The 57671-nt window shown below is 74.7% G+C and carries 47 protein-coding genes (2 of these 47 only partly in view); 32 read left to right on the top strand and 15 right to left on the bottom strand.

Going from position 1 to position 57671, the window contains the following annotated elements:
* A protein-coding gene (locus WA762_RS04820; RefSeq protein WP_335933166.1) for an RNA polymerase sigma factor SigF crosses the window boundary here: on the bottom strand, positions 1 to 716 show its 5' portion. The gene continues 262 nt to the left of window position 1, outside the view; only the first 716 of its 978 coding nucleotides appear in the window; its start codon is at positions 714 to 716; its stop codon lies beyond the left edge, outside the window.
* 626 nt (positions 717 to 1342) lie between these two features.
* On the opposite strand from WA762_RS04820, the gene WA762_RS04825 reads away from it, so the two are divergent.
* The 9 genes from WA762_RS04825 (at position 1343) to WA762_RS04865 (ending at position 11150) form a co-directional block, all read left to right on the top strand.
* Complete coding sequence (locus WA762_RS04825) at positions 1343 to 2071, top strand: HNH endonuclease family protein (protein WP_335933167.1); 729 nt, start codon at positions 1343 to 1345, stop codon at positions 2069 to 2071.
* Positions 2068 to 2358, top strand: coding sequence for a hypothetical protein (locus tag WA762_RS04830; protein WP_335933168.1), 291 nt, complete (start codon positions 2068 to 2070; stop codon positions 2356 to 2358). Before WA762_RS04825 ends, WA762_RS04830 begins: the two co-directional genes overlap by 4 nt.
* Positions 2359 to 2685: 327 nt before the next feature.
* Positions 2686 to 4911: a WD40 repeat domain-containing protein gene (locus tag WA762_RS04835; RefSeq protein ID WP_335933169.1), complete on the top strand. Its 2226-nt coding sequence runs from the start codon at positions 2686 to 2688 to the stop codon at positions 4909 to 4911.
* 333 nt (positions 4912 to 5244) lie between these two features.
* Positions 5245 to 6165, top strand: a complete 921-nt coding sequence (locus tag WA762_RS04840) for an NADP-dependent oxidoreductase (protein WP_335933171.1) — start codon at positions 5245 to 5247, stop codon at positions 6163 to 6165.
* A complete protein-coding gene (locus tag WA762_RS04845; RefSeq protein ID WP_335933173.1) occupies positions 6162 to 6911 on the top strand; it encodes a GNAT family N-acetyltransferase in 750 nt (249 codons plus the stop codon). Before WA762_RS04840 ends, WA762_RS04845 begins: the two co-directional genes overlap by 4 nt.
* 228 nt (positions 6912 to 7139) lie before the next feature.
* Positions 7140 to 8348: a PP2C family protein-serine/threonine phosphatase gene (locus tag WA762_RS04850; RefSeq protein ID WP_335933175.1), complete on the top strand. Its 1209-nt coding sequence runs from the start codon at positions 7140 to 7142 to the stop codon at positions 8346 to 8348.
* 189 nt (positions 8349 to 8537) lie between these two features.
* On the top strand, positions 8538 to 9209 hold the full coding sequence (locus WA762_RS04855) for a TetR family transcriptional regulator (RefSeq protein ID WP_335933176.1): 672 nt from the start codon (positions 8538 to 8540) through the stop codon (positions 9207 to 9209).
* Positions 9206 to 9979, top strand: coding sequence for an SDR family NAD(P)-dependent oxidoreductase (locus tag WA762_RS04860; protein WP_335933178.1), 774 nt, complete (start codon positions 9206 to 9208; stop codon positions 9977 to 9979). Before WA762_RS04855 ends, WA762_RS04860 begins: the two co-directional genes overlap by 4 nt.
* Before the next feature lie 130 nt (positions 9980 to 10109).
* Positions 10110 to 11150: an NAD(P)-dependent alcohol dehydrogenase gene (locus tag WA762_RS04865; RefSeq protein WP_335933180.1), complete on the top strand. Its 1041-nt coding sequence runs from the start codon at positions 10110 to 10112 to the stop codon at positions 11148 to 11150.
* 338 nt (positions 11151 to 11488) lie between these two features.
* On the opposite strand, the gene WA762_RS04870 is transcribed toward WA762_RS04865, so the two are convergent.
* On the bottom strand, positions 11489 to 12094 hold the full coding sequence (locus WA762_RS04870; protein ID WP_335933182.1) for a phosphatase PAP2 family protein: 606 nt from the start codon (positions 12092 to 12094) through the stop codon (positions 11489 to 11491).
* Positions 12094 to 12762, bottom strand: coding sequence for a DedA family protein (locus WA762_RS04875; protein WP_335933184.1), 669 nt, complete (start codon positions 12760 to 12762; stop codon positions 12094 to 12096). The genes WA762_RS04870 and WA762_RS04875 overlap by 1 nt, the downstream gene beginning before the upstream one ends.
* A 114-nt stretch (positions 12763 to 12876) precedes the next feature.
* Between WA762_RS04875 and WA762_RS04880 the strand changes: the two genes are divergently transcribed.
* The 3 genes from WA762_RS04880 to WA762_RS04890 all read left to right on the top strand — a co-directional run bounded on the left by WA762_RS04880 (position 12877) and on the right by WA762_RS04890 (position 15915).
* Positions 12877 to 13350, top strand: a complete 474-nt coding sequence (locus tag WA762_RS04880) for a BlaI/MecI/CopY family transcriptional regulator (RefSeq protein WP_443080512.1) — start codon at positions 12877 to 12879, stop codon at positions 13348 to 13350.
* The gene (locus WA762_RS04885) at positions 13347 to 14291 is read left to right on the top strand and encodes a M56 family metallopeptidase (RefSeq protein WP_335933186.1); all 945 of its coding nucleotides are present in this window, start codon (positions 13347 to 13349) and stop codon (positions 14289 to 14291) included. The genes WA762_RS04880 and WA762_RS04885 overlap by 4 nt, the downstream gene beginning before the upstream one ends.
* Positions 14292 to 14700: 409 nt before the next feature.
* Positions 14701 to 15915, top strand: a complete 1215-nt coding sequence (locus tag WA762_RS04890) for a cytochrome P450 family protein (RefSeq protein ID WP_335933187.1) — start codon at positions 14701 to 14703, stop codon at positions 15913 to 15915.
* 95 nt (positions 15916 to 16010) lie between these two features.
* Here WA762_RS04890 and WA762_RS04895 read toward each other — a convergent pair whose 3' ends face one another.
* Positions 16011 to 16514 (bottom strand): NUDIX hydrolase, encoded by a 504-nt coding sequence (locus tag WA762_RS04895; RefSeq protein ID WP_335933188.1) that lies wholly within the window; start codon positions 16512 to 16514, stop codon positions 16011 to 16013.
* Between the two features lie 287 nt (positions 16515 to 16801).
* Between WA762_RS04895 and WA762_RS04900 the strand changes: the two genes are divergently transcribed.
* Positions 16802 to 20257 (top strand): phosphodiester glycosidase family protein, encoded by a 3456-nt coding sequence (locus tag WA762_RS04900; RefSeq protein WP_443080516.1) that lies wholly within the window; start codon positions 16802 to 16804, stop codon positions 20255 to 20257.
* A 187-nt stretch (positions 20258 to 20444) separates the two neighbouring features.
* Here the strand turns inward: WA762_RS04900 and WA762_RS04905 are convergent, their stop codons facing one another.
* From WA762_RS04905 to WA762_RS04920, 4 genes are all read right to left on the bottom strand, one after another.
* A complete protein-coding gene (locus WA762_RS04905; protein WP_335933191.1) occupies positions 20445 to 20855 on the bottom strand; it encodes a PTS-dependent dihydroxyacetone kinase phosphotransferase subunit DhaM in 411 nt (136 codons plus the stop codon).
* The gene (gene dhaL, locus WA762_RS04910) at positions 20852 to 21466 is read right to left on the bottom strand and encodes a dihydroxyacetone kinase subunit DhaL (protein WP_335933193.1); all 615 of its coding nucleotides are present in this window, start codon (positions 21464 to 21466) and stop codon (positions 20852 to 20854) included. Before dhaL ends, WA762_RS04905 begins: the two co-directional genes overlap by 4 nt.
* Before the next feature lie 32 nt (positions 21467 to 21498).
* Positions 21499 to 22491 carry a dihydroxyacetone kinase subunit DhaK gene (gene dhaK / locus WA762_RS04915; RefSeq protein ID WP_335933194.1) on the bottom strand — a complete coding sequence of 331 codons (993 nt, stop codon included), beginning with the start codon at positions 22489 to 22491 and terminating at the stop codon, positions 21499 to 21501.
* A 576-nt stretch (positions 22492 to 23067) separates the two neighbouring features.
* A complete protein-coding gene (locus WA762_RS04920) occupies positions 23068 to 25032 on the bottom strand; it encodes an FAD/NAD(P)-binding protein (protein WP_335933195.1) in 1965 nt (654 codons plus the stop codon).
* A 682-nt stretch (positions 25033 to 25714) separates the two neighbouring features.
* On the opposite strand from WA762_RS04920, the gene WA762_RS04925 reads away from it, so the two are divergent.
* The 5 genes from WA762_RS04925 (at position 25715) to WA762_RS04945 (ending at position 34183) form a co-directional block, all read left to right on the top strand.
* Positions 25715 to 27220 carry an MFS transporter gene (locus WA762_RS04925; RefSeq protein ID WP_335933197.1) on the top strand — a complete coding sequence of 502 codons (1506 nt, stop codon included), beginning with the start codon at positions 25715 to 25717 and terminating at the stop codon, positions 27218 to 27220.
* 53 nt (positions 27221 to 27273) lie between these two features.
* Complete coding sequence (locus WA762_RS04930; RefSeq protein WP_335933198.1) at positions 27274 to 28329, top strand: glutathione S-transferase family protein; 1056 nt, start codon at positions 27274 to 27276, stop codon at positions 28327 to 28329.
* Between the two features lie 114 nt (positions 28330 to 28443).
* Positions 28444 to 30663, top strand: coding sequence for an NADP-dependent isocitrate dehydrogenase (locus WA762_RS04935; RefSeq protein WP_335933199.1), 2220 nt, complete (start codon positions 28444 to 28446; stop codon positions 30661 to 30663).
* Between the two features lie 282 nt (positions 30664 to 30945).
* The gene (gene ctaD, locus WA762_RS04940; protein WP_335933201.1) at positions 30946 to 32676 is read left to right on the top strand and encodes an aa3-type cytochrome oxidase subunit I; all 1731 of its coding nucleotides are present in this window, start codon (positions 30946 to 30948) and stop codon (positions 32674 to 32676) included.
* A gap of 145 nt (positions 32677 to 32821) precedes the next feature.
* Positions 32822 to 34183, top strand: coding sequence for an NAD(P)/FAD-dependent oxidoreductase (locus WA762_RS04945; RefSeq protein ID WP_335933202.1), 1362 nt, complete (start codon positions 32822 to 32824; stop codon positions 34181 to 34183).
* 176 nt (positions 34184 to 34359) lie between these two features.
* Here the strand turns inward: WA762_RS04945 and rho are convergent, their stop codons facing one another.
* The 4 genes from rho to mutA form a co-directional block, all read right to left on the bottom strand.
* Complete coding sequence (gene rho, locus WA762_RS04950; RefSeq protein WP_335933203.1) at positions 34360 to 35499, bottom strand: transcription termination factor Rho; 1140 nt, start codon at positions 35497 to 35499, stop codon at positions 34360 to 34362.
* Between the two features lie 518 nt (positions 35500 to 36017).
* A complete protein-coding gene (meaB, locus tag WA762_RS04955; protein WP_335933205.1) occupies positions 36018 to 37040 on the bottom strand; it encodes a methylmalonyl Co-A mutase-associated GTPase MeaB in 1023 nt (340 codons plus the stop codon).
* Between the two features lie 12 nt (positions 37041 to 37052).
* Positions 37053 to 39254: a methylmalonyl-CoA mutase gene (scpA, locus tag WA762_RS04960; protein WP_335933206.1), complete on the bottom strand. Its 2202-nt coding sequence runs from the start codon at positions 39252 to 39254 to the stop codon at positions 37053 to 37055.
* A complete protein-coding gene (gene mutA, locus WA762_RS04965) occupies positions 39254 to 41119 on the bottom strand; it encodes a methylmalonyl-CoA mutase small subunit (RefSeq protein WP_335933207.1) in 1866 nt (621 codons plus the stop codon). The genes scpA and mutA overlap by 1 nt, the downstream gene beginning before the upstream one ends.
* 218 nt (positions 41120 to 41337) lie before the next feature.
* Here mutA and WA762_RS04970 point away from each other — a divergent pair, with 218 nt between their 5' ends.
* From WA762_RS04970 to WA762_RS05000, 7 genes are all read left to right on the top strand, one after another.
* Positions 41338 to 41733 carry a TOBE domain-containing protein gene (locus WA762_RS04970; RefSeq protein WP_335933209.1) on the top strand — a complete coding sequence of 132 codons (396 nt, stop codon included), beginning with the start codon at positions 41338 to 41340 and terminating at the stop codon, positions 41731 to 41733.
* 48 nt (positions 41734 to 41781) lie between these two features.
* Positions 41782 to 42573, top strand: a complete 792-nt coding sequence (gene modA, locus WA762_RS04975; protein ID WP_335933210.1) for a molybdate ABC transporter substrate-binding protein — start codon at positions 41782 to 41784, stop codon at positions 42571 to 42573.
* A 133-nt stretch (positions 42574 to 42706) separates the two neighbouring features.
* Positions 42707 to 44653 carry an ABC transporter permease gene (locus WA762_RS04980; protein ID WP_335933211.1) on the top strand — a complete coding sequence of 649 codons (1947 nt, stop codon included), beginning with the start codon at positions 42707 to 42709 and terminating at the stop codon, positions 44651 to 44653.
* 261 nt (positions 44654 to 44914) lie between these two features.
* A complete protein-coding gene (locus tag WA762_RS04985; protein ID WP_335933213.1) occupies positions 44915 to 45712 on the top strand; it encodes a tyrosine-protein phosphatase in 798 nt (265 codons plus the stop codon).
* Positions 45713 to 45874: 162 nt separating this feature from the next.
* Positions 45875 to 46282: a DnaJ family domain-containing protein gene (locus tag WA762_RS04990; RefSeq protein WP_335933214.1), complete on the top strand. Its 408-nt coding sequence runs from the start codon at positions 45875 to 45877 to the stop codon at positions 46280 to 46282.
* Positions 46283 to 46454: 172 nt separating this feature from the next.
* Entirely contained in the window at positions 46455 to 46940 is a 486-nt protein-coding gene (locus WA762_RS04995; RefSeq protein ID WP_335933215.1) for a GNAT family N-acetyltransferase, read from the top strand.
* A 478-nt stretch (positions 46941 to 47418) separates the two neighbouring features.
* On the top strand, positions 47419 to 47883 hold the full coding sequence (locus WA762_RS05000; protein ID WP_335933216.1) for a hypothetical protein: 465 nt from the start codon (positions 47419 to 47421) through the stop codon (positions 47881 to 47883).
* 183 nt (positions 47884 to 48066) lie between these two features.
* Here the strand turns inward: WA762_RS05000 and WA762_RS05005 are convergent, their stop codons facing one another.
* Entirely contained in the window at positions 48067 to 48456 is a 390-nt protein-coding gene (locus WA762_RS05005; RefSeq protein WP_335933218.1) for a VOC family protein, read from the bottom strand.
* Positions 48457 to 48823: 367 nt separating this feature from the next.
* Between WA762_RS05005 and WA762_RS05010 the strand changes: the two genes are divergently transcribed.
* Positions 48824 to 49339: a DUF6328 family protein gene (locus tag WA762_RS05010; RefSeq protein ID WP_335933220.1), complete on the top strand. Its 516-nt coding sequence runs from the start codon at positions 48824 to 48826 to the stop codon at positions 49337 to 49339.
* 37 nt (positions 49340 to 49376) lie between these two features.
* Here the strand turns inward: WA762_RS05010 and WA762_RS05015 are convergent, their stop codons facing one another.
* Positions 49377 to 50195 carry a VOC family protein gene (locus tag WA762_RS05015; RefSeq protein ID WP_443080513.1) on the bottom strand — a complete coding sequence of 273 codons (819 nt, stop codon included), beginning with the start codon at positions 50193 to 50195 and terminating at the stop codon, positions 49377 to 49379.
* Between the two features lie 160 nt (positions 50196 to 50355).
* Entirely contained in the window at positions 50356 to 50688 is a 333-nt protein-coding gene (locus WA762_RS05020) for a DUF6479 family protein (protein ID WP_335933222.1), read from the bottom strand.
* 304 nt (positions 50689 to 50992) lie between these two features.
* Here WA762_RS05020 and fdh point away from each other — a divergent pair, with 304 nt between their 5' ends.
* The 6 genes from fdh to WA762_RS05050 all read left to right on the top strand — a co-directional run.
* Positions 50993 to 54268, top strand: coding sequence for a formate dehydrogenase (gene fdh, locus WA762_RS05025; protein WP_335933223.1), 3276 nt, complete (start codon positions 50993 to 50995; stop codon positions 54266 to 54268).
* Positions 54265 to 55254: a 4Fe-4S dicluster domain-containing protein gene (locus tag WA762_RS05030; protein ID WP_335933224.1), complete on the top strand. Its 990-nt coding sequence runs from the start codon at positions 54265 to 54267 to the stop codon at positions 55252 to 55254. The genes fdh and WA762_RS05030 overlap by 4 nt, the downstream gene beginning before the upstream one ends.
* Positions 55251 to 56234 carry an NrfD/PsrC family molybdoenzyme membrane anchor subunit gene (gene nrfD / locus WA762_RS05035; RefSeq protein ID WP_335933225.1) on the top strand — a complete coding sequence of 328 codons (984 nt, stop codon included), beginning with the start codon at positions 55251 to 55253 and terminating at the stop codon, positions 56232 to 56234. The genes WA762_RS05030 and nrfD overlap by 4 nt, the downstream gene beginning before the upstream one ends.
* Positions 56231 to 56629, top strand: coding sequence for a hypothetical protein (locus WA762_RS05040; RefSeq protein WP_335933227.1), 399 nt, complete (start codon positions 56231 to 56233; stop codon positions 56627 to 56629). The genes nrfD and WA762_RS05040 overlap by 4 nt, the downstream gene beginning before the upstream one ends.
* Before the next feature lie 118 nt (positions 56630 to 56747).
* Positions 56748 to 57356: a 2Fe-2S iron-sulfur cluster-binding protein gene (locus WA762_RS05045; protein WP_443080514.1), complete on the top strand. Its 609-nt coding sequence runs from the start codon at positions 56748 to 56750 to the stop codon at positions 57354 to 57356.
* Positions 57353 to 57671, top strand: partial view of an FAD binding domain-containing protein gene (locus WA762_RS05050; RefSeq protein ID WP_335933228.1) — the start only. Its footprint extends 665 nt past the window's final position; 319 of the gene's 984 nt are visible here — the first part of the coding sequence; it begins with the start codon at positions 57353 to 57355; its stop codon lies beyond the right edge, outside the window. The genes WA762_RS05045 and WA762_RS05050 overlap by 4 nt, the downstream gene beginning before the upstream one ends.

Raw genomic sequence — 57671 nt, forward strand, 5'->3', positions numbered from 1 at the left:
CGCCCCGTGCCCGCCGGTTCGGCCGGCATGTCCAGCGAGCCCGCCGTGTACCCGTTCGCCGCCACGATGCCCTCGATGACCTCGTCCTCGTCCAGTTCGAGCCGCTCCGCGAGCTCGCGGACGGTGGGGTCGCGGTCGAGCTCCGCGGCCAGGGCCTCCTTGGCCCTGGCGAGGTCGACCCGCAGCTCCTGGAGCCGGCGCGGCACATGGACCGCCCAGCCGGTGTCGCGGAAGAACCGTTTGATCTCCCCGGTGATGTACGGGACGGCGAAGGAGGTGAACTCGACCTCGCGGGAGAGATCGAATCGGTCTATGGCCTTGATGAGTCCGATGGTGCCGACCTGGACGACGTCCTCCATGTCGCCGCCGCCCCGGTTCCGGAACCTCCCGGCGGCGAACCGGACCAGGGAGAGGTTCATCTCGATGAGGGTGTTGCGCGCGTACTGGTGGGCGGGGGTGCCCTCCTCCAGCTCCCGGAGACGGCCGAAGAACAGCCGGGACAGCTCCCGCGCGTCCGCCGGAGCCACCTTCCCCGCGTTCTCGATCCACGGCAGTTCGCCGGCGTCCGCGGCCGATTCCGGCCCGCTCTCGGCCCTCCCGGCTCCCGTGGCGGCGGTCGCGACTCCCGTGCCGCCGTCGGCCGGCGTCCCCGGCGGTGTCGGCCGTGCTTTCCCCGTCCGCTCCGTACCGGTGGTCCGCGCGGTGTGCGCCGTCATCTCGTCACGCTCCCCTGGCTCGTCGGTGAGGTGTAAGCGCCTGCCCCCGAAGCGGCCGGTCATGCGGAGGAGCGACGGGATGGCCGGTGCGTGCGACGGTCAATGGCCGGGAACCGACGTGATGGCCGGTCAGGCACGTGCGTACGGACCGCGTCGCGCAGCACAACCGCCCCACCGGTACGGGGGAGCCCGGTGGGGCGGCCTTCTCCAGATTGCCACAGCCGACGGCCCGTCGGGGGCCGACCCCCGTACATCCGGCGGTGGTTGAGTCGAAATCGACGGTGACCCGACCGTCGCCCGACGGCCGCCCGACCGGCGCGCCGGTTTCGGGCGACCGGCCGTGGCGGGCGGGAGAGCGGCGGCGGGACACGCCCGGGAACGGTACCGGTGCGGGCGGTGTGCGCGGGCGTGCTCGCGGCCTTCTGCGGGGGTGCGCGCCGGGGCGCGCTGCAAAACGTCCGGGTGACCGGGGAGTTGTTCAGCCGTTTGCCGAGCCCGAGCCGATAGGCTGCGCGGGAAAACGTTTCGGCTGCTGGTGCTCTGGCCGGAATGAGCCGCCCGGCGCCGCGAGCCGGCGGTCCTCGTTCCGGTCAGGGCGCCGGCCGTGTGAGGAGTTCGTTCAGGTCATGGTGGGTCAGCAGGTGTGGTGGGGGCGGGGTCTGGCGGCCGTGGCCGTGCTCGCGTTGGCGGGTTGTTCGGTGATCGACGAGGTGACGTCGACCGCGGAGACGGACGGCAAGCCGTCCGCCTCCGCGTCGGCCTCGGCCGGAACCGGCGGCGGGGCGGCCGACTCCACCACGACCCTGCCGGGCCTGCCCGACGCCGGCCAGGCCCGGCAGGAACTGACCGGGCTGAAGGTGGCCGCGCACGGCCCGATGACCGGCTACAGCCGCTCCAAGTTCCCCCACTGGGCCTCGCAGGGCGAGTCCTGCGACACCCGGGAGAAGGTGCTGGAGCGCGCCGGGACCGGCGTCGAGCAGGACGACAAGTGCCGGGCGGTGGCCGGCAAGTGGGTCAGCGTCTACGACGACGAGGAGTTCACCGAGGCGTCGCGCCTGGACATCGACCACATGGTGCCGCTGGCCAACGCCTGGCGCTCCGGGGCTCGTACCTGGACGCAGGAGAAGCGCAAGGCGTTCGCCAACGACCTGACCCACCCGCAGCTGCTGGCCGTCTCCGCGGCCACCAACCGCTCCAAGGGCGACCAGGGGCCGGACGAGTGGCAGCCGCCCGCCAAGTCGTACTGGTGCACCTACGCCCGCGCCTGGGTCTCGGTGAAGTCGACGTACGAGCTGTCGGTCACCGCGGCCGAGAAGGACAAGCTGGGCGAGATGCTGGACATGTGCCACTCATGACGCACGCACAGGACACCGAGGAGCCGGGGCAGTTCACGGACGACGTCCAGGCCGGGCCCGGCGGGGCGATGACCGACGAGGTCGGCGTCATCACCGGAGAGCTGACCGTCGTCACCCGGCCGCTGCCCGACGGACGGGCCGCCATCGCCGTCCAGTACACCGGCGCCGACGAGTGGTACACCCTCACGGGCAGTCCCGTGCCGCTGCCGCCCGCCGGGCCGGCCGCCCTGCACCAGGAGGTCCTCGCCCGGATCCGCCAGGGGCACGGCGCGCAGGCCACGCCCTGAACCGTCCGTCCACCGGCCGCCGTCGGCCCGCTGCCCAGGCGACCGGAGGATTCGGCCCGGCCACCGCGCACGGGTGATCCGCGCGGGCGCGTACGGCAGGTTCAGGACGACGTCGCTCCAGGACGGCCGTGGGCTATCCGCGCGGGCGCGAACGGGAGGTTCGCGCCGGTGCGCGCGGGAGGGGCACGCGCCGGTGTGCGCGCGGTGGTACGCACCGGCGCCGCGCCCCGTGGGAATCCCCGGCCCTCTCGGGGAACGGGCGTACGGGGACAGGCGTCCTTCCGTGCGGCGCCTGTCTCTGAGTACGGGCAGAAGGGCGGGGACTTCGTGGCGGAGAAGCGGCCGGACCGGGGCGAAGCGGCCCCGCTCCCCGGAGCGGAGGCGGACGCGGGGCCGGGAGGACCGCGGGCGGCGGAGGCGGAGCGGCGGGCGGCGGTCGTGCGTCGCTCGGCGGCCCATCTGCTCCGGCGCCTCGACGATGGTGCGCGCGCCCGGCTGCTGGGCCTGGAGGCCCTGCGCTTCGGATGGCCCGGTACGGCCGCCGCGTTCGCCGCCGACGCACCGGACGAGGAGCCGGCGGAGCTCTGGGAGCCGGTCCGGGCGACGGGGCGGTGGTGCGACGAACGAGTGGTGCGGGTGCTGCGCTGCGACGGGGTGGACGCGACATCGGGAGTCCTGGACGGACGGCTGGTCGTCCTCGCCTCGGACCCGTCCGGCTCCGGCCGGGTGCGGGCGCGGGACGTGCTGGGCGACGCGTCCGGGACGACGTTCGCGGCCGACCGCGACGCCCGTGTGGTGGAGGCGCTGGAGGCCGAGGGCCGGCTGCTGGTCCTCACCGGGCACGAGGCGCGCGGCCGGGATGGCTGCTACGACCCCCACGGCTGCGGTGACACCGTGCGGCTGTGGGACGCGCGCACGGGCGCGCGGGTGGGCGAGCCGCTCACCGTCGCCCGAGGGCTGATCACCACCGCGGCCGCCGCCCGCCTGGGCGGACGCACGGTGGTGGTGACCGGCGGCCTGGACGGCCTGCTGCGCGCCTGGGACCCGGCCACCGGCCGGCCGGTCGCCGAGTACACGGGGCACGAGGACCGGGTCGTGTCCCTGGCGACCGCCGAGCTGGAGGGGCGGCCCGTCGTCGTCACCGCCGGGCGGGACGACCCGGACGTGCTGGTGCGCGACCTGGCCACCGGCCTGCCGGTGGGCCGCCCGCTGACCGGCCACACCGCCCCGGTCCTGGCCGTGACCACCACGAGGTCGGGGGACGCGGTCCTGGCCGTCACCGCGAGCGAGGACCACACGGCACGCGTGTGGGACCTGGCCACCGGGCGGCCGGCAGGCCCCCCGCTCACCGGACACGACGACCGGGTGTCCGCGGTGACCGCGGCACGGGTCGACGGCCGCCTCCTCGTGGCCACCGGCGGCTGGGACCGCACGGTCCGCGTGTGGGACCCGGGCGCCGGGCGGCAGCTCGGCGACGCCTTCACCGGCCACGAAGAGCCCCTTCGGGGAGTGGCGCTGGGCACGGTGGACGCGAGACCGGTGCTGGCGGGGTGGGACTCCGGCGGCATCCTGCGCGGCTGGCGGCTCGCCCCGCGCCGCCACGGCGGGGACGCCTCCGACGGCCCCGGACCGGCGCCCACCGCCCTGACCACGGCGACGGTCGGCGGGCGCCGCCTGGCCGCCGGCGGCACGTACACGGGCCCGGTCACCCTGTGGGACACGGCGGCCGAGCACACCGCCGAGCCGCTCCCCGGCCATCCCGACGGGATCCTCGCCGCGACCACCGCCGTGCTGGACGGCCGCACCCTGCTGCTGACCGCCGGGCGGGACGCGCGCGTCCGGGTCACCGACCTCGAGACCCGCGCGCCGGTCGCGGAGCCGTTCGACTGCGAGGGGGAACCGGCGAGGGCCCTCGCGACGGCCACGGCGGGCCACCGGGTCCTCGTGCTGGCGGGAGGCCGGGACGGCGTCGTCCGGATCTGGGACCTGGCGTCCGGGCGCCCGGACGGTCCGCCGCTGCACACGGGATCGCGCGTGCTGGCGGCGGCCGCCGTGCCGGTCGGCGACCGGACCGTCGTCGTCACCGGTCACGCCGACCGCGCCGTCCGGCTGTGGGACCTGGCCGGGCGACGCCCGCTCCACCCACCGCTGCACGGCCACGGGCGCGCCGTCGACCGCGTGGTGACGACGGCGGTGGACGACCGGCCCGTCGCCGTCACCAGCGCCGGGTTCGACCCCTTCATCCACGTCTGGGACCTGGTGACGGGACGTCGGCTGGGCGAGCCGCTGCGCGGCCATCGCCGACGGATCGCCGACCTGGTGATCGCCGCGCCGCACGGCAGGACCGTCGCCGTCAGCGGCGGCGACGACGGGACCGTGTGCGCCTGGGACCTGCGAACGCTCCGTCGCATCGGCCGGCCGACGCGCTTCCCGTACCGGGTGCACACCCTGGCCCCCGTCGACGGCGGCGGTCTGCTCGTCGGTTTCGGCGGCGAACTCGCGCTCCTCGCCGCACGCCGGCCGGACGCCCGGACGCCCGGTTCTTCCGCCTGACTGTTCGTGAGGTTCCGTACGCCCGGCTCTTCTGCCTGACTGTTCGTGAGGTTTCGTACGCCCGGCTCTTCTGCCTGAGCGTCCGTGAGGTCCCGTACGCCCGGCTCGTCGAACGCTCCGGCCGCCGCGGGTGGCGCGGCGCGCTGCCCGTCGGATCGGCGCGCTCGGCGCCCCGGATCGTTGCGCCCCGGATCGTTGCGCTCCGGTGAACACGCGGCCCGCGCGGGAATACGGTCGCCGAGAATGACCTTCACGCTGCTGCGGCCGGTGGTGACCGGCCCGGCCGGGGGCGCCGAGGCCCCGTGATCACCAGAAGCAGAGGAGAGCGAAGCCATGCCCAAGGCCTATGTGTTCACCCGCAACGGCGGTCCGGAGGTGGAGGCCCTCGTCGAGCGGGACATGCCGGTGCCCGGCCCCGGTGAACTGCTCGTGGCCGTCCGCGCGGCCGGCGTCAACCCGGTCGACTGGAAGCTCCGGACGGGATACGTCAGGCCGGGCAGCCGGCCGCAGCCGTTCCCCACCGTCTTCGGCAGCGAGGCGGCCGGTGTCGTGACGGCCGTGGGGCCGGACGTCGAGGGGTTCGCGATCGGGGACGAGGTCTTCGGCAATCCGGTGACCGGCGGCTACGCCGAATACACCCTGCTGCCCGTCGCGGTGACCGCGCACAAGCCGGCCGGCCTCTCGTTCGCCGACGCGGCCGTGTTGCCGGTCGCGGCGGCCACCGCGTACGACGGTGTGCGCCAGATCGCCCCGGCCCCCGGCTCGACGCTGCTGATCACCGGGGCCGGGGGCGGCGTCGGAACGACCGCCGTGCAGCTGGCACGGCACGCCGGCGCCCGCGTCATCGGCACCGCGAGCGCGGACAAGAAGGACTTCGTCGAGTCGCTCGGCGCGGTGCACGTGGAGTCCGGCGAGGGGATCGCCGACCGGGTGCGGGCCGTCGCCCCCGAGGGCGTCGACGCGATCTTCGACCTGGTCGGCGGCGACACGCTGAGGGCCGTGGCCCCGCTGGTCGCGGACCCGGCACGGCTGATCAGCGCCGGAGGCAAGCCCCTGGCGGTGGAGCTGGGCGGGGCGGCCGTCGCCCGGGCCCGGACCGCGGCGGTCCTCGACGCGGTGGCGGAGCTCGTCGTCGCCGGGGTGATTCGCACCCATGTCACCGGGACCTTCCCGCTCACCGAGGCGGGGGCGGCGCTGCGGGCCGTGGAGAGCGGCCACACCCGCGGGAAGATTGTGATCGAGGCGGGCGCGTGACCGCACCCGCCGCCGGACCGCACCCGCTGGACGAGCCGGTGCGGTCCGCGCTGACCGGCCCGCACGCCGGCTTCACGGAACGGCGCGGCCGGGTCCTGCGCTACCCGGCGGACGTGAGCCCCTGGGCCGTGCTGCCGGACGAGCCGGGCCCGGAGGACTGGGCGGACGCCGGGGCCCTCGCCGGACCGGGCGGGACCATCGGCCTCATCGCCCACCGCGAGCCGCCGCCGGACGGCTGGGAGATCACCTTCCACGCCGAGGGCGTCCAGCTCGTCGACGCGGGCGTGGCCGCCGAGCCGTTCCCGGGGGCCGTACGGCTCGGACCCGCCGATGTGCCCGAGATGCTCGACCTGGTCGCTCGCACCCGGCCGGGCCCGTTCCTGCCCCGCACGGTGGAACTCGGCGCCTACCTCGGCGTCCGGCGTGAAGGGACGCTCGTCGCCATGGCCGGCGAACGGCTGCGGCCGGCCGGCTGGAGCGAGATCAGCGGCGTCTGCACGGACGAGTCCGTGCGCGGCCGGGGACTGGGCGGCGGGCTGGTCCGGGCCCTCGTCCACGAGATCAGGGAACGCGGGGAGACGCCGTTCCTGCACGCCGCCGCCTCCAACACCGGGGCCGTCCGGCTCTACGAGTCGCTGGGGTTCGCCCTGCGCCGCCGTACGTCCTTCCTGGCGGTGCTCGCCCCCGAGCGCCCGTCGGCCCGGCCGTCGGGGCCCGGTGCCGCCCGCGCGGCGGCGGGCGGCTGACGCGACGGGGGCGACGCGACAGCGGAGGGCTGAGACAGCGGAGGGCTGAGCGGTGGTTACGGCCCGCGGGCCCGCCGGCACGGGGCCGGTGGGGCCCGCAGGCCCCATCTCTCCGGGACCTTCGGCGGGCCCACCGGGGCCGTAAGCCCCCTGCGCCGCGCGCTGCGGCCTGGTTGGACTGGAGTGAAGCGCCGGCGAAGGCCCGGCGGAGGCTGGAAGGAGCACACCGTGTCGATCCGGCTCCGGACGGCGGCCCGCGCGACGGCCCTCCCGGGCACGGACCCGGGGGAGAGGGCGGTCTTCGCGCCCCGGATCGGGAACGGGGTCCTGTTCGGCGGGCTGTTCCTGCTGACCGCCCTGGTCACGCTCCTCGACGTCCTGACCGGCGACGAGCTGCGCCTCCTACCGATGCTGGTGGTGGTGCCCGCCCTCGTCTCGGTCTTCGGCACCATTCCGCAGACCGCGGCCGCGGCCACCTGGACGACGATGGTCGTGGCGTGCTCCCGGCTGCTGACCGGGGGCGGCTTCTGGGACGTCGCCAGCGGCATCGGCTTCACCGCGCTGGCCTGCTTCCTCGGCGTCGGCGCCTGCGCGCTGCGAATCCGCCACGCCGCCGAGATCGCCCGGCTGCGCTCCGCCGCCGTCGCGCTCCAGCGCCAGATCCTCCGCCCGCTGCCCGTGCTGACCGACCAGGTCCTCGCCCACGGCGTCTACGCGCCGATCGAGGAGGACCGGCTGGTGGGCGGCGACATCTACGAGGTCGTCCAGTCGCCCTACGGAACCCGGGTGATCATCGGGGACGTCCAGGGCAAGGGACTGGCCGCGATCGGGGCGGGTTTCGCCGTGCTCGGGGCGTTCCGGGAGGCGGCCATCCGCGAACCCGCCCTGACCGGCGTCGTCGACGCGCTGGAGGACGCCGTCGCCCGGCACAACTCCTTCTCCGCACAGACCGGCGAGACGGAACGCTTCGTCACGGCCCTGGTGCTCGGCATCGACGGGCCGGACCGGGTGAGCGCCGTCAACTGCGGGCACCTCCCGCCCCGCCTGCTGCACGACGGCGTGGCCCGCCCGCTCCCGCTGCGCCGTACCTCCGTACCCCTCGGCATGGCCGAACTCGGGGGAGCGGCTCGGGCCGCGGAGCGGCTGGACTTCCCGCCCGGCGCGACGCTGCTGCTCCTCACCGACGGCGTCACCGAGACCCGCGACCGGTCCGGGGCCTTCTACCCGCTGGACGCCAGGCTCGGCCGCTGGAGCGGTCACGGTCCGCACGAGCTTCTCGACGCGCTCCACGGCGACCTGGAGGACTTCTCCGAAGGCGTCCGCCGCGACGACGTCGCCGTGCTCGCCCTGCGCCGGACGCCCGCCGGGACCCGACACCGTCCCGCGGCGGCCGGGGACGACGCCCGACGGGCCGCGCAGGCCTTCGTCGCGCGATAGCGGCCCGGGGGCGGGGCGCGAACGAGGCGGGCGTGTGTGACCAGAGAGTCCGGTCCCGCCGCTCCGACGTCCCGGCGAGACTTCCGTCTCCTCGGGACTCCCCTCTCCTCGGGACTTCCGTCTTCTCAGGAATTCTGTCGCGTCGGGACTTCTGTCGCGTCGGGACATTTTCGGGTGTACGGTGCATCCATGAATCCGGAACAGAAGACTCCGGAACGGCGGAGCCGCAAGGCCCGCAGGACCCGGGACGCCCTGGCGAGGGCCGCGTGCGAGCTGGTGCTCGCCCGAGGCCTGAAGGAGGTGACGGTCGAGGAGATCGCGGAACGCGCGGACGTCGACCGGCGCACCTTCAGCCGGTACTTCGCCGGCAAGGAGGCCGCGGTCCTGGACTCGCTCCGGGACGACGGCGACCGGATCAACGCCGCCCTGCGGGCGAGGCCCGCCGACGAGCCCCCGCTCACCGCCTACCGCCGCGCCGTCCTCGACTGGCTCGACGACCCGGGCGCACAGGCCCGAGACCGCCGGACCCGGATCTACGACCTGCTGGCCCTCGCCGAGCGGGAGCCCACCCTCTACGCGGCGTTCCACCACATCCGGGTGGACGCGCAGGAGGACTCGATCGTCATCGTCGCCGACCGGCTCGGCGTCGACCCGCGGCTGGACATCCGTCCGGCCGTCACGGTCGCCGCCGGCGCCGGAGCGCTCCTGGCGGCCCAGGCCGCCTGGGTACGCGGCGGACACCGGGACGACCTGCCCCGACTGGTCGGGCAGGCATTCGACGCCCTCTCCGGGGAGCTGTTCGCGCGGCCTCCGGAGGGAACGGCGCCGCACCGCACCACGGAAGGAAGCACCCCCTCATGACCACTCCCCTCACCCCCGCCGAGCAGGAGTTCGCCGGCCGGACCGCCCTGGTCACCGGCGGCGCCTCCGGCATAGGCCTGGCCCTGGCACACCGGCTGGCCGCGGGCGGCGCGTCCGTCGTCGTCGCCGACTACGACGGCGCGGGCGCCCGCAGGGCCGCCGCCGAGCTGGAGAACGCCGGGGCCGAGGCGGCCGCCGTCGCCATGGACGTCACCGACGCCGCGTCCGTGGAGGCCGGTGTCCGGTTCGCCGTCGACACGTTCGGCGCCCTGCACCTGGCCGTCAACAACGCGGGGATCGCCGGCCCCGCCCACCCGACCGGCGAGTACGCGATCGAGGACTGGGACCGGGTCGTCGCCACCAATCTCAGCGGCGTCTTCTACTCCATGCGCCACGAACTCCCCGCCATCGTGGAGGCGGGCGGCGGCGCCATCGTGAACATGGCGTCGATCCTCGGCACCAACGGCTTCGCCGGGTCGCCCGCCTACGTGGCCGCCAAGCACGGCGTCGTCGGCCTCACCAAGACCGCCGCCCTCGAATACGCGGCACGGAACGTACGGGTCAACGCCGTAGGCCCCGGCTTCATCGACACCCCGCTGCTGCGCCACGCGGACGGCGCGGCCCGCGAGCACCTCGTCTCGCTGCACCCCGCCGGACGCCTCGGCAGGGCGGAGGAGGTCGCCGAACTGGCCGCCTTCCTGCTCTCCGACCGCGCCTCCTTCATCCACGGCAGCTACCACCTGGTGGACGGCGGCTACTCCGCCCCCTGACCGGGCCGCGCGCCCCGGCGACGGGCGGCGGGAGCGGAACGCGGGGAGACGGGGCGAACGGGGGCGCAACACGGGGTCGCAAAACGGGGGCGCGACGGGGGCAAGGAACACCGAGAGCGAGGAGAAGTCCATGAAGGCCGTCCAGTACCGCGCGGTCGGCGCGGCGCCCGAGGTCGTCACCGTGCCCGACCCGGAGCCCGGCCCCGGCCAGGTGCTGCTGAAGGTCACCGCCGCGGGCGTCTGCCACTCCGACATAGCCGTGATGAGCATGCCGGCGGAGCGGATCGCCTTCCCGCTGCCGCTCACCCTCGGCCACGAGGGCGTCGGCACCGTCGCCGCCGTCGGCGAAGGGGTGAGCGGGCTGGCGACGGGCGAACCCGTGGCGGTCTACGGCCCCTGGGGCTGCGGAACGTGCGTCAAATGCGCCGAGGGCAAGGAGAACTACTGCCTGCGCGCCAAGCAGCTCGGCATCGCCCCGCCCGGACTCGGCGCACCCGGCGCGATGGCCGAGTACATGATCGTCGACGATCCCCGCCACCTGGTGCCGCTCGGCGGCCTCGACCCGGTCCGGGCCGTGCCGCTGACCGACGCCGGCCTGACCCCGTACCACGCGATCAAGCGGTCGCTGCCCAAGCTGGTCCCGGGGGCCACCGCCGTCGTCATCGGCGCCGGGGGCCTCGGCCACGTCGCGATCCAGCTGCTGCGCGCCATGACGGCCGTCCACGTCGTCGCCCTGGACGTCTCCGAGGACAAGCTCGCCCTGGCCCGCGCCGTCGGCGCGCACGAGACCGTGCTCTCCGACGAGCACGCCGCGGCCAGGATCCGCGAGCTGACCGGCGGCATCGGCGCACAGGTCGTCCTCGACTTCGTCGGGGCGCCGCCGACCGTCACCACGGCCGGCGCCGCCGCCGCCGTGGACTCCGATGTCACGATCGTCGGCCTCGGCGGCGGCGCGCTCCCGGTCGGCTTCGGGTCGCTGCCGTACAACACGACGGTGTCGTCCCCGTACTGGGGATCGCGCGCCGAACTCGCCGAGGTGCTCGATCTCGCCCGCGCCGGAGCCGTCGAGGTCCACGTCGAGACCTACACGCTGGACGAGGCGCCGCTGGCGTACGAGCGGCTGCACCACGGCAAGGTCGACGGCCGGGCGGTCATCCTCCCCAACGGCTGACCGGCCGGAGCGCCCTGCGGGACGGGGCGGGGCGGGCCGTCGCACCGCGCGCCGGCCCGCCCGCCGCCGATCCCGGCGCGCCGGCCGGGCCGCACGCCCCTACACCTCCGGCGTCAGGCGCGCGCCCGCCCCGCGCGCACCTGTCCGGCATCCGCGGCGGCGCGGGCGCGCCGGTCCGGAGCCCGGGCCGGGCCGGTGTCCGGGGCGTGCGGGCCCGTTGTCCGTCCCGGACCGGCGGGGCGGGGGCCCCGGTCCGCCCGCGTGGACCCGAGGAGCACCGGCCGCCGACCCGCCGACCGCGGGCGTGCGACGGCGGGGGAGCGCGGAGGGACCTCCCGTCAGCGGGCCGTCACCAGCGGGCGCAGCGGGGACTCCCGCAGCCGGACCACCACCGGGCCGCAGCGCCGCGCCGCCACCGTCAGCACCCCGGCCACCAGGGCGCCCGTGACCAGGCCGACCAGGACGTCGTGCGGATAGTGGACGCCGATCCACACCCGGGAGGCCGCCATCAGCAACGCGGCGGGGACCGCGATCGCCCCGAGTCTGCGGTCCGTCAGCCAGAGCGCCGTCGCGGCGGCCGCCGCGATCGCGGCGTGGTTGCTGGGGAAGGACCAGTCGCCGAGCCCGGGGCACGCCTCCACCGTCACCACGTGCAGGGTCCGGCACGGCCGCTGCTCGTGGAAGGCCGACTTCACGAGGTCGTTGACGAGGTACGCGGCCACCACCACCACCGGGGCGCAGAGCGCCGCCGCGGTCCGGGCGGGCGCCGCCGTCGAGCGCGAACGCCACCAGGCCGCGAGCATCAGCAGGGCGAACAGGGCCAGTCCGTAGTCCGACCAGATCCGGACCGCCGAGTCCAGCGCGGCGGGCGAGCGCCCGGCCAGTTCGGTGACCCAGGTGTACAGGCCGCCGTCGAAGGAGGCGGCGGCGGAGGCGAGTGGCATCAGTGGTTGTCTCCTTGGGCGGTGCGCCGGCCGCGTGAGCGGAGCAGCTCGGCGCCGAGCGGGATCAGGGAGACCGCGACCACCACCGCGACGAGCGGCAGCAGATAGCGGTCCACATCGGGCACCGAGGAGCCCAGGCCGTATCCGGCGAGGACCAGGCCCACCGTCCAGACCGTGCCGCCGACGACCTGCCAGAGCGCGAACACCCGGGCGGGGACGTCGAGCGCCCCGGCCAGCGGATTGAGGACCGTGCGCACGACGGGGACGAACCGGGCCAGCACGATGGCCCGTGCGTGCCCGTAGGAGCGAAGGAGCTCCTCGGCCCGGGCGGCACCCTCCCGCAGCCGCCGGGCGCGGCCGCGGGCGAGCAGGGCCCGGCCGCCGCGACGGCCGATCCAGTACCCCGCCTGAGCGCCCAGCAGCGCTCCGGCCAGGGCGGCGGTCAGCACCTGCGGCAGGGACAGCGCGACCGGACCGCGCACGCCGGGCACACACAGCAGCCCCGCCGTGAACAGCAGGGAATCGCCGGGCAGGAAGAAGCCGAGGAGCAGCCCCGTCTCCGCGAAGAGCACGACGGCGATGCCGAGGGCGCCGAACGCCCCGAGCAGCGAACCGGCGTCCAGCGGGTTCACCGCCAGCGACACGGACGCCGGTGGGAAAACGGACACGACGAAAGGTCTCCCATAATGGTGGCCGGGCGACCTCATGGCACGCCCGGACTGACTACAGTGATGTAGACGGTCTACTTCACTGTAGACGCCCGGAGCGGGAGGAGAGTTCCCATGACCGAGACGAAGGGGATATCCGGCGGGGAGCCGGGCCCCCGTCCGGACGGCGGGACCGCCCCGCAGCCGTCGGCCGGGGACGCGCCCGCGCGCCCCCCGAGGCCCCGCGCCGGGTCGGAGCGACGCCCGTCCGGGGAGCTGGAGTCCACGATCCTGGCGGCCCTGTGGGCGGCCGGCGCCCCGCTGACCCCGGGGCAGGTGCAGGGCGCGATCGGGCCCGAGCTCGCCCGTACCACCGTCACCACGATCCTGTCGCGGCTCCATGAGAAGGGCGCGGTCGCCCGCACCCGGGCCGGCCGCGGCTTCGCGTACACCCCAACCGAGGACGCCCCCGGGCTGACCGCCCGCCGGATGCACAGCGAACTGCGCAAGGAGCCGGACCGCGGCACGGTGCTGGCGCGGTTCGTCTCGCAGCTCAGCGACGAGGACGAGCGGCTGCTGCGGGAGCTCCTCGACGGGGACCGACGATGATCTACGCCGTATGGATCCCGCTGCTGATGCCGTTCGTCGCGGTGCCTGCCGCACGCCGCTTGGCGGACGCCCTGCCTCCGGTGCGTGCCGCGCGACTGCTCGCCGCGACCGGCGTCGGCCTCGCCCTGTGCGCCCTGCTCGCGCTCGCCCTCCTCGTGGTGCCCGGCGCGACCCGGTTCCCCGAAGTCTCCGCCTTCGGTGAACTGGTCAGGCCGCTGTCCGCCGGCGCTCCGGCGCTCGCCGTGCCGCTCGCGGCCGCCGCGCTGGCCCTGCTCGGGGGGTGCGCCGCCGCGGTCGCCCGCGCCGCCCGTCTGCACTGGACGGAGCTGCACCGGCCCGGGGGACGGCCCGGACGGGCCGAGGGCGAACTCGCCGTGCTGCGCGACAGTCGCCCCGACGCCTACGCGCTGCCCGGACGCCCCGGCGCCCCCGGCCGCATCGTCGTCACCACGGGGATGCTGCGCGCCCTGGACCCGGACGAGCGCGACGCGCTGCTGGCCCACGAACGCGCCCACCTCGCGGGCCGTCACCATCTCTTCCTGGCCGCCGTCGAGCTGTCGGCGCTCTGCCATCCCGCGCTGCGCTCCCTGCGCGCCCCGATGGGCTACGCGCTCGAACGCTGCGCCGACGAGGCGGCCGCGGCGGCCGTCGGCGACCGGCGGGTCGCCGCCCGGGCCATCGGACGCGCCGCCCTCGCCGCCCGCGCCGCCGAGGGGCGCCCGCGCCCCCGGCCCCGCGTCGCGCTCGCCGCGGCCGCCGGGCCCGTACCGCGCCGCGTGGCCGCACTGCTCGGGCGCGGCGTCCCCCGGCCCCGCGGCGGACGGGCCGCCGCCGCGGCCCTGCTGGCCTGCCTCCTCGTCTCCGGGGCCGCCGCGCTCGACGCCACGAACGATCTGCACAGCAGCATCGAGGCGGCCCAGGGCGAGACCCCGGGGCACTGACTCCTCCTCACCGCCCGGCCACCCCGCCCCGCCTCCGGGCAGGGCCGGGCGGCCCGCGGGCCCTGCCCGGCCCGCGCCCGGAACATCGGGCCCCGCAGCCGCGCACGGGACGGCGGCCCCGGGACCGGAACGCAGGGCCTCGGCCCCCGGGACCGCATGCGGGGTCCCGGACGACGGACCGTACCCGGGCCACGGCCTCCGCAGCCGCGCACGGGGACGGCGGCTCCTCGGGGCGGACGCCACCGTTCGTGTACCACCCCGCTCTCACTCTTTCGCGCCGGTGTGCGCCCTTTCGCGCTCCGTCGCGCCGCCGCGACGATGAACTCCCGCACGCGACGTCCGTTACGGCCACGCCGTGCCCGCGGCCCCGGCATCCGCCGCGGGCGCGGCACGCAGAGAGGAGATCTCCATGGGGCGGCAGCCGATCGCCATCGACCCCACGGGCCGCGACATCCACGGCGAGGCGCGGGCGCTCCGAGGTCATGGCTCCGTCGCCCCGGTCGAACTCCCCGGCGGCATCAGGGCGTGGGCGCCCACCGGCCACGAGGTGCTCGAAGCCCTTCTCTCCGACGACCGGGTGTCCAAGGACCCCGACCAGCACTGGCCGTCCTGGCAGAACGGAGAGTTCCGGGACAGCTGGATCAGCACCTGGATCGGGGTGAGCAACATGTTCACCTCGTACGGCGCCGACCACCGCCGGCTGCGCAGGCTCGTCGCGCCCGCCTTCACCAAACGGCGCACGGACGCCCTGCGGCCGCGCATCGAGGAGATCACCACGGCGCTCCTCGACCGGATGGCCGCCGCCGCCGACGGCCGCGCCGAACTGCGCGCCGACTTCGCCCACCCGCTCCCCATGGCCGTCATCTGCGAACTCTTCGGCATGCCCGAGGAGCGGCGGGCCGACAGCTCCCGTCTCATCAGCGAGATCTTCGACACCACCGCGACGGCCGAGCAGGCCCTCGCGACCCTGCTGGAGGTGCGGCAACTCCTCATGGACCTGGTCGCCGCCAAGCGCGAACGGCCCGGGGGCGACCTCACCAGCACGCTGATCGCCACCCGCGACGGGGAGGGCTCCCGCCTCACCGAGACCGAACTGGTCGACACCCTGCTCCTCGTCCTCGGCGCCGGGCACGAGACCACCGTCAACCTGATCGGCAACGCCGTCCACGCCCTGCTCGCCCACCCCGCGCAGCTGGACCGGGTGCGGGCCGGTGACGTTCCCTGGAGCGACGTCGTCGAGGAGACCCTGCGCTGGTCCCCGCCGATCGCCAACCTGCCGCTGCGCTACGCGGTCGAGGACATCGAGCTCCCCGACGGCGCCACCATCGCGCGCGGCGACGCGATCCTCGCCACCTACGCCGCGGCCGGCCGGGACCCCCTGCGGCACGGCGCGGACGCCGACAGCTTCGACGTCTCCCGTCCGGACAAGGAACACCTCTCCTTCGGCCACGGCGTGCACTTCTGCGTCGGCGCCCCACTGGCCCGGCTGGAGGCGTCGATCGCCCTGCCAGCCCTGTTCGCCCGATTTCCCGCCCTGCGCGCGGACGAGAGGGCGGGCCCGGCGGTCCGCCTCGACTCGTTCATCGCGAACGGCTTCGGCGCCTTCCCGGTGCGGCTGCGCTGACCGCGCCGGACCCGATCCGACCGCCGCCGGTGACGGGCCGGAGCGCGCACCCGCACCGGCGGGCGGCGTCCGCCCGGCACAGCCCCAGGCGCGCGTCACCCGCCCGCGCGCAGATGCTCCCGCAGCCGGTCGAGGAAGACCCGCTGCCCCGCCACGAGCAGCGACTCCGCCTCCTGCGGAACGCACCAGGCGAACCGGTCGACCTCCGGGAACTCCCGTACCACGCCGGAGCCCCGCGGCCACTCCATGGCGAACGTCCCCGGCGCCGCGGACGCGGGATCCACGTCCGCCTCCACCGCCCACACCGTCACGGTCTTGCCCCCGGCCTGCCGGGACTCACCGAGGTCCACCCACGCGCCGTCCGGCACCCCGTGACCGAACTCCTCCTCGAACTCCCGCCGCGCGGCGGTCCGGGGATCCTCGTCCGGTTCGTACTCGCCCTTCGGAACCGACCACGCGGCGTTCTCCCGCCGCGCCCAGAACGGGCCGCCCATGTGCCCGATGAGCACCTCGAAACCGGCGTCGCCGTCCGGGACGCCCGAGGAACGGCGGAACAGGAGGAGGCCCGCGCTGCGCCGGGCGCGTTTCCGGGACGACATGGCGTCAAGTCTGCACGGCGACACGGCACTCCGCCGCGACAGGGCCCCCGTCCAGGCGACCGTCTGTGTCACCGGGCCGACCCGTCCTGTTCCTCCCGCGGTTCCCGAGGCCCCCTGGCGCGCGGCCCGGTCCACCGCCAGGCTGACCGCCGGCAGTGCCCGGCCGGTGCCGGACCGGCCGGGCGGACGACTGAACCGCAGGAGGATCCGTGGCCCCTGGCACAGCAGACAGGACACCTCGATCACCCCGGAGAACGGCCCGGTGGCACGGCAGGGCGGCGCGCCCGCTGGTGCTGCTCGCGACCGTGTCCGCGTTGACGGCCGGCGCGATCACCCCCGCTCTCGCCGATTCGACCCCCGACCCCCGCCCCCGCACCGCCGCCGAAGTCCTCAGACCCGTCGCCCCGCCGCCCGCGAGCGGCCCCGCGGGGCGGCCGCGGGCGGTCGCGGACGACGACGGCATCGAGACCGCCCGCGCCTCGCGCCCGATCGCCCCCGGAATCCGCCTCGACTCGTACGACCGGCTCGAATCCGACAAGTGGCTGCGGGTCGACTCCCTCTCCGTCGACCTCGGCGGCAGCGACGTGCGCGCCGACTACCTCTTCTCCGGCAAGGTCTCCGAACGGCGCACGGTCTCCGAGCTCGCCGCCGGACACGACCCGGGCCGGGGCCGCCGCACGGTCGCCGCGATCAACGCCGACTTCTTCGACATCAACCAGACCGGCGCCCCGGAGGGCATCGGCATCAAGGACGGGGTCACCGTCCAGTCACCGGCGCCGGGCATCGACCGGGCCGTCGGCATCGGCCCCGGCGGCGCCGGACGCATCCTGAACCTCTACTTCGAGGGCACGCTCACCCTGCCGTCCGGACAACGGCCGCTCGCCGCCCACAACGCCGCCAACGTGCCGGCCGGGGGAGTGGGCGCCTACACCTCCGCCTGGGGCAGCGCCGACCGCGCGCTGACCGTGGACGACGCGACCCCCGTCGCCGAGGCGCTGATACGGGACGGCAGGGTCGTCTCCGTCTCGGACACCCCCGGATCCGGGGACGTCCCCGACGGCGTCACCGTCCTGGTCGGCCGTGAGGCCGGGGCCGCCGCGCTGCGCGCCCTGAAACCCGGCGACCCGGTGTCCCTGGCCTACCGGGCCCGCACCGACGGCGGAGCCGTGCCGCGCACCGCGGTCGGCGGACGCGAACTCCTCGTCGTCGACGGGGTCGCCCAGAACCATGAGGGCGAGGGCAACAACACCGCCGCGCCCCGCACCGCCGTCGGCTTCTCCAAGGACGGCCGGACCATGCAGATCATCACCGTCGACGGGCGGCAGGCCGACAGCGGCGGCGTCACGCTCACCGAACTCGGGCGGATGATGCGCCGCGCCGGCTCCTACAGCGCGCTCAACCTCGACGGCGGCGGCTCCTCGACCCTCGTCGCCCGGACACCCGGCAGCGACGCGCTCCAGGTGGAGAACAGCCCGTCCGACGGCAGCGAACGCGCCGTCCCCAACGGCCTCGCCCTCACCGCCCCCGACGGCAGCGGCCGCCTCAAGGGCTTCTGGGTCGGGCCCCGCACCCCCGCCGCCTCCGCGCCGGGCGTCGACCCCGTCAAGGGCGGCCACCCCGACCGGGTCTTCCCCGGACTCACCCGCCGCCTCACCGCGAGCGGATACGACGAGACGTACGGGCCCGCCGACGGCACCCCGCGCTGGCGGTCCACGCACGGCTCCGTCGGCACCGTCGACCGCGACGGCCTGTTCACCGCGCGGCGCGGCGGCACCACCGAGGTGCGTGCCGAGCAGGGAGCCGCGCGCGGCGCCACCACCCTCACCGTCCTCGACGAGCTGACCCGCATCGAGCCGACCACCCGGCGGATCGGCCTCGCCGACGGCGACGCCGCCGGCGCCTTCGGGATCACCGGACTCGACGCCCACGGCGCCTCCGCGCCCGTCGAACCGCGCGACGTCGCCCTCCACTACGACCACGCGCTCTTCGACGTCCGCGACGACGGCCGCGGCTCCTTCACCGTCACCTCGCGTACCGGCTCCGGCTCCGGCCGGATCGAGGCCACCGTCGCCGGCGCCACCACCGTCCTCGCCGTGAGCGTCGGGCTCACCGAGCAGGACGTCTCCTCCTTCGACGACGCCGACGCCTGGAAGTTCAGCCAGGCCCGGGCCGACGGCTCGCTCTCCGCCACCCCCGACGGCCACACCGGCACCGGACTGAGGCTCGCCTACGACTTCACCCGGTCCACCGCCACCCGCGCCGCCTACGCCGCGCCGCCCCGGCCCGTCCCCGTGCCCGGACAGCCCCAGTCGTTCACCCTGTGGATCAAGGGCGACGGCAATGGCGCCTGGCCGACCCTGCACCTCAAGGACGCCGCCGGCTCCGACCAGTTGCTGCGCGGCCCCTACATCACCTGGACCGGCTGGCGGAAGGTCGCCTTCGCCGTGCCGCAGGAAGCCGCCACGCCGCTCACCCTCTCCCGCTTCTACCTCGCCGAGACCGCCGCGGCGAAGCAGTACACGGGCGAGATCGTCATCGACGACCTCACCGCCCAGGTGCCGCCCAGCGTCGACCTCCCCGCGCCGGCCACGCCGGCCGACCCGCTGATCGGCCCGGCGGCGGCGGCCGGCGGCCGGGACTGGCGGTTCGCGGTGATGTCCGACGCCCAGTTCGTCGCGCGCGACCCGGACAGCGACATCGTCGCCCAGGCCCGGCGCACCCTGCGCCAGATCAGGGCGGCCCGCCCCGACTTCCTCGTCATCGACGGGGACCTGGTCGACGAGGGGTCCCCCGCGGACCTGGCGTTCGCCCGCCGCGTCCTCACCGAGGAACTCGGCGACGCGCTGCCCTGGTACTACGTCCCGGGCAACCATGAGGTGATGGGCGGGCGGATCGACGACTTCGTCAAGGAGTTCGGGCCGGCCCGGCGGACGTTCGACCACAAGGGCACCCGCGTCATCACGCTCGACACGTCCAGCCTCAGCCTGCGCGGCGGCGGCTTCGACCAGATCAAGGAGTTCCGCGCCCAGCTGGACGCGGCGGCCAAGGACCGGTCCGTCGGCTCCGTCGTGCTGATCGAGCACGTGCCGCCGCGCGACCCGACCCCACAGCAGGGCAGCCAGTTGGGCGACCGCAAGGAGGCGGCCCTCGTCGAGCAGTGGCTCGCCGACTTCCGGCGCACGACCGGCAAGGGCGCGGCATTCGTCGGCGGCCACGTCGGAGTCTTCCACGCCTCGCACGTCGACGGAGTGCCGTACCTGGTCAACGGCAACTCCGGCAAGGCCCCCGCCGGTCCCGCCGACGAGGGCGGCTTCACCGGCTGGTCGCTGATCGGCGTGGATCGGGTGAGCCCCGGCGCACAGGCCGACGCCCGGCAGCGGCCGTGGCACGGCGGCCCCGACTGGGTCTCCGTCCAGACCCGGGCCCATGTCGACGCGCTGTCGATCGACGCGCCCCCGGTCGTCGGAGCGGGGAGCCGTACCAGGATCACGGCGACCGTGACCCAGGGCTCCCGCGACGTGCCCGTCGCCTTCCCGCTCTCCGCCGACTGGACCGGATCCCCGAACGTCCACATCGGCCGCCGGGACGACGCCCGGCGCCGGCACGCCGCGGTCCTCGACCCGTCGACCGGCGTCCTCACCGCGCTCCGGCCCGGCGCCGTCACGCTCGCCGTGACCGTCAACGGCACGACTCGGCGGGCCGTGGTCAGGATCGCGGCGGCCGGAGCAGCGCCCGCGGCCTGACGGCCCCGGACCGACGCCACCGGACAGGTCGTTGACGAACCGTCAGACAAGCGGCCCGGGCCCGCCGGAGCACGGCCCGGCGGGCCCGGGGCCGCCCCCGCATCGGGCGGGATCCCGGTGCGGGGGCGGCCCTGGCCGGGCGGGATCCGGCACGGAGGCGGTCCCGGCCCGGCGGGGAACCGCCCCGCTACACCTTGCGATACGCGTACGCCTCCGACGCCGCGGCCTCCACCGCCGCGGCGTCGCCGCCCGCCGAAGCCGTCACCACGGCGGCCACCGCGCCCTCCAGGAACGGCGCGTCCACCAGCCGTGCGCCGTCCGGGAGTTCGTCGCCCTCCGCCAGCATCGACTTGACCGTCAGCACAGCACTGCCCAGGTCGACCAGCAGCACCACGCCCGCGCCCGAGTCCACCGACCTGGCTGCCTCGGCGATCAGCTCCGCACTCGTGCCGAGCCCGCCGTCGGGGGTGCCGCCGGCGGCGGCGACCGGAGCCGTCGCACCCCCGGCCGCCAGGCCCCTCGCCAGCTCCGCGACCGACTCGGCCACCGGGCCGCTGTGCGAGACCAGCACGATACCCACCTGACTCCCGCCGCTCACGCGCCGCCCCCGTCCGACTTGGCCGTCTCGGCCAGCGCCTCGACCAGCAGGGCGGAGGACGTCGCCCCCGGGTCCTGGTGTCCGATGCTGCGCTCGCCCAGATAACTCGCCCTGCCCTTGCGCGCCTGCAACGGCACCGTGGCCAGCGCCCCCGCCGCGGCGGCGTCCCGGGCCGCCTCGAAGGACGTCCCGAGCGCCTCCGCCGCCGGCAGCAGCGCGTCGAGCATCGTCTTGTCCCCGGCCCGCGCCCCGCCGAGCTGGGACACGGCCGCGACGCCCGCCCCGAGCGCCTCCGCCAGCTGCTCGGGCGTCACCTCGGGCGAGTCGCCCAGGGCCTTCCCGGCACGGCGCAGCAGCGTTCCGTACAACGGTCCGGAGGCCCCGCCGACCGTCGAGACCAGCTGCCGTCCGGCGAGCATCAGCACGGCGCCCGGGGTCTGCGGCGCCTCCTCGTCCAGGACCGCGGTCACGGCGGCGAAACCGCGCCGCATGTTGGCGCCGTGATCGGCGTCCCCGATCGCCGAGTCGAGTTCGGTGAGGTGGTCGGCCTCGCGGTCCACGGCGGCCGCGGCCGCGGTCATCCAACGGTGGAAGAAACCGGCGTCGAGCACATGATCTCCTTGTCGTCGGGTCAGTCGTCGGGTCAACGGCCCCAGCGCAGCGCCGGGGTCTCCACCGGCGCGTCCCAGAGGCGCAGCAACTCCTCGTCCACCTGACAGACCGTCACCGAACAGCCCGCCATGTCGAGCGAGGTCACATAGTTCCCCACGAGCGTACGAGCCACCACGACCCCCCGCCCGGACAGCGCCCGCTGCACCTCGGCATTGAACCCGTACAGCTCCAACAGGGGTGTCGCGCCCATCCCGTTGACCAGGACGAGCACCGGCGCCGTCGGCCGCAGGTCGTCGAGCACCGCCTCCACCGAGGCGTCCGCGATCTCCCGCGAGGTCATCATGGGACGCCGCTCCCGCCCCGGTTCGCCATGGATCCCGATGCCCAGCTCCAGCTCGCCCGGCGGCAGGTCGAACGTGGGGGAGCCCTTGGCGGGCGTGGTGACGGCGCTGAGCGCCACGCCGAAGCTGCGCGAGGACTCGTTCACCCGGCGGGCCACCGCCTCCACCCGCTCCAGCGGCGCCCCCTCGTCGGCCGCGGCGCCGGCGATCTTCTCGACGAACAGCGTGGCGCCGGTGCCCCTGCGCCCCGCCGTGTACAGGCTGTCGGTCACCGCCACGTCGTCGTCGACGATCACCTTCGCGACCCGCAGCCCCTCGTCCTCGGCGAGTTCGGCGGCCATCTCGAAGTTCAGCACGTCCCCGGTGTAGTTCTTGACGACGAACAGCACCCCCGCCCCGCCGTCGACCGCGGCGGCGGCCCGCACCATCTGGTCCGGCACCGGCGAGGTGAACACCTCTCCCGGACAGGCCGCGGAGAGCATGCCGGGGCCGACGAACCCGGCGTGCAGCGGCTCGTGCCCGGAGCCGCCCCCGGAGAGGAGTGCCACCTTCCCGGCCACCGGCGCGTCACGCCGTACGACGACGCGGTTCTCCACGTCGACGGCCAGTCCGGGATGAGCGGCGGCCATGCCGCGCAGCGCGTCCGCGACGACGGTTTCGGGAGCGTTGATCAGCATTCGCAACGGAGTCTCCTGGCGAGGTTGGCGTCGGGGCGCGCGCACCGGGCGGGGGCCGCGCGGACCGGCAGGGTCGGCGGGCGGTCGCACTGCGCGGTTCGCGGTGTCCGTCGGCGGGCTTCGGCTGGGCTTTCGTCGAACTCGGAAACGACTCTACTGAGAGAGTGACACGTTGCGGTGGAAGCGGCGGGACCGATGTCCGGTCGGTGCGCACCCCGGTGACGCCGGTGGCGCGTGGTGCGTTCCGACCGCCGACCGCCGACCGCCGACCGCCGACCGCCGACCGCCGACCGCCGACCGCCGACCGCCGACCGCCGACCGCCGACCGCCGACCGCCGACCGCCCCCCCGCGGCGGCCGGCCCGGGCACGGCCGGGAAGCGGCCGGAGCTCCTCCCCGGACAGACCCCGGCCGGACCGTGCTCCGGGCGGCCCGGCCGCTCGTCGCGCACGGTCCCGGGGCCGGCGCCGAGGGCACGGCCCGAGTCACGCCCCGGCCGGCCCGCGCACTCGGCGGGTGCGCGGCCCCGGGCCGGGAACTGGGGACCGGCATCTCTTCCCCGGCGGCCGCACGGGGACGGCGGTCAGGCCGTCTCCCGGGCCCCGGAGGAGCGAGGGGCCCCGGCGCCCGCCGTCCCCGCCCCGGCGCCGACGCGCAGCGCGGCCCTGGCGATGGCGTCGGAGTCGCCGAGGATCACGGAGTCCACCCCCGGACGGATGCCGGCGGCCGTCACCCAGTGGACGTGCTCGGTGGGCACGCCGTACGCGAACCGGGCCGGGTGCGGACGCCCGTCGGCGTCCACCACGCGGTACGGGGACGGGCTCACCGCGAGGCCGCCCGTCGGGTGGCCGGGCCCGTCCGGATCCGCGATCACATAGGGGCGGCACTGGCCGCGGGCCAGCATGGACCCCATCAGCGGATCCCGGGTGCGCCGGATGTCCGGCTCCGGGAGCCGGGCCTCGACCAGGGCGTCCGCCAGGATCGGGCGGTCGCCGGTCAGGTCCGACGTGACGGCGAAACGGCCGGTGCCCGGATCGGCGGCGACCGCCATGCCGGGGCCGACGAGCGACAGGACCCCCGCCTCGACGAGAGCCGCCGCCTCCCGGACCCGGCGCGCCGGCGGTCCGATGGAGAGGAAGGCGTTCATCGGGGTGTACCAGGCGTCGAGGTCGTCCCGGTACGAACCGCCGCCGATCCCGCCGTGGTCGACCACCAGCCGGATCTCGTTGCGCAGATCGCGCAGCACGTCGAGCGCGCTCTTGACGGGGTCGGTGACGTTGCCGCGCGCCGCGCGCGCCGCGTCCCGCGCCAGATGGCCGAGCAGCCAGGCGTTGAAGGAGGCGACGCCCGCCGGGGAACCGGGCGGGCCGGGGCGGGTCACCGCGTCCCAGTCCCACCGGTCGTCCGGGCCGATACCGTACTCGCTCAGCAGTCCGTCCTCCTCGGTCCCGTCGTCCCCGGCCAGGACGGCCTTGACGTACCGGGGGAGGAAGCCGACGGACGCGTCCGGATGGCGGCGCTCGGCCAGCAGCGCCGCGTAGTACACGCTCTCGACCTCCTTGGCCACCAGCGGCCACACCTGCCGCCGGAAGCGGGCCGGCGCGCCCGCGTCCGCCGCCTCGCGCAGCGCGGCGAGCACGTCCGGAGTGAGGAACAGCGGCTCATGACGCTCCGACACGCCCTTCTCGTTCTCGCCCCTGGCCTGGTACGGGACGCCGCGCCGCGAACCCGCCAGCAGACGCGGTTCCTCGCCCGACGGCTCGTACACCAGCCTGCCGTTCCGATCGTGGAAGCGGCCGCCGCGCCCCGAGGTGAACAGGGCCGTGTAGTCGAAGAAGTTGAGGCCGAGACCGCGCAGGGCGACGAGGTCCCCCGAGCCGACGGCGGAGAGGTCGACGTCGGCCGGGTTGGCGGGCGGGACGTAGACGCGCCCGTGCCGGCGGGCGTGCCCGGCCAGGGCGCGCGTCTCTTCGCCCGGGTCCGTGTCGCAGTGCCCCTGCGCCAGGACGACCGCGTCGACGCCGCTGATCGTCCCGCCGTCGTCCAGCGCGACGTCCTGACGGCCGTCCTCGCGGTCCGTGATCCCCACCGCGGTCGCCCGCCGGACATCGAGGGAGACGCCGGGAGGGGCGGAGCGGCGGACGAACCGGAACGCCCACCGCAGATAGTGACCGTAGAACGCCCGGGACGGGTAGGAATCGGGCCCCAGACGCCCGGCCTCCGACAGCACCGCGGCGGGCACGTCGTCCGGCCGGTCCCGCACGAGGCGGACCGCCCACGCGTGGAGGCTGGGACCCTCCACGACCGGCCCCTCGCAGCTGACGCCGGCGTCGGTGAAGACCGTGATCTGGGACGCCACGGTGTTCATCAGCAGCTCCCCGGGCTGGTCCGTGCGCCAGACCCGCCCGGCGCCCGCCGGGTACGGGTCGACCACATGGATGACACAGCGTCTCCCCCCGGCGAGGACAGGGGCGTTGGCGCAGAGCCTCTCCACCACGGAGAGCCCACGGGGACCCGCGCCTATCACGGCGACGGATATCACGTCCATGGCTCAGCCGGCCTTGACGAGTACGGCCGGGAAGGACGCGGCGGCGGCGACGCGGCCGTCCGGCGCCCGATCGCCCGCGTGCCGCGGGACGAGAGGGCCGCGTCGCGGGGCCGCGGCCCGGTTCCCGGAGGACGCCGGGAACGCGCGCCGGGCCGGCCCGGCGACCGGTCTGCGGCCGCCGGCCGGCCACCCGCCCCTCCCGAGGTCCGTGGAAAACACCGTGCGGGGCACGGGAACTGATGTCATGTCAGGCTCCAGCCGGATTCGTGGGTCCGTGACGACGGTCCCGTCGCCCCCGGCACGCGCACGACGACGTCCCGGGCGCCCCGCCGCCTCGCCGGAACGCTCCGGCCCGGTGGGCGTACGGGCGTTCCGGCGGCGTGCGCCGCACCGGGTCCGGCACCGCGCGCCGATCCGCCGGGGACGCACGGGCCGCCCCCGTGACAGTCTCTCAGGGACGCCGCCCGCCCCCGGCCGCCGATGACGAGCCCCCGGCGCCGTGCGCCCGAATGGGGGCGGAAGCGTGCCGGTCCGGGAGCCGGTGGCGCACGGATGTCCGGGGAGCCGGGGGCGCGTCCGGACGCGTCCGGACGCCGGCGTTCCGTCGCCTCGTGAGCGCGCCGCGTGCGACGCCGCGCGCTGATCCACCGGGGACGACGGGACAGCCCGTAGGGTGCGAGCCATGGCCGAGAGTGCTGCTCAACGGGGTGCCTCGGGGCGGGGCGCTGCCACGGCCCCCGGCGCCCCCGACCCGCGCCGCTGGCGGGCGCTCGCGGTGTGCCTGATCGCCGGGTTCATGACCCTGCTGGACGTGTCCATCGTGAACGTCGCCCTGCCGTCGATCCGGACCGGGCTCCGCACCCCGACGTCCGACCTGCAATGGGTCCTCTCCGGCTACGCGCTCGCCTTCGGACTCTTCCTGATCCCCGCAGGACGCCTCGGCGACGCGCGCGGGCGGCGCGCGGTGTTCATGGCCGGTCTCGCCCTGTTCACGCTCGCCTCGGCGGCCTGCGGAGCCGCCCAGTCGAGTACCTGGCTGGTGGTCGCACGCCTGGTCCAGGGCCTCGCCGGGGGCATGATCTCGCCCCAGATCTCCGCACTGATCCAGCAGATGTTCGACGGTCCCGAGCGTGGCCGGGCCTTCGGCATGTTCGGCACGGTGGTGGGCGTGTCCACCGCCGTGGGCCCGCTGTCCGGCGGGCTGCTGATCCAGGCGGCCGGCGCCCACGAGGGCTGGCGCTGGGTGTTCTACGTCAATCTGCCGCTGGGCGCCGTCTGCCTGCTGCTGGCCCGGCGCCTCCTGCCCGACACCCCGTCGGCCGGGACGGTGCGCCTGCGCGACCTCGACCCGGTCGGGGTGCTGCTGCTGGGCACGGGCGTCCTGGCCCTGCTGCTGCCCTTCGTCCAGGCCCAGCAGTGGCCGGGCGACCGGAAGTGGCTGCTGGTGGTGCTGGCCGCGGCCCTCCTGACCGGCTTCGTCCGCTGGGAGTCCCGGTGCGGCGCGGGCGGCACGCACCCCGTCGTCGACCTGTCGCTCTTCCGGATCCGCTCGTACTGGCTCGGCTGTCTGCTGGCCCTGGTGTACTTCGCCGGATTCACCTCGATCTTCTTCGTCACCACCCTCTACCTCCAGAACGGGCTGCACTACAGCGCCCTGCAGGCGGGACTCGCCATCACGCCGTTCGCCCTGGGCTCGGCCGTCGCGGCGAGCCCGGGCGGCCGGCTCGTCCACCGCTTCGGACGGCCCCTCGTGGTGACCGGGCTCGCCGCGGTGGCCGCCGGGCTGGCCGCCACCGCGCTCGCCGCGCACCTGGTGCCGGGACACGGCGCGGGATGGGTGATGGCCGCCCCGCTGCTCTTGGCCGGGCTGGGCAGCGGCCTGGTCGTCGCGCCCAACCAGACACTGACCCTCTCCGAGGTCCCGGTGGCCACGGCCGGCAGCGCCGGCGGCACCCTCCAGACCGGCCAGCGCGTCGGCTCCGCGATCGGGATCGCCGCGGTCGGCTCGGTCTTCTTCGCCCAGGTGGGCGGCGGCTGGGCCGCCGCCTACGACCACGGCCTCGTCATCGCGGTCGCCTTCGTCCTCGCCGCCCTGCTCGTCGGCCTGGCGGACCTGCGGGGAGACCGCCGCGGCAGGGGACGCGCGCGCCACGCCGCCCCCCACGCGAAAACGGGGGGAACGCCATGAGAGGGGGAACGCCATGAGGAACACAACGCCGTGAGGAAGACAGGGAGCGCATCATGAGTGGGAGCAGCACCAACCGGGCCGCGGACGGCGAGAGCCCCGGCTTCGTCGCCAACGAGGCGTACGGACACAAGCCCTTCAAACGGTCCCGCAGCCACTTCGCCGACCGCATCACCGCCGACGGCCGGGACGGCTGGCCGGTCGAGGCCGGCCGCTACCGGCTCGTCGTCAGCCGCGCCTGCCCCTGGGCCAGCCGCGCGCTGGTCTCCCGGCGGCTCCTCGGGCTGGAAGGAGTCCTCTCGCTGGCCGTCGCCGACCCGATCCAGGACGACCGCAGCTGGCGCTTCACCCTCGACGAGGGCGGCCGGGACCCGGTGCTCGGCATCGCGTACCTGAGCGAGGCGTACGCGGCGCGGGAGCCGGGCTACTCCGGCGGGGTCAGCGTGCCCGCGATCGTCGACGTGCCCAGCGGCAGGCTGGTCACCAACGACTTCCAGCAGATCACCCTGGACCTCGCCACCGAGTGGACCACACTGCACCGCCCGGGCGCCCCCGACCTGTACCCCGAGGCCCTGCGCGAGGAGATCGACGAGGTCATGGACGGCGTCTACCGCGACGTGAACAACGGTGTGTACCGCGCGGGCTTCGCCTCCGGGCAGGCCGAGTACGAAGCCGCCTACCGGGACCTGTTCCGCCGCCTGGACCTGCTCTCCGAGCGTCTGGCGGACCGGCGCTACCTCGTCGGGGAGTTCCTCACGGAGGCGGACATCAGACTCTTCACCACCTTGGTCCGCTTCGACGCCGTCTACCACGGCCACTTCAAGTGCAACCGCTCCAAGCTGGCCGAGGACCCGGTGCTGTGGGCCTACGCCAGAGACCTGTACCAGACGCCCGGCTTCGGGGACACCGTCGACTTCGACCACATCAAGCGGCACTACTACCAGGTGCACGCCGGCATCAACCCCACCGGCATCGTGCCCGCGGGCCCCGACCTGTCGGGCTGGCTGACCCCGCACCACCGCGAGGAGCTGGGCGGACGCCCCTTCGGGTACGGCACCGCGCCGGGTCCGGTGCCGTCGGCGGAGGCGGTCCCGGCAGCTGGCCGCCCCTGAATCCGACGCCCGTCACGGCCGCCCGCGGAACAGAGGCGGGGCCCTGTCGAGCCGGCGGCCGTCACGAGATATCTTGATGTCAAGCAATGTCGCAGACGTGGAGCGGAGCAGAGGGTGACTGACTCGACCATCATCTATACACACACCGACGAGGCCCCGGCCCTGGCGACGTATTCGTTCCTGCCCGTCGTCCAGGCGTACGCCTCGAAGGCCGGGGTCAACGTCGAGAGCCGGGACATCTCTCTGGCCGGGCGCATCATCGCCTCCTTCCCCGAGCGCCTCCGGGAGGACCAGCGCATCGGCGACGCGCTCGCCGAGCTCGGCGCCCTGGCCAGGACCCCCGAGGCCAACATCATCAAGCTGCCGAACATCTCGGCCTCGATCCCGCAGCTGAAGGCCGCCATCGCCGAGCTGCAGGCCCAGGGCTACGCGCTCCCGGACTACCCGGACGACCCGCGGACCGACGAGGACAAGGACGTCCGCGCCCGCTACGACAAGGTCAAGGGCAGCGCAGTCAACCCGGTGCTGCGCGAGGGCAACTCCGACCGCCGCGCCCCCGCCTCGGTGAAGAACTACGCCAAGGCGCACCCGCACCGCATGGGCGCCTGGACGGCCGACTCGAAGACGAACGTCGCCACCATGGGCGTCGACGACTTCCGCTCCACCGAGAAGTCCGCCGTCATCGCCGAGGACGGCTCCCTGCGCATCGAGCTCATCGGCGACGACGGCAGCAGCACCGTGCTGCGCGAGTCGGTGCCGGTGCTCCGGGGCGAGGTCGTCGACGCGGCGGTCATGCGCGTCGCGGCACTGCGCGAGTTCCTCACCGCGCAGGTCGCCCGCGCCAAGGAGGAGGGCGTCCTCTTCTCCGTCCACCTCAAGGCCACCATGATGAAGGTCTCCGACCCGATCATCTTCGGCCACGTGGTCCGCGCCTTCTTCCCCGACACCTTCGCCAAGTACGGCGACGTGCTCGCCGCCGCCGGCCTCTCCCCGAACGACGGCCTCGGCGCCATCCTCGGCGGCCTGGAGTCCCTGCCGCAGGGCGCCGAGATCAAGGCGTCCTTCGAGGCCGAGATCGCCCAGGGCCCCGCGCTGGCCATGGTCGACTCCGACAAGGGCATCACCAACCTGCACGTCCCCAGCGACGTCATCGTCGACGCCTCCATGCCGGCCATGATCCGCACCTCCGGCCACATGTGGGGCCCGGACGGCCAGGAGGCCGACACCCTCGCGGTGCTCCCCGACAGCAGCTACGCCGGCGTCTACCAGGTCGTCATCGACGACTGCCGCGCCCACGGCGCCTTCGACCCGTCGACCATGGGCTCGGTGCCCAACGTCGGTCTGATGGCGCAGAAGGCCGAGGAGTACGGCAGCCACGACAAGACCTTCGAGATCCCCACCACCGGCACCGTGCGGGTCGTCGACGGCAAGGGCGACGTGGTGCTGGAGCAGGCGGTCGGCGCCGGCGACATCTTCCGCATGTGCCAGGCCAAGGACCTGCCGATCCAGGACTGGGTCAAGCTCGCCGTGACCCGCGCCCGCGCCACCGGCGTCCCGGCCGTGTTCTGGCTCGACGAGGGCCGCGCCCACGACGCGCAGCTCATCGCCAAGGTCAAGAAGTACCTCGCCGACCACGACACCGACGGCCTGCAGATCGAGATCATGTCGCCGGAGAAGGCGACCGCGTTCTCGCTGGAGCGCATCCGCCGCGGCGAGGACACCATCTCCGTCACCGGCAACGTGCTGCGCGACTACCTGACCGACCTGTTCCCGATCCTGGAGCTGGGCACGAGCGCGAAGATGCTCTCCGTCGTCCCGCTCATGAACGGCGGCGGCCTCTTCGAGACCGGCGCCGGCGGCTCCGCGCCGAAGCACGTCCAGCAGCTGGTCAAGGAGAACTACCTGCGCTGGGACAGCCTGGGCGAGTTCTTCGCGCTCGCGGCCAGCTTCGAGCACCTGGCGTCGACCACCGGCAACGCCCGCGCCCAGGTCCTCGCGGACACCCTGGACCGCGCGACCGGCACCTTCCTCAACGAGGACAAGTCGCCCAGCCGCAGGCTCGGCGGCATCGACAACCGCGGCAGCCACTTCTACCTGGCCCTCTACTGGGCTCAGGAGCTGGCGCGCCAGACCGACGACGCGAACCTCGCGCAGACGTTCGCCCCGCTCGCGAAGGCGCTGACCGAGCAGGAGAAGACCATCGTCGACGAGCTGATCGCGGTCCAGGGCTCGCCGGCCGACATCGGCGGCTACTACCAGCCCGACCCGGCCAAGGCCGCGGCCGTGATGCGCCCGTCGGCGACGTTCACGCAGGCCATCGCCTCTCTCGGCTGACGCGACAGCCGCGGAACGGGGCACATCGCTCCTCCCGCCCCGGCCGGCACCACGCCCGGCCGGGGCGGTTCTCGTGTTCGCACCGGCGCCCCACCCGCCGCCCTGACGGGTGAAAGTCGCACGACGGAGGGCGCCGGGCCGCACTCGGCGGCCCCCCGGCTGATTTGCTGCACCGGGGATCCGGCGTGACACACGCGGGAGCGGCCCGGCGGCCGCCCCGGTGGAGACGGCGCCCGGCCGGGGCACGCTCCATCCGCGAACGACGAGCGAAGGAGCGTCCCAGTGACGACGACGGGCACGACAGGGGCAGCCGACGAGGAGGAGGGGTACGCGAACGAGCTTCCGCTCCGCGCGAAGGAGCCCGGAAACGTCGTCGTCAAGTGGCTCACCACCACCGATCACAAGACGATCGGCACGCTCTACCTCGTCACCTCGTTCGCCTTCTTCGTCGTCGGCGGGGTGATGGCCCTGGTGATGCGCGCCGAACTGGCCCGGCCGGGCATCCAGATCGTCTCGCCCGAGCAGTTCAACCAGGCGTTCACCATCCACGGCACGATCATGCTGCTGATGTTCGCGACGCCGCTGTTCGCCGGATTCACCAACTGGATCATGCCGCTGCAGATCGGCGCGCCCGACGTGGCGTTCCCCCGGCTCAACATGTTCGCCTACTGGGCGTACCTCTTCGGCTCGGTCATCGTGGTGGCGGGCTTCCTCACCCCGCAGGGCGCGGCCGACTTCGGCTGGTTCGCCTACTCCCCGCTGACCGACGCGGTCCACTCGCCCGGCATCGGCGGCGACATGTGGATCATGGGCCTGGCGCTCTCCGGCTTCGGCACGATCCTCGGCTCGGTCAACTTCATCACCACGATCATCGCCCTGCGCGCACCCGGCATGACCATGTTCCGCATGCCGATCTTCACCTGGAACGTCCTGCTGACCGCGGTCCTCGTGCTGATGGCCTTCCCGGTCCTCGCGGCGGCCCTGCTGGTGCTGGAGGCGGACCGGAAGTTCGGCGCCCACGTCTTCGATCCCGCCAACGGCGGCGCCCTGCTGTGGCAGCACCTCTTCTGGTTCTTCGGGCATCCGGAGGTGTACATCATCGCCCTGCCGTTCTTCGGCATCGTCACCGAGATCATCCCGGTCTTCAGCCGCAAGCCGATCTTCGGCTACGTCGGTCTGATCAGCGCCACCATCGCCATCGCGGGCCTGTCGGTGACCGTGTGGGCGCACCACATGTTCGTGACCGGCGGGGTGCTGCTGCCGTTCTTCTCCTTCATGACGTTCCTCATCGCGGTGCCCACCGGGGTGAAGTTCTTCAACTGGATCGGCACGATGTGGAAGGGCTCCCTCTCCTTCGAGACCCCGATGCTCTGGGCCACCGGCTTCCTGGTCACCTTTCTGTTCGGCGGACTGACCGGCGTGATCCTGGCGTCGCCGCCGCTGGACTTCCACGTCTCCGACTCGTACTTCGTCGTCGCGCACTTCCACTACGTGGTCTTCGGCACCGTGGTCTTCGCGATGTTCGCCGGATTCCACTTCTGGTGGCCGAAGTTCACCGGCAAGATGCTCGACGAGCGGCTGGGCAAGATCACCTTCTGGACGCTGTTCGCGGGCTTCCACGGCACGTTCCTGGTGCAGCACTGGCTGGGCGCCGAGGGCATGCCGCGCCGTTACGCGGACTACCTCGCCGCCGACGGCTTCACCGCGCTGAACACGGTCTCCACGATCTCCTCCTTCCTGCTCGGACTGTCGATGCTGCCGTTCTTCTACAACGTGTGGAAGACCGCCCGGTACGGCAGGAACGTGGGCGTCGACGACCCGTGGGGCTTCGGCCGCTCGCTGGAGTGGGCGACCTCCTGCCCGCCGCCGCGGCACAACTTCCTCACGATGCCGCGGATCCGCTCCGAGTCCCCGGCGTTCGACCTGCACCACCCCACGGTCCGGGCCATCGACGAAGTCATCAACCGTCCCGGCGCCCGGACGACGCCGCCGCCCCCGGCGGACGCCGGCTGAACCCGGCGACCCGACCGGACGCGTCGTCCGTCCGCCGTTCCCGACAGGCGAAGTCGCGCGCGGCTCGTGAAGATGGGAGTGGACGGACGTGTGCGAAGGGGCAGGCGAGCGGGCGACCGCGCATGCCCGAGAAGGGACGAACGCTGTGGCACGACCCAGGATTCTCGTTGTCGGCGCCGGATTCGCCGGGGTGGAGTGCGTACGCCGTCTGGAGCGCAGACTCGTGCCGGGAGAGGCGGAGATCGCGCTCGTCACCCCGTCCTCGTACCAGCTCTACCTGCCCCTGCTGCCCCAGGTGGCGGCCGGCATCCTCACCCCTCAGTCGGTCGCGGTGTCGCTGCGCCGCAGCAGCCGGCACCGCACCCGGATCATTCCGGGCGGCGGCATCGGCGTGGACCCCAAGGCGAAGATCTGCGTCATTCGCAAGATCACCGACGAGATCGTCTACGAGCCCTACGACTACATCGTCCTCAGCCCCGGCAGCATCACCCGCACCTTCGACATTCCCGGCCTCCTCGATCACGCCCGGGGCATGAAGACGCTCGCCGAGGCCGCGTACATCCGGGACCATGTGATCGCCCAGCTCGATCTGGCGGACGCCAGCCAGGACGAGGCGGAGCGGACGTCCCGTCTCCAGTTCGTCGTGGTCGGCGGCGGGTACGCCGGCACCGAGACGGCCGCCTGCCTCCAGCGCCTGACCGTCAACGCGGTCAAGCGCTACCCCCGGCTCGACCCCCGGCTGATCAGATGGCACCTCATCGACATCGCCCCGAAGCTGATGCCCGAACTCGGGGACAAGCTCGGCCGGAGCGCCCTGGAGGTGCTGCGCGCACGCGGCATCGAGGTGTCGCTCGGCGTCTCGGTCGCCGAGGCCGGACCGGAGAAGGTGACCTTCACCGACGGCCGGGTGGTGCCCTGCCGGACCCTGATCTGGACGGCCGGGGTGGCCGCCAGCCCGCTGGTGTCCACGTTCGACGCGGAGACGGTGCGCGGCAGACTGGCGGTGACGCCCGAGATGCGTCTGCCGGGCTTCGACGGCGTCTTCGCCCTCGGGGACGCGGCAGCCGTGCCGGACCTGACCAAGGGCGGCGGGGCGGTGTGTCCGCCCACCGCCCAGCACGCCTCGCGCCAGGGCCGCACGCTCGCCGACAACCTCATCGCCACCCTGCGGCGCCGGCCGCTCAAGCCTTACTCCCACAGGGACCTCGGCCTGGTCGTGGACCTCGGCGGCAAGGACGCGGTCTCCAAGCCCGTCGGCATCGAGCTGCACGGAGTCCCCGCCCAGGCCGTCGCGCGCGGCTACCACTGGTCGGCGCTGCGGACCAATGTGGCCAAGGCGCGCGTGATGACCAACTGGATGCTGAACGCCGTCGCGGGCGACGACTTCGTGCGCACCGGCTTCCAGGCCCGCAACCCGGCGAAGCTGCGCGACTTCGAGTACACGGACACCTACCTGACGCCGGCCCAGGTCCGGGAACACACCGCCTCGTTGCACACCACGAACTGACCGCGCGCCGGTCGGGAGCCGGCGGGCGTCCCGCCCCGCGTCCGCACGCACCGGACGCGGGGCGCACCGCTTCCGGTGCGCACGGCGGCACGCGCCGGAACGTTCCGGTCGCGGGCCCGGGCCGGCCCGGCGGCGGCGCCGGAGCGCCGGGCCCGCGCCGCGCACGACGCCGGGGTTCAGTCATCCGGGACGGTGAGGTGGACGCTGCGGAGGAAGGCGGCGTTGTCCGGGGTGCGCCGCAGCCGGTCGAGCAGGGGCCCGAGCGCCGCCCGCGGGTCGTTCCTGGTGAGCAGGGTGCGTCGCAGCCGGCGCATGACCCGCAACTCCGCCGCGGGAACGAGCAGTTCATCGCGGCGGGTGCCGGACGCCTGGATGTCGACGGCCGGGTGGACGCGCCGGTCGGCCAGTGAGCGGTCGAGCCGGAGTTCCATGTTGCCGGTGCCCTTGAGCTCCTCGAAGAAGTACTCGTCGGCGCGGGAGCCGGTGTCCACCAGCGCGGTGGCCAGGATGGTGAGGGAACCGCCCTCCTCGGTGAGGCGGGCGGCGCCGAAGAGCCGTTTGGGGCCGAGCGGGGCCGCCGCGTCGACGCCGCCGCTGAGGGTGCGCCCGCCCGCCGCGGCCGCGTTGTTGTGGGCGCGGCACAGCCGGGTCAGGGAGTCCAGCAGGACGACGACGTCCTGGCCGTCCTCGACCAGCCGCTTGGCGCGTTCGATCGCGAGGTCGGCGAGCGCGATGTGTTCCCGGGCGGGGCGGTCGAAGGTCGAGGCGAGCACCTCGCCCCGCACGGACCTGCGCATGTCCGTGACCTCCTCGGGGCGTTCGTCCACCAGCACCACCATCAGCCGGCACTCGGGGTGGTTCACGGCGACGGCCTCGGCCATCTGCCGCAGCAGCACCGTCTTGCCGGCCCGGGGCGGCGCCACGACGAGCCCGCGCTGCCCCTTGCCGATCGGTGAGACGAGGTCGACCAGGCGGGTCGCCGGGCCCCCGCGGGGCGTCTCCAGCCGCAGTCGGCAGCGGGGGTGGATCGGGGTGAGATCGCGGAAGTGCGGCCGTCCCCGCAGTGTTTCGGGGGAGCGGCCGTCGACGCGTACGACGTCGGACAGCACGCGGGGCCGGTGGCACACGCCCTCGACGAGGTCGCCCCGGCGCAGGGCGTGGCGCCGGATCAGGGCGGCGGGGACCTGCACATCGTCGGGGCAGGTGCGGTCCGCGCGGACGCGCAGCGTGCCGTGCCCCTGGGCGGTGATGTCCAGGAGACCTGCGGCACCAGTCAACTCCCTCTGTTCCAGGGGGAGTTCGAGGTTGGTGGTCATGCGGATGGTCCTTTCGCGGGCATGCCGGATGAAGGCCCGGACGACGCGAGGGGCGGACGGAATCACACCCCGGGCGACGGGCGGAGAGGCCCGGACGGGAAGCCCGTACCGGGCTGGAGGGGTGGTGCGGCAAAGCCGGACCGCCGTCCGCGGAGGACGGGAGGCCGGCCAGGAGAATTGGGGGGAGTGGCACCGGGCCTCGAAGTGAGGCAAGACACATGTGCCGCTCGCACCGTACCACGGGGAGAGCGTGGCGGGAAGGAGGAAGAGTGAGAAACACCGCCGCGCGACCGCCCGCCGCGTCGGCGGCGGCCCGGCCGGCGACGGCGGAACTTTCGGAACTGACGATATGTCATGTTCCTGGCGTGGCGGGCCGCTTCTTCGGAAGTGTGTTTTCCGCGGCGCGGTCGGCCGCGCCGGCCGTGCCCCACGACGGGCCCCGGCGCCCCGGCGGCGGATGCCGACCGTGCGCCGGCGCCGCGCCGGGCCGGGGCGAGGTGGTGAGGGCCGAGTGCCCGTCAGTCCTTCGCGGGGGCTCCGTCCTCCGCTGCCGGGGACGGGCCCCGGAAGGTGTCCAGGATTCGCTCGGCCGCCAGTGTGGCCGTCAACTCGCCTTCGCGGACGCGTTGTTCGAGCTCGGGTGCGAGCGCCCGCACCCCCGGATGGGCGCGCAGGCTCTCCAGCAGTTCGTCCCGCACCATCGTCCAGGTCCAGTCGACCTGCTGGTCGCGCCGCTTCGCCGCGAGCCGCCCGGTCGATTCGAGCAGCGCGCGATGCTGTTCCAGGCGCTCCCACAACGTGTCGAGGCCGGTCGACTCGCGGGCGCTGCAGGTGAGGACCGGCGGAGTCCAGGCCGCGTCCGCCGGGTGCATCAGCCGCAGCGCGCCCGCGAGTTCACGCGCGGCCGCGCGGGCGTCGCGTTCGTGCGGGCCGTCCGCCTTGTTCACCGCGACGGCGTCCGCCAGCTCCAGCACGCCCTTCTTGATGCCCTGGAGCTGGTCGCCGGTGCGGGCCAGTGTGAGCAGCAGGAACGTGTCGACCATGTTCGCCACCGCCGTCTCCGACTGGCCGACGCCGACCGTCTCCACCAGCACCACGTCGTAGCCCGCGGCCTCCATCACCACGATCGACTCCCGGGTCGCCTTCGCCACCCCGCCCAGCGTCCCGGCGGTGGGGGAGGGGCGCACGAACGCCGCGGGGTCGACCGCCAGGCGTTCCATCCTGGTCTTGTCGCCCAGGATCGAGCCGCCGGTACGGCGCGATGAGGGGTCCACGGCCAGCACCGCGACCCGGTGCCCGAGCCCGGTGAGCATGGTGCCGAGCGCGTCGATGAACGTGGACTTCCCGACGCCGGGCACACCGCTGACGCCGACGCGCCGGGCGTCGCCGGAGTGCGGGAGCAGCTCGCGCAGCAACCGCTGGGCCAGGGCCCGGTGGTCGGGCCGGGTGGACTCGACGAGGGTGATGGCGCGCGCGATGTGCGCCCGCTTCCCGTCGAGCACGCCCTTCGCGTAGTCGTCGATGTCGATCTTCGGAGGCATCGGATCAGCGGCTCACAGCTCGTGACCGAGCGCGGCGCCCAGCCGCACCACCAGGTCGTGGGCGGCGTCCGGGATGACCGTGCCGGGCGGGAACACCGCCGCCGCACCCGCCTCGTGCAGCGCCTCGACGTCCTGCGGCGGAATCACCCCGCCCACCACGATCATGATGTCCTCGCGCCCCTCGGCCGCCAGCTCCTCGCGGAGCGCCGGGACGAGCGTGAGGTGCCCGGCGGCCAGCGAGGAGACGCCCACGATGTGCACGTCAGCCTCCACCGCCTGCCGCGCCACCTCCGCCGGCGTCTGGAACAGCGGGCCGACGTCGACGTCGAACCCCAGGTCGGCGAAGGCGGTGGAGATCACCTTCTGGCCGCGGTCGTGGCCGTCCTGGCCCATCTTGGCGACCAGGATGCGCGGACGGCGCCCCTCGGCCTCCTCGAACCGGTCCACCAGCGCCCGGGTGCGGTCCACGGAAGGGGATTCACCTGCCTCGTTGCGGTACACACCGGAGATCGTACGGATCTGGCCCGCGTGCCGCCCGTACACCTTCTCCAGGGCGTCCGAGATCTCGCCCACGGTCGCCATCGCGCGGGCCGCGTCGACGGCCAGTGCCAGCAGATTGCCGTCGAGACCGGAGCCGGGGGCCCGTCCGGCCGCCTCGGTCAGCGCGCGCAGCGCCGCCCGGCAGGCCGGCTCGTCCCGCTCCTCGCGCAGCCGGCGCAGCTTCTCGATCTGCTGGGAGCGCACCGAGGAGTTGTCGACCTTCAGCACGTCGATCTGCTCGTCGGTCTCCACCCGGTACTTGTTGACCCCGATCACCGGCTGGCGCCCGGAGTCGATCCGCGCCTGGGTGCGGGCCGCGGCCTCCTCGACCCGGAGTTTGGGGATGCCCGCGTCGATGGCCCGCGCCATGCCGCCCGCCGCCTCGACCTCCTCGATGTGCTGCCAGGCCCGGCGCGCCAGGTCGTACGTCAGCCGTTCCACGTACGCGCTGCCGCCCCACGGGTCGATGACCCGGCCGGTGCCCGACTCCTGCTGGAGCAGCAGCTGGGTGTTGCGGGCGATCCGCGCCGAGAAGTCCGTCGGCAGGGCCAGCGCCTCGTCCAGCGCGTTGGTGTGCAGCGACTGGGTGTGCCCCTGGGTGGCGGCCATCGCCTCCACGCAGGTCCGGGTGACGTTGTTGAACACGTCCTGCGCCGTCAGCGACCACCCCGAGGTCTGCGAATGGGTGCGCAGCGAGAGGGACTTGGCGTTCTTCGGTTCGAACTTCCCGACCAGCTTCGCCCACAGCAGCCGGGCCGCCCGCAGCTTCGCGATCTCCATGAAGAAGTTCATGCCGATCGCCCAGAAGAACGACAGCCGCGGCGCGAACGCGTCCACGTCGAGACCGGCGTCCCGTCCGGCCCGCAGATACTCCACCCCGTCCGCCAGGGTGTACGCCAGCTCCAGGTCGGCCGTCGCCCCCGCCTCCTGGATGTGGTAGCCGGAGATGGAGATCGAGTTGTAACGCGGCATCCGCTGCGAGGTGTACGCGAAGATGTCGGAGATGATCCGCATCGACGGCTTCGGCGGGTAGATGTAGGTGTTGCGGACCATGAACTCCTTCAGGATGTCGTTCTGAATGGTCCCGGCCAGCTTCTCCGGCCCGACACCCTGCTCCTCGGCGGCCACGATGTAGAGCGCGAGCACCGGGAGCACCGCGCCGTTCATCGTCATCGACACCGACATCCGGTCGAGCGGGATGCCGTCGAAGAGCTGACGCATGTCGTAGATCGAGTCGATCGCCACCCCCGCCATGCCGACGTCGCCGGTCACCCGGGGATGGTCGCTGTCGTAGCCGCGGTGGGTCGGCAGGTCGAAGGCGACGGAGAGGCCCTTCTGCCCCGCCGCGAGGTTGCGCCGGTAGAAGGCGTTGGACTCCTCCGCGGTGGAGAACCCGGCGTACTGCCGGATCGTCCACGGCTGGTTGACGTACATCGTCGGGTACGGGCCCCGCAGGTACGGGGCGATCCCGGGATAGGTGCCGAGGAAGTCCAGCCCCTCCAGGTCGCGCCCGGTGTACAGCGGCTTGACCGGGATCCCCTCCGGCGTCTGCCACAGCAGATCGTCGTCGGAGCTGCCGGAGGACTCCTTCACGGCGGAACGCCACTGGTCCTCGGACACGCCGGCGCCGCCGCCCGGACCGAGTTCGATGTCGGAGAAGTCGGGGATTCGCATCACGCCACACCCAGGAGGTCGAGGACGGAGGAGAGCACGGCCACCACGTCGGAGCCCGCGAAGACGTACGCGTCCACACCGGCGTACGCGCCGGGCCGGCCCGCGAGGAACACCCGCCGCGCCCCGGCCCCGGCCAGCGCCGCGGCGACCTCGGCGGCCTGCTCGGCGTAGAGCGCGTCGGTGGAGCAGAGGCACGCCACCTCGGCCCCGCTCGCCCGGAACGCGTCGGCGGCCGTCGCCGCGTCCACCGTCACCGGGTCGTGGACCGGCTCGATCCCGCCCGCCTGGAACAGGTTCGAGGCGAACGTCGCCCGCGCGGTGTGGGCCGAGGCCGGGCCGAGCGCGGCCAGGAACACCCGGGGCCGCCGCCCGGCCGCCGCGAGACGGGCGTCGGACCGGGCGCGCAGCGCCTCGAACGCCTCGTCGCGGCGGACCCGGGGCAGGGCCCCCGGCGCGGCGGCCGCAGGCGCGGCGGGGGCCGGCTCGCGCTCCACCGGGCGCTCCGCGAGATGCGGGAACTCGCTGACCCCGGTGACCGGCTCCCGCCGGGTGGCCAGGTCCTTGCCGCGCGCCGCCCAGGTGGCCGCGAGGCGCTCGCCGACCATCCCCGACCGCAGGGCCGCGGCCTGACCGCCCGCCCGCTCGATCTCCTGGAAGAACGCCCAGGCGTTCTCCGCCAGTTCGGCGGTGAGCCGCTCCACGTACCAGGAGCCGCCCGCCGGGTCGATCACCCGGGCCAGATGCGACTCCTCCAGCAGGATCGTCGACGTGTTGCGGGCGATGCGGCGGGCGAACGCGTCCGGCAGCCCCAGCGCGTGGTCGAACGGCAGCACGGTGACGGAGTCGGCCCCGCCCACCCCCGCGCCCAGACACGCCAGCGTCGTCCGCAGCATGTTCACCCACGGGTCGCGGCGCGTCATCATCACCGAGGACGTCACCGCGTGCTGCCGCTGCGCCCCGGCGCCGGACGCCCCGCACACCTCCGCCACCCGGGCCCACAGCCGCCGTGCCGCCCGCAGCTTGGCGATGGTCAGGAACTGGTCGGCCGTCGCCGCGTACCGGAACTCCAGCTGCCCGCACGCCGCTTCGACCGTGAGCCCGGCCCCGGTCAGCTCCCGCAGATAGGCGACGCCGGTGGCCAGCGACGCGCCCAGCTCCTGGGCGGCCGAGCCGCCCGCCTCGTGATACGGCAGGGCGTCGGCCGTCAGCGCCCGCAGTCCCGGGTGCTCCTGGGCGCAGCGCAGCGCCCAGCGGACCGCCGCCGCTGGATCGGACTCGGCGCCGGTGCGGGCGGCCAGGCCCAGCGGATCCGCGCCGAGGCCGCCGCGCGCGGCCCGCGGGTCGAGCCCCCGCTCCTCGTGGAGGCGCAGCAACTCAGCGGCCGCGGCGTCCAGTTCGGCGCCCGCGTCGAGCGTCACCGGGGCCAGGTCCAGATAGACGCCGTCCAGCGCCCGGGCCAGGTCCGGCACCGCCGCGCCCGTGCCGCCGCCCACGGTCAGCCACAGCGAGGTGGCCCCGTTCTCCAGGTCGGCGAGCACCGCCTCGTTGAGGCGCGCCGGGTCCGTCAGCGCGTACCGCTGGCGCACGTCCCAGCCGCCCACCGTGTTGCCCTCGGCCCTGCCGCCGCGGACGAAGGGCGCGAAGCCCGGGAGCCCGGCGTCGGGGGAGCCGTCGTGCGAGGTGTACAGGGGACGGGTGATGAGCCCGTCCTCCACCGTGGTGGACAGCGCTTCCTCGGCGGCCGAACCCTCCGCGTCCCGGCCCGACTTGCGCAGCACGCCCTCGACGAGGCGCTGCCACTGTTCGTGGGCGGGGCGGGGGAATTCGGCGGCCAACGAGAGCCCGTCGGCAGGCAGGACCGTCATGCCCAGATGCTAGGGCAAGGCCCCGGACCGGCAGCAGATGCTTCGTCTGTGACCTTGCCCTCTCCGGTGCGCGCCCGACTCCTCACGCACCGTCGCGGCGCGGCGCGGCGCGACGCCGCGCCCGGCCCGGTCGATCCGAATCAGCCACCCGGCACATGCGCGGTGGAATCGGCCATATGGATTGCAGATGCCAGGTACATACGAATATCTTGGCGCACATGCAGTCCTACACGATCGGTCAGGCGGCGCGCCTGCTGGGCGTGAGCCCCGACACCGCCCGCCGCTGGGCGGACGCCGGAAGGGTCGCGACCCACCGCGACGAGAACGGCCGGCGGCTCATCGACGGCCGCGACCTGGCCGCCCTCGCCGTCGAGACCGGCCAGAGCGGCGGGGGCGACGACGAACCCCCGTACACGACCGCCCGCAACGCCTTCCCGGGCATCGTCACCGCGGTGAAGCTGGGCGACGTCGCGGCCCAGGTCGAGATCCAGGCGGGCCCGCACCGGCTGGTGTCGCTGCTCACCCGGGAAGCCGTCGAGGAACTCGGACTGGAGGTCGGCATGCGGGCCACCGCCCGGGTGAAGTCCACCAGCGTGCACATCGACCGCCTCTGACCGCGCCCCGTCCGCGAGGCGCACCACCCAAGGAGCCCCGGCCCCACCATGACGACCATCCTCACCCGGCGCCGCGCCGCCGCCGCGCTCGTGACCGCCGCACTGCTGGTCCCGCTCGCCGCCTGCGGCGGCAAGGACGAGAAGGACGCCCCGGGCGCCTCCGCGAAGCCCGCCGGCGCCAGGCTGACGGTGCTGGCCGCGGCCTCGCTCACCGATGTGTTCAAGACAGCGGGCGCCGCCTACGAGAAGGACCACCCCGGCACCCGGGTCACGTTCTCCTTCGCCGGCTCCCAGGAGCTCGCCGCCCAGGTGAAGCAGGGCGCCCCCGCCGACGCCCTGGTCACCGCCGACACCCGGACGATGGACGGGCTGAAGGCCGACACCGGAACCCCCGTCGTCATCGCCAGGAACCGCCTCGTCATCGCCACCGCGGAGGGCAACCCGGAGAAGATCACCGGCCTGAAGGACCTCACCAGGGCCGGGCTGAAGGTCGTCCTGGCCGCCCCCGAGGTCCCGGTCGGCCGCTACGGAGAGCAGGTCCTCGACGCCCAGAAGCTCGACGTCGAGCCGGTCTCCCAGGAGCCCAACGTCCGCGCCGTGCTCAGCAAGGTCGAGCTCGGCGAGGCCGACGCGGGCATCGTCTACAAGACGGACGCCGAGTCGGCCGCCGACAAGGTCGACGCCGTCGACATCCCCGACGCCCAGAACGCCGTCGCCGCCTACCCGGCGGCCACCCTGCGGGGGTCCTCGCACGCCGAGGCCGCCGCCGCGTTCGTGAAGTGGCTCAGCGGCCCCGAGGCGCAGAAGATCCTGCGGGCCGCGGGCTTCCAGCAGCCCTGACGGCCCGCACGGGATCCGCCGCCCGCGCCCCGGCGCCGAACGCCGGACACCGAACGCATCCGCACGGGCGCCCGCCCGGACACCCCGGCAGGGGACCGGACGGGCCCCGCGCACGAACGCCCCGGGACCCCCGATGAGAGCCCTCCGCAGCCGCCCGCCCGGCGCGCGCACCCCCGCCGCCCTGGCCCTGCCCGCGCTGCTCGCCGTCGCGTTCCTGCTGATGCCGCTGATCGGCGTCCTGGTCCGCACCGACTGGGCCGGCCTCGGCGCGCACCTCACCGCCCCGGCCGTCACCCAGGCGCTCCGGCTGTCGCTGCTGGTCTCGTTCTGGGCACTGGGGCTCTCACTGCTGCTCGGGGTGCCGCTGGCCTGGCTGCTGGCCCGGGCGGACTTCCCCGGCAAGGCGGTCGTGCGCTCGCTGGTCCTGCTGCCGATGGTGCTGCCGCCCACCGTCGGGGGCGTGGCGCTCCTCCTCGGGTTCGGCCGCCGGGGCCTGCTCGGCCCCTGGCTGGAGGACGCCTTCGGCGTCACCCTGCCGTTCCACACCTCGGGCGCGGTCGTCGCGGCGACCTTCGTCGCCATGCCGTTCCTCGTTATCAGCCTGGAGGGGGCGCTGGCCGGACTGCGGCCCTCGTACGAGGAGACCGCGGCCTCCCTGGGCGCCTCACCGATCCGGGTGTTCCTCACGGTCACGCTCCCGATGGTCGCCCCCGGGCTCGCCGCCGGAGCGGCGCTCACCTGGGCCCGGGCCCTGGGCGAGTTCGGCGCGACCATCACCTTCGCGGGCAACCTGCCCGGCACCACGCAGACCCTGCCCCTCCAGGTCTATCTGCTCCTCCAGGAGTCCCCGGAGGCCGCCACCTCCGTCTCGCTGCTGCTCCTCGCCATCGCCATGGCCGTCCTCGTCGCCCTGCGCGGCCGCTGGACCGGCGCCCCCCGCGACCGCTCCCGCGCCCCGGCCGCAGCACCGGACGACCCGGGCGACACGGACCTCCCGACCCCGCCGACCGGCGTCGGGGACCGGGCGCCGGACCCGGGGGCCCGCTGCTCCCTCCACGCCGACGTCACCGGCTTCGACCGGCTCACCCTCGACGCCGCCCCCGGCACTACGATCGCCGTCGTCGGCCCCAACGGGGCGGGCAAGACGACGCTGCTGCGCGCCCTCCTCGGCCTGACCCCCCGCTCCCGGGCCGTGCTGCGGCTGGGCGACGCCGACGTCACCGCCGCGCCGCCGCACCGCCGTCAGGTCGCCTGGGTGCCGCAGGACGGCGCCCTCTTCCCGCATCTGACCGCGCTGACGAACACGGCGTACGGGCTCCGCGCCCGCGGCGTCCCCCGGGCCCGGGCCCGCCGCGAGGCCCGGCAGTGGCTCGACCGGCTGGGCGTCGGCCACCTCGCACACCGCCGCCCCGCCCAGCTCTCCGGCGGACAGGCCCAGCGCGTGGCGCTGGCCCGGGCCCTCGCCGCCCGCCCCCGGCTGCTGCTGCTCGACGAGCCGCTCGCCGCGCTCGACCAGACCACCCGGGCCCGGGTCCGCCACACCCTGCGCACCCATCTCGCCGGGTTCGGCGGCGTCTGCCTGATCGTCACCCACGACCCCGTCGAAGCGGTGTCCCTGGCCGACCGGGTCCTCGTGCTGGAGGACGGCCGCGCCCTCCAGGACGCGCCGCCGGCCGAGGTGACCCGGCACCCCCGCTCGCCCTGGGTCGCCCGCATGCTCGGCCGCAACGCCTGGCCGGGCACCGCGGCCGCCGACGGGACGCTCGCCCTGGCCGGGGGCGGCCGGCTGGTCGTCGCGGACCCGCTGCCCGAGGGCACGGCGGCGCTCGCGGTCATCCCGCCCGAGGCGGTGTCCGTCCACCGCGAACGGCCCGCCGGCAGCCCCCGGAACGCCTGGCCGGGAACGGTCCGCGAACTCACCGCCATGGGCGGCCGGATGCGACTGGTGATCGGCTCCGGCGAGGCGCCGGATCTGGTCGCGGAGATCACCCCCGGGGCGGCGGCCGAACTCGCGCTCGGCGAGGGCGTGGCCGTGTGGACCGGCGTCAAGGCCACCGAGGTCACCGTCGTCCCCCTGTGACCGTGAGGGGGCGGGGCGGTCGACCGTGAGGGGCGGGGCGGTCGCTGTGACGGCGACGGCGACGGCGACGGCGACGGAGGCGGGGGCGGAGGCGGGAGCGGGAGCGGGGGCGCGTCCGCCGCCCTCGGGCCCCGGCGGCTCGGCCGTTCCCCGAACGGCGTCCCAGCGGCGTTTTCCTTTGTCGAAAGGTCCGGCCGCGTGCGACGTTTGAGGCGGTGATATCGGGTCATTCCGGAATGCCGGGCGAAGGGGAAGTTCATCGTGCAGACCGCCAGAGCCGTCCCGGCGTCCACCGTCCGCAATCTGCGGGACCTGGGCGGCATCGCCCTGGAGCCCGGCCGGTGCGTGCGGCCGGGGGCCGTGCTGCGCTCCGGCGGGCTCGGCGCGCTCGACGTGGAGCGGGACACGGCGGTGGCCGCGCTCGGCATCCGTACCGTCGTCGACCTGCGGACCGCCGACGAGCGCGCGGCGGCTCCCGACCGGCTGCCGCCGGGCGCGCGGCTGTTCGTCGCCGACGTGCTCGGCGACAACCCGGGGGTCGCCCCCGCCCGGCTGCGCGCCCTGCTCGCCGACCCGGTGGCGGCGCACCGGCTGCTGGGGAACGGGAAGGCCGAGGAGGTGTTCGCCGGCACGTACCGGCGGATGGTGCTCTCGCCGTGCGCGGCCGCCGCCTACCGGGCCTTCGTGGAGACGGCGGCCGACGACCGGGCCCGGCCGGTGCTGTTCCACTGCACGACGGGCAAGGACCGCACCGGCTGGGCCGCCGCGCTGCTCCTGATGCTGCTCGGCGCGTCGCGGGAGGTCGTGCAGGCGGAGTTCCTCGCGGTGAACGAGGACGCGCGGGGCACGTGCGCGCCGTATGTGCGGGGCTTCCTCGACGCCGGGGGCGACCCCGAGATCGCGTCCGCCATCCTCGAGGTCCGGCCTCGCTACCTCGATGTGGCGCTCGACGCCGTGGACGAGCGCTGGGGCGGGCTGGACGGCTATGTGCGCGACGGCCTGCGGATTCCGGCGGCGGCGGTGGAGCGGCTGCGCGAGGGTCTCGTGATGTCCGCCTGAGCGCGCGCCGCGACCGCGCCACGACCGTTCGGCGGGGCGGCGGGCCGGTCGGCCGGCGGTGACCCGCCGTCCGTCGCGGAGTGTCGGCGAGGAGGCGGCGGGCCGCGGTTCCCTGGGTACCGTGGAAGAAGTCGGATTCCGAACCCTGTCGAAGGGGGCGTCTTGACCGAACGCAAGCCACCGGGCGTGAGTTTCGAGTCCTGGGTCGACAAACAGATCCGTGAGTCCGAGCAGCGCGAGGACGTCTCGCGGCTGCCGGGATTCGGGAAGCCGATCGACGGCCTCGCCGCCCCCTACGACGAGAACTGGTGGGTCAAGCGGAAGCTGCATCAGGAGGGGGTGTCGGTGCTTCCGCCGGCGCTCGCGCTGCGCAAGGAGGCGGAGGACGTACGGGAAGCCGTCGCCGGGGCGCGGACGGAGGCGGAGGTTCGGCGCATGCTGACGGAGGTCGACGACAAGATCCGGGCGGCCCTCAGGAGGCCCCCGCCCGGTCCCGCGCTGAACCTCCGCCCGTTCGACGTCGAGGCCCTCGTCGAGGAGTGGCGCGCCGCCCGTCGTCCACCGTCCTGACCCCGGGGCCCGCCCCGCCGCCCGCCGTTCCGAGCCATGGGGACCCGCGGCCCCTCCCCGTCGTCCGCCGCCCCGGCTCCTCTGCCCCGTCCCGCCGTCCGCGGTCCCGCCGCGACGGTGTGCGGGAGGGGCGGGCGGCCGGGGCCGCGAGCGAGTGTGTAATGCTCTGGCCATGGAAACGAGCATTACGTCCCGGGGCGGCGGAGCGCACGACGGCATACGCGTCCGGCGCGCGATGGAGCGGGACGCCCCGCAGCTCACCCGGATGGTGCGCACCTCCCGCGCCTACCAGGGGCGCTACGCGAGCATGGTCGCCGGCTACCGGGTGGGGCCCGACTACATCGAGACCCATCGCGTCTTCGCGGCGGTCGGCGCCGACGACCGGCCGCTCGGCTTCTACGCGCTGATCCTCGACCCGCCGGAACTCGACCTCATGTTCGTCGCCGACCAGGCGCAGGGGCTCGGCATCGGGCGGCTGCTCATCGGGCACCTGCGCGACGAGGCGCGGCGCACCGGTCTGACCGCCGTCCGGGTCGTCTCGCATCCGCCCGCCGAGGGCTTCTACCGGAGCATGGGCGCCCGGCGGACCGGCACCCTCGCGGCCAGACCGCCCGCCGTGGCCTGGGACCGGCCCGAACTGCTCCTGCCGGTCGCCTGACCCGTCGGGCTTCCGGAGCGGCTCGCCCGCACGCCCCCCGCCCGGAGCGAGGGACCGCAGGGGAGGCCGAAGCGGAGAGGCCCGCCGGAGACCCGTGGGGCCCGGCCGGCCCCCCGGATTTCTACGGGGGCACGGTCTCCCCTCTCGCCCTCATCGCGACCCTCGCCCGACGCCGCACGCTACGGCGCGAAGCGCGCAGCACTCTCGCCCTGCTCGTACCGGGGAGGCCGGAGGAGCCGCAACGCCGGCCGGGCGGGCCGGGTGGCAGGGCGAGTTCGACGATGCCGACGACCGGGTCCCGGTGGTGTCCACGTCGACTCTCGGCACGGGGCGGCCCCCAGAGCATCTCCTCGCTGGCGGAGCTGCCTTGGCCGTGTTCAGATCTCCATGTCCAAGCCTTTTCAGGCATCTCGCTCGCTTATTGCTCCCGCCCGATGTGCGGGGTGAGCCCGGAAGCCGAACAACCCAGGGGGGTGGATTGAGACGGAAACACACAGCCCTGCTGCGGAGTGCGGCCCTGCCCGTGCTGGTCGCCGCGCTGCTGATGGGAGCGATGTCGGCCCAGGCCGCGGCCAGCGGTGAGGACGGCCACGGAGGGGACGGCAACTGCCCGAACACCTGCCCGCACGGGAAGCCCGGGCCTCCGGGACCTCCCGGGCCTCCGGGACCTCCCGGAGGTCCGACCCTGCCGACCCAGATCGTCCAGAAGACCTACACGTTGACGTCCGGACTCAACACGGGAACCGCGACCTGCCCGCCGGGAACCGTCGTCACGGGCGGCGGAATGAAGACGCCCCTCGGGGGCAACAACCTCACGGTCCAGCCATACGAGTCCTCCCCGTCCGCCGAGGACACCTGGACGCTGTCCTTCAACAACCCGGCCGGTACCACGGGCTCCTACGTGGTCTACGCCGTCTGCCTCCCCGTGACCCCGACGGGCTGACCGCCGGTCGGGTGGCGCATGCACCCTTCACTGCGACTGTCGCAGCCCCCGGCAGCCGGAGGCCGTCTGCCGTCATGAAGGACTCCCGGCCACGGAAGACGGGGAGTCGGAATGGGCACTCAAATGAGCGTCCTGGACCGCCCGTGTCCTGAGGCTGGCGCGATGCGCCAGAAATCCTGGATCTCAGGAGGGGGAGCGCCCGTACGGGCGGGTGATGATCTCCATGGCGTGCCCGACGGGATCGAGGAAGTAGACGCCCCGGCCGCCGTCGTTGTGGTTGATCTCGCCCGGGCGCTCCCGGTGCGGATCCGCGTAGTACGTGAGCCCGAGTTCCTCGATCCGGGCGAACGCCGTGTCGAACTCCGCCTCCGAGACCAGGAAGGCGTAGTGCTGGGCGACGATCGATTCCTCGGGAGCGGTCGCGAAGTCCAGGGTGACGCCGTTCGCGGTGGCGAGCGGGACGAACGGGCCCCACTCGGCGCCGACTTCCAGACCGAGTATGCCCGCCAGGAACTCGGCGGACTCCCGCTTGTCCCGGGCGCGGACGATGGTGTGATTCAACTCGACGGACATGGTGCAACGCCTCCAACGGGCACCTCATGGGCGCCTCCACGCCTCGCCCGGCCGGTGCCCGGCGCGCGATGCCGCGGGGAAGACCCCGGGCAGGCCGTACCGGCCGTCGAGGGTTCTCTTCGGACCCGGGACGAGGGGTCCGACAGGTGCCGGAAGGCCCGTCCCGTGATCCCCGGCGGGCGCGGACGGCGGCCGCGGCTCCTCGCCGCGCACGCCCGAACGGCCCGGTCGCACACCTCCAGTATGCGGGCGGCCCGCCGCCCCGCGATGCGCCGCGTGGGACGGCGCGCTGCTCCACCGCGGATGACGGGACAGCCCTTAGGGTGGGCCGCGTACGCCACCCCACGCATCCGGACGGTGCCCCTCGGTGACCTCGAACCCTCGGCTCCCCGGCGATTCAGGCCGCGACGAGGGCCGCCACGAGACGCCCGACGAACGGGCGGACCGGCAGTGGACCGATCTCCTCCAGGAGCTCAGGGTCGCCCAGACGGGCGTCCAGATCCTGTTCGGACTGCTGCTCGCCGTCGTCTTCCAGCCGCGCTTCGCGACGCTGTCGGACACCGACCGCACCATCTACGTGGTCACGGTCATGCTGGGCTCCGCCACCGCCGCCGCCCTCATCGGCCCCGTGTCGTACCACCGGCTGCTCACCGGGCGGCGGCTCAAGCCGCAGACGGTCGCCCTGGCCGCGCGGCTGACGCTGCTCGGACTCGTCCTGCTGTTCTGCACCATGTGCTCCGCGCTGCTGCTCGTCCTGCGAGTGGCGCTGCACGACGCCCTCGCGCTGTGGCTGGTCGGCGGGATGGCGCTCTGGTTCCTGGTCTGCTGGTTCCTCTTCCCGGTCTGGCTGATCGCCCGTTCCGCACCCGGCCGGGACGAATGACACGGCGGCGGTGACGGCGCGGGCGGGGGACGTCCGGTCACGCCATGTCGGGGCCCCGGGCGTCCGTGACCGTGAACAGCCCGCCGTCCGGGTCCAGCAGGGTCGCCTCGCCGCCCCCTCCCACCGGCCGCCGCTCGACCAGGCTTCCCCCGTGCCGCCGCGCCGCGTCGACCGTCGCGTCCAGGTCGGCGACGGGGAAATGGACCTGCCAGTGCGGCCGGACCAGCGGATCGGGGGCGGCCTCCACCGCACCGGAGCTGATCCGGGCCAGCCGCCGCCCGCAGCAGTCGACGACGACCTCGTCCCCCTCGTACGACACCTCGCAGCAGCCGGGGCGGCCGCTCGCCCAGTCCAGCACCTCGCCGTAGAAGATCGCCGCGTCGAAGGCGTTCCTGGTGTGCAGCCGCAGCCAGGCGTGCGAATGGCCGTCCGGAGCGGGCGGCGAGGTCGCGGGCTCGGTGCGTTCCCAGATGCCGAACACCGCGCCGTCGCGGTCCGCCGCCAGCGCGCCGCGGCCCTTTCCGAGGGCCATCGGCCCCACCGCGACCGTGCCGCTGCGCTCACGGATGCGCGAGGCGGCCGCGTCGGCGTCCGGAACGGAGAAATACGGCGTCCACGCCACGGCCACGCGGTAGGCCGTCGCCACCGCGCCGATGCCGGCGACCGGCACGTCCTCGCGGCGCGCCACGGCGAACTCCTGCCCCAGCCGTCCCGCCCGGAACGACCAGCCCAGCACGGCGCTGTAGAACTCCTGCGCCGACCTCAGGTCGCGGGTCATGAGATTGACCCAGCAGGGCGCTGCGGGCCCGGTCAGCGGTGCCGGTGTCGACACCGCCCCGGGACGGCTTCGGGTCATGGTCCACTGCCTTCATCGGTCGTGCGGCCCGCGCGTGCCCGCCGGCCCTCGGAGCCCCACCAGCCTCTCCGCGGGCGACCGGAACCGCAACACGCCACGGCCCCGCGCACCGCGTCCCGCGCGGTCCGGCCCCGCGCGGGACGCGGTGCGCGGGGCGGGATCAGCCGCGCCGTTCGTCGGTGTCCCGGGGGATGGGCTCGTTCCCGTGGTCCCCGAGCTCGTACGGGGACAGCCCACTGCCGTCGGCCGGGAAGCTGTCGTCGGCGTGGACATCACGCTCCTCCAGGTGGGTGCGGTGCTCGGGCCGCGGCGGCTGGTCCTCCGGCCGGGGCGGGGGAGGCTCCTGGGCCCGGCGCTTCCTGCCCAGCCAGACCGCCCCGATCAGCATGGCCACCAGGGCGATTCCGACGACGCCCATCACCGACCCCGTCGCGTTCCGTTCGTCGGCGAGGTACAGGGCCAGTGGGGCGAGGGCTGCGTTCGATACGTCCATGCCTCCCGAATACCCCCACGAAAGTGCATCACTCAGACATGGCTGTGAATTCATATTTTAAGTGGATGTGAACCTCAAAAGAGTTTCGCTCTCCATGCGGGTGAGCGGAAAGGCCCCCGTGCGGGTGAGCGGCGGCCCCCGCACGCCCCGCGGAGGAGGGGAGGATCCGCCCTGCCGGGCGGGCCGTGGGGCCGCGCGCCGCCCGCGCCCGTCCGCCGCGCTCGTGTCGCCGTCGTCCGGCCCAGGGGCGAGCCTGGAGGGGATCCACGACCGGAGAGGACCCCGACGCCCGGGAGGAGAAGCGATGGGAGTGCGCAATCCGCTCCGCCGGTGGCCGGTGTACCGGCAGCTGACCGGCCCGGACCCCCTGGGCAGGGGCCGCGCGGTGATGTCGCCCGCGACGGCGGACCTCCGGCCGCGGACCGCCACCGCCGACCGGGTCGTGCCGTCCGTCTGCCCCTACTGCGCGGTCGGCTGCGGGCAGCAGGTGTACGTCGAGGACGATCGGGTCGTGCAGATCGAGGGCGACCCGGGCTCACCGATCAGCCGCGGCCGGCTCTGTCCCAAGGGCTCCGCGACGCTCCAGCTGACCACGGGGGCGGCCCGCCGCCACCAGGTGCTGTACCGGCGCCCCTACGCGCGCGACTGGGAGGCCCTCGACCTGGAGACGGCCATGGACATGGTCGCCGACCGGGTCGTCGAGACCCGGCGCAGGACCTGGGAGCAGGAGCACGAGGGGCTGCGCACGGCCCGCACGCTCGGGATCGCCTGCCTCGGCGGCGCCACCCTCGACAACGAGGAGAACTACCTGATCAAGAAGCTGATGACCGGGCTCGGCGTGGTGCAGGTGGAGAACCAGGCGCGGGTCTGCCACAGCTCGACCGTCGCCGGGCTCGGCACCTCGTTCGGACGCGGCGGGGCGACCACGTTCATGCAGGACCTCCAGCACGCCGACTGCGTCGTCATCCAGGGATCCAACTTCGCCGAGGCCCACCCGGTCGGCTTCCAGTGGGTGATGGAGGCCAAGGCCCGCGGCGCCCGGATCATCCACGTGGATCCGCGCTTCACCCGCACCAGCGCCGTGGCGGACCTGCACGTGCCGATCCGGGCGGGCAGCGACATCGCCTTTCTCGGCGGCGTCATCAACCACGTCCTCACCGAGGAGAAGGACTTCCGCGAGTACGTCCTGGCGTACACCAACGCCGCCACCCTCGTCGGCGAGGACTTCCGCGACACCGAGGACCTCGACGGAGTCTTCTCCGGACTCGACGAGGAACACCACCGCTACGACCCGCGGACCTGGCAGTACGAGGACGCCGAGGTCCGGGCGCCGGCCGGGGGGACCGACGGGGACGGGGCGACGGAGGAGCGGGGCGGCGGAGGAGCGCCCGAGCCCGTCCACGGGGCGGGGGCCGCCGAGGCGCACGGCGCCGGCGGCCCCCGCGCCGCCCCGCGGCCCGTGCGCGACGAGACGCTCCGGCACCCCCGCTGCGTGTACCAGATCCTCAGACGTCACTACGCGCGCTACACCCCCGAGATGGTGGAACAGATCTGCGGGGTCCCGCGCGACGTGTTCCGGCAGGTCTGCGACGCGCTGACCGAGAACTCCGGGGCCGAGCGCACCAGCGCCTTCGCCTACGCCGTGGGCTGGACCCAGCACTCCGTGGGATCCCAGTACATCCGCGCCGCCGCCGTGCTCCAGCTGCTGCTGGGCAACATCGGGCGGCCCGGCGGCGGAATCCAGGCGCTGCGCGGCCACGCCTCGATCCAGGGATCAAGCGACATCCCCACCCTCTTCAACCTGCTGCCGGGCTACCTCCCCATGCCGCACGCCCGCGCCCACCGGAGCCTGGACGAGTACGTCGCCGCCGGCCGCGCCGGCAAGGGGTTCTGGGGCGACATGCGCGCCTACTTCGTCAGCCTGCTCAAGGCGTACTACGGGGACGCGGCCACCGCCGGGAACGACTACTGCTACGACCACCTGCCCCGGCTGACCGGCTCCCACTCGACGTACGACACGGTCATGGCGCAGCTCGACGGCGTCTGCGAGGGCTACTTCCTGATGGGGGAGAACCCGGCCGTCGGATCGGCCAACACCCGGTTGCAGCGGCTCGGGATGGCGCGCCTGGACTGGCTCGTGGTGCGGGACTTCTCGCTCATCGAGTCCGCGACCTGGTGGCAGGACGGGCCCGAGATCGAGACCGGCGAACTGCGCACCGACGAGATCGGCACCGAGGTGTTCTTCTTCCCGGCCGCCGCCCACACCGAGAAGTCCGGGTCGTTCACCAACACCAACCGGTGGCTCCAGTGGCACCACGCCGCGGTCGAACCCGAGGGCGACGCCCGCAGCGACCTGTGGTTCATGTACCACCTCGGCCGCCGCGTCAAGGCGCGCCTGGCCTCCTCCACCGACCCGGCGGACCGCCCCGTCCAGGACCTGGCCTGGGACTACCCCGTCGAGGGAGCGTTGGACGAACCGGTGGCGGCCGCCGTCCTCGCGGAGATCAACGGCCGCGCCCCGGACGGCTCCCCGCTCTCCGCGTACACCGAGCTGAAGGACGACGGCTCCACCTCCTGCGGCTGCTGGATCTACTGCGGGGTGTACGCCGACGGCGTCAACCGGGCCGCGCTCCGCACCCCGCACACCGAACAGGACTGGGTGGCCGCGTCGTGGGCGTGGGCCTGGCCCGCCAACCGCCGCATCCTCTACAACCGGGCCTCGGCCGCGCCCGACGGCACGCCCTGGAGCGCCCGCAAGGCGTATGTGTGGTGGGACGCGGACGAGGGCCGCTGGACCGGCCACGACGTCCCGGACTTCATCGTGGACCGGCCGCCCGGACACGTCCCGCCCGACGACGCGACCGGCCCCGACGCGCTGCGCGGCGACGACCCGTTCATCATGCAGGCGGACGGCAAGGGCTGGCTGCACGCCCCCGCGGGACTGGAGGACGGGCCGCTGCCCACGCACTACGAGCCGCAGGACTCGCCGTTCACCAACGCCCTGTACCCCTCGCGCTCCCGCTCGCCCGTCCGCCGCCTCCTCCCGAGGGAGGGGAACCGCTACCACCCCAGCGGGGACGAGCCCGGCGCGGAGGTCTATCCGTACGTCGTCACCACCCACCGCCTGACCGAGCACTTCACCGCGGGCGGCATGAGCCGCTGGTCGCCGTACCTCGCCGAGCTGCAGCCCGAGTTCTTCTGCGAGGTCTCGCCCGCGCTCGCCGCCGAGCGCGGCCTGGAACACGGCGGCTGGGCCACGCTCGTCACCGCCCGGGGCGCCGTCGAGGCACGCGTCATGGTGACCCGGCGGATCACCCCGCTCACCGTTCACGGGCGCACTGTGCACCAGATCGGGCTGCCCTTCCACTGGGGACCCAACGGGATCGCCCCCGGCGACGCCGCCAACGAACTGGTGGCCATGGCCCTCGACCCCAACGCCCTGATCCAGGAGGACAAGGCGCTCACCGCCGACATCCGTCCGGGCCGCCGCCCCAGGGGCCCGGACCTCCCGGAACTGGTGGCGGAGCACCGCCGCCGGGCCGGCATCACGGCGCGCACCGGAACGGAGGACCCGACGTGAGGAAGAACCTGTTCAGCGGGCCCGAGCCCGATCCGGCGGGCGACGCCGGCCACCGCGACCCGCCCCCGCGCGTCGGCTTCTTCACGGACACGTCGGTCTGCATCGGGTGCAAGGCGTGCGAGGTCGCCTGCAAGGAGTGGAACGCGATCCCCGAGGACGGGCTCGCACTGACCGGCATGTCGTACGACAACACCGGCGGGCTCGGCGCCTCCACCTGGCGTCATGTCGCCTTCGTCGAACAGCCGGCGCCCGACAGGGGCGCCGGGCCGCCGCACGCCGACGCGCACCCCGGAGCCGGCCGGGAGACCGGACGGGCCGCCGCGCCCGCCGACGAGACCGCGCTCACCGGAACGGCAGCGGGCGCCGGGGCTGCCGGGACGCCGGACGACGGGTCCGGGACGACCCGCTGGCTGATGTCCTCCGACGTCTGCAAGCACTGCACCCATGCCGCCTGCCTGGACGTCTGCCCGACCGGGTCCCTGTTCCGGACGGAGTTCGGGACGGTCGTCGTCCAGGAGGACGTCTGCAACGGCTGCGGCTACTGCGTGCCCGCCTGCCCCTACGGGGTGATCGAGCAACGCCCCCAGGACGGCCGGGCGTTCAAATGCACCCTGTGCTACGACCGGCTGGGCGCCGGCCAGGAACCGGCCTGCGCGAAGGCGTGCCCGACCGAGTCCATCCAGTTCGGCCCGCTCGACGAACTGCGCGAACGGGCCGCGCTGCGGGTCGAACGGCTTCACGAGGCCGGGGTCCCCGAGGCCCGGCTCTACGGCCACGATCCGGACAACGGGGTCGGCGGCGACGGGGCGTTCTTCCTGCTGCTGGACGACCCCGAGGTCTACGGACTGCCCCCGGACCCCGTCGTCACCACCCGGGACCTGCCCGCCATGTGGCGGCACGCGGGCGCCGCGGCCCTGTCCCTGGCCGGCGGCCTGGCGCTGTCCTTCGCGCTCTGCGCCCCGGCCCGGCGGAAGGGGCGGCGATGACGACCGGAGCCCGGGGCGCGGGCGGCACCGGCCGGCGCGGCCGCCGGCAGCGGGGCGAGCGGACGGTGGTCCCGCGCGCCGAGTTCCGCTCGTACTACGGCCGCCCCGTGATCAAGGCGCCCTCCTGGTCCGCCCGGGACATCGCCGGCTACTTCTTCCTCGGCGGACTCGCCGGGGCCGGCTCGGTGCTCGCGGCCGGGGCGCACCTCACCGGCCGCGGCGCGACGGCCACCGCGATGAAGGCGTCCTCCCTCGCGGCCGTCACCCTCTCGGCCGCCGCGCTCGTCCACGACCTCGGCCGCCCCGCCCGGTTCCCCCACATGCTGCGGGTGTTCAAGCCGACCTCCCCGATGAGCGTCGGCTCCTGGCTGCTGTCCGGATACGGGCCGGCCGCGGGCGCCGCCGCTCTCTGCGCCGCCACCGGACGGCTGCCGAGGACCGGGGCCGCGGCCACCGGCGCCGCCGCGCTGCTGGGCCCCGCCGTCGCGACGTACACCGCCGTCCTCGCCGCCGACACGGCCGTGCCGGCCTGGCACGGCGCGCACCGCGAACTCCCGTACCTCTTCGGCGCCTCGGCCACCGCGGCGGCCGCCGGAATGGCCCTGGTCACCGGCCCCGCGCGGGAGAACACCCCGGCCCGGTGCGCGGCGGTGCTCGCCGCCGCGGGGGAGAGCCTGGCGAGCCGGGCGGCCGAACGGCGGCTCGGCACGGTCGCCGGGACCTGGCGCGAAGGCCGGGCCGGCGCACTGCTCCGGACCGCTCGGGTCCTCACGGCGGCCGGCGCGGCGGGCGCCGCGCTCCTCGCCGGCCGCGGCCGGCCGGCGGCCGCCGGCGCCGGACTCGCGCTGCTCGCGGGCTCGGCCTGCACACGCTTCGGGATCTTCGCGGCGGGCGTCGCCTCCGCGAAGGACCCCGCCCACACCGTCGTCCCCCAGCGAGGGGACCCACCCCACGGCACCGAGCGGAGGACATCACGGTGAACGGCATCGAGGAGAGCCGGACGGAGCCCAGCCCGCACGGCGAGGACGTCTCGGTCGTCATCAGCGGGTGCGACACCGCCGACGCGCGCATGGTCTTCGACGCGCTGCGGGCCGCCTTCACCACCGACCGGGCCTCCGTGGACGTGCCGGAGAGGCTCGCCGAGAAACGCCCCAGCGCCTGGACGGCGACCGTCGACGTCACCGAGGAGCGGGTGGTCTCGGGACCGGTCCCGCTGGGCGCGCCCGTCTCGATCGACGTGCAGGGCGGCTACTGGGCGGTCGAACGGCTCCGGCGGAGCCTGGCGCACGCCTTCGACGTGCGGGTCGTCGGCACGGCCTCCGGCGACCAGGAGGAAGAGGTGCGCCTCCGCCTGACCGGCCGGACGGGCCGGTAGACCGGGCGGCCGACGGCACGCCCGGCCGCGGTCCGGCCCCGCTACGGAGCAATGAGCCGGGAAACGGACCCCCGTCTGGTAGAAAGCGGGCAGAACCACCTCTGAAAGGCGCGAGCGAGTGGATCCCTCACACGGGCGGGACGACGGTGCGCGGCAGCCGGGCGCGACGGTGACGGCCGAGGACCGGTCCACCCTGACCCTGCACGTCAACGGGACCGGACGGACCCTGACCCTCGACCACCGCACCACGGTCCTGGACGCCCTGCGCGAACACCTCGGCCTCACCGGCGCGAAGAAGGGCTGCGACCACGGCCAGTGCGGCGCGTGCACCGTCCTCGTCGACGGGCGGCGCGCCAACAGCTGCCTGCTGCTGGCCGTGGCCCACGACGGCGCCCGGATCACCACCGTCGAGGGACTCGCCGACGGCGGCCGGCTCCACCCTCTCCAGGAGGCCTTCCTGGACCGGGACGCCCTCCAGTGCGGCTACTGCACGCCCGGCCAGATCTGCTCCGCGCTCGGCATGCTCGGCGAGGCGGCGGACGGCTTCCCCTCCCGCGTCACCCCCCGCGCCGCAGGCGGACACGGCGGCGCCCGGACGCCCGCCGGCCCGGCGGCCGGACCGGCACGGCTCGACGCCGACGAGATCCGCGAGCGGATGAGCGGCAACCTGTGCCGCTGCGGCGCCTACCCCCGCATCGTCGAGGCCGTCGAGGACGTGGCGCCGTGAAGCCCTTCGCCTACCTCCGCGCCCGGACCGCCGACGAGGCCGTCCGCGCGCACGCCGCCCGCCCCGGCGCCCAATACCTCGGCGGCGGCACCAACCTCGTCGACCTGATGAAGCTCGGCGTGGAGACCCCCGGCCTGCTGATCGACGTCAGCCGGCTGCCGCTGACCGAGGTCACCGTCGCCGACGACGGCGGGCTGCGCGTCGGCGCGGCCGTGCGCAACAGCGACCTCGCCGCCCACCCCGCCGTGCGCACCCGCTACCCCGCCCTGTCGCAGGCGCTGCTGTCCGGCGCCTCCGGGCAGCTCCGCAACACCG

Origin of the sequence: Streptomyces tyrfis (assembly GCF_037034285.1) — a bacterium.
Taxonomy (GTDB): domain Bacteria; phylum Actinomycetota; class Actinomycetes; order Streptomycetales; family Streptomycetaceae; genus Streptomyces.

Coding starts and splice junctions, on each gene's coding strand:
- WA762_RS04825 (WP_335933167.1), top strand. CDS start 1,343: ATGGTGGGTCAGCAGGTGTGGTGGGGGCGGGGTCTGGCGGCCGTGGCC.
- WA762_RS04830 (WP_335933168.1), top strand. CDS start 2,068: ATGACGCACGCACAGGACACCGAGGAGCCGGGGCAGTTCACGGACGAC.
- WA762_RS04840 (WP_335933171.1), top strand. CDS start 5,245: ATGCCCAAGGCCTATGTGTTCACCCGCAACGGCGGTCCGGAGGTGGAG.
- WA762_RS04855 (WP_335933176.1), top strand. CDS start 8,538: ATGAATCCGGAACAGAAGACTCCGGAACGGCGGAGCCGCAAGGCCCGC.
- WA762_RS04860 (WP_335933178.1), top strand. CDS start 9,206: ATGACCACTCCCCTCACCCCCGCCGAGCAGGAGTTCGCCGGCCGGACC.
- WA762_RS04865 (WP_335933180.1), top strand. CDS start 10,110: ATGAAGGCCGTCCAGTACCGCGCGGTCGGCGCGGCGCCCGAGGTCGTC.
- WA762_RS04870 (WP_335933182.1), bottom strand. CDS start 12,094: ATGCCACTCGCCTCCGCCGCCGCCTCCTTCGACGGCGGCCTGTACACC.
- WA762_RS04880 (WP_443080512.1), top strand. CDS start 12,877: ATGACCGAGACGAAGGGGATATCCGGCGGGGAGCCGGGCCCCCGTCCG.
- WA762_RS04885 (WP_335933186.1), top strand. CDS start 13,347: ATGATCTACGCCGTATGGATCCCGCTGCTGATGCCGTTCGTCGCGGTG.
- WA762_RS04890 (WP_335933187.1), top strand. CDS start 14,701: ATGGGGCGGCAGCCGATCGCCATCGACCCCACGGGCCGCGACATCCAC.
- WA762_RS04895 (WP_335933188.1), bottom strand. CDS start 16,514: ATGTCGTCCCGGAAACGCGCCCGGCGCAGCGCGGGCCTCCTCCTGTTC.
- WA762_RS04920 (WP_335933195.1), bottom strand. CDS start 25,032: ATGGACGTGATATCCGTCGCCGTGATAGGCGCGGGTCCCCGTGGGCTC.
- WA762_RS04925 (WP_335933197.1), top strand. CDS start 25,715: ATGGCCGAGAGTGCTGCTCAACGGGGTGCCTCGGGGCGGGGCGCTGCC.
- WA762_RS04930 (WP_335933198.1), top strand. CDS start 27,274: ATGAGTGGGAGCAGCACCAACCGGGCCGCGGACGGCGAGAGCCCCGGC.
- rho (WP_335933203.1), bottom strand. CDS start 35,499: ATGACCACCAACCTCGAACTCCCCCTGGAACAGAGGGAGTTGACTGGT.
- meaB (WP_335933205.1), bottom strand. CDS start 37,040: ATGCCTCCGAAGATCGACATCGACGACTACGCGAAGGGCGTGCTCGAC.
- scpA (WP_335933206.1), bottom strand. CDS start 39,254: ATGCGAATCCCCGACTTCTCCGACATCGAACTCGGTCCGGGCGGCGGC.
- mutA (WP_335933207.1), bottom strand. CDS start 41,119: ATGACGGTCCTGCCTGCCGACGGGCTCTCGTTGGCCGCCGAATTCCCC.
- WA762_RS04970 (WP_335933209.1), top strand. CDS start 41,338: ATGCAGTCCTACACGATCGGTCAGGCGGCGCGCCTGCTGGGCGTGAGC.
- modA (WP_335933210.1), top strand. CDS start 41,782: ATGACGACCATCCTCACCCGGCGCCGCGCCGCCGCCGCGCTCGTGACC.
- WA762_RS04980 (WP_335933211.1), top strand. CDS start 42,707: ATGAGAGCCCTCCGCAGCCGCCCGCCCGGCGCGCGCACCCCCGCCGCC.
- WA762_RS04995 (WP_335933215.1), top strand. CDS start 46,455: ATGGAAACGAGCATTACGTCCCGGGGCGGCGGAGCGCACGACGGCATA.
- WA762_RS05005 (WP_335933218.1), bottom strand. CDS start 48,456: ATGTCCGTCGAGTTGAATCACACCATCGTCCGCGCCCGGGACAAGCGG.
- WA762_RS05015 (WP_443080513.1), bottom strand. CDS start 50,195: ATGACCCGAAGCCGTCCCGGGGCGGTGTCGACACCGGCACCGCTGACC.
- WA762_RS05020 (WP_335933222.1), bottom strand. CDS start 50,688: ATGGACGTATCGAACGCAGCCCTCGCCCCACTGGCCCTGTACCTCGCC.
- fdh (WP_335933223.1), top strand. CDS start 50,993: ATGGGAGTGCGCAATCCGCTCCGCCGGTGGCCGGTGTACCGGCAGCTG.
- nrfD (WP_335933225.1), top strand. CDS start 55,251: ATGACGACCGGAGCCCGGGGCGCGGGCGGCACCGGCCGGCGCGGCCGC.